We start from the raw sequence: 57,671 nt of genomic DNA, 5'->3' as shown, positions 1-57,671 counted from the left end.
CTCAGTGCCATCAATAAATTCAGCTTTAATGATTAAAGGCATTACGAGCCCGCCTATATTCTCGAAGTTTAATTCGTAGAAATGCAAACCACTATTTAAAAGCTCTTTGTCTGCTTGACTTAATTTGTTTTGTAAGGCTTCAAAATCTTGTTGGTCTGCCGGTTCTATTTCAAAAGGATCTTGCTTATTGTAGTAATCTGCTAATTCTGGTTTTCTCTCAAGCCTTGTTTTATTTGTGTCAGCCAAGTTGCGTTGAGTTCCGATAAATTCAGAAGCTCTTTCTGATTCAGCTTTTTCAATTTTCTTTTCAATTTGTGGATTTCCTGTGTTCATTTGAAACCACTTCACATCCGTCATTGCGATATCTACGTGGTCTGTTGTATAGAACCAACCTCTCCAAAACCAGTCCAAATCTACTCCAGATGCGTCTTCCATCGTTCTGAAAAAGTCTGCTGGGGTGGGGTGTTTAAATGCCCAACGTTTAGAATAGACTTTAAAGGCGTAGTCAAATAATTCTCTTCCCATAACTGTTTCTCTAAGAATGTTAAGAGCTGTTGCTGGTTTCCCATAGGCATTGTCTCCAAATTGCCATATCGATTCAGAATTGGTCATGATTGGGGAAATGAATTCTTTGTCTCCTCCCATATAATCGCTAATCATGTAGGCTGGACCTCTTCTCGAAGGATAATTGCGTTCCCATTTCTGCTCTGCAACATATTGTAAAAAGGTATTCAAACCTTCGTCCATCCAAGTCCATTGGCGCTCATCGGAATTGATGATCATTGGGAAGAAATTATGCCCCACTTCGTGAATAATTACTGACATCATTCCATATTTTGTCCGTGGAGAATATGTTCCATCTTTTTCTGGTCGACCAAAATTGAAACAAATCATAGGGTACTCCATTCCTATAGATGCAGCATGAACAGAAATTGCAACGGGATAAGGATAGGGGATTGTGTGATCTGAATAAACCTCTAAGGTATGCGCCACGACTTCCGTTGAATACTTTTCCCACAAAGGATTTCCTTCTTTCGGATAATAGGACATTGCGAGGGTGGTTTTTCCATCAATTTTTACCGGCATTACGTCCCAAATGAATTTTCTTGAAGAAGCAAATGCAAAATCTCGCACGTTTTCTGCCTTAAATTTCCAAACCATGGTTTTCTTTGATTTCGTTTTTTCGTTCTCCGTTGCTTCATCTTGATTAATGATGATTGTAGGTTTTAAAAAGTCTTTTTTTGCGGCAGCTAAACGTTCTCTCTGAATACTGCTTAGAACTTGAGATTCATTTTGAAGAACTCCTGTGGCAGCAATTACATGATCGTCTGGAACCTTAATTTCTACGTTATAGTCTCCAAAAGGCAAGGAGAATTCACCTCGACCCAGAAATTGTTTGTTTTGCCATCCTTCAACATCATTGTAAACACACATTCTTGGGAAAAACTTGGCAATGGTATAAAGGTAATTATCGTCTTCTGGGAAGTATTCATAACCTGCTCGACCACCAATTTTCATTCTGTCATTAATGTTGTACCACCATTTCAAATCAAAACTTATGGATTTTCCTGACTGTAATGGTTCTTTTAAATCAATTCGCAACATGGTTTTGTTAATCGCGTATTCCATGTCCTCTCCATTAGTCGCTTTGATGTATTCTATTTTGTACCCACCATCAAACTCAAACATTTTACGGTGAACTTTAGCAAGTGTATTGAAATCTTCCATCCTTTCTACTTGAATAAGTTTAGAATCGGAATTCTGAGCACGCATGTTTTGGTCAAGTTGTAACCACAAATAATCTAGTTGGTCTGGAGAATTATTAATGTAAGTAATGCGCTCTTTTCCATGAATCATTTGCTTTTCGTCGTCTAATTCAATGGAGATGTCATAGTTGGCTTGTTGTTGGTAATATTCATGCCCAGGTGCTCCAGAAGCTGTTCTGTAAACATTTGGTGTTGCCAATTCTTGTTTCAACTGACGAAACTTATTCATGTTAATGTTTTCAGTATTGTCGTGTCCTTGACTCCAACTGTTCAGGCAGCTAAAAGCGAAGATAATTGTAAAGAGTATTTTCATAATTCAATAGTTCTTTTTGATCTGGTGTTTAGAAAAGTAACAAATTGTTTCCCTTCCGGCTTGAAAAAAGTGAGCTTGTTTTGTTGCAAAGGGAAAAAGTTCATTAATAAATCGTATTTGATTGTCATAGATTTTGGTTGCTTCATTTTCCTGGAAGTTAAGAAAAAGACAACTTGGTCATTATCATTTATTTTCATTCCAATTAAATCTAAGGCCAGCGTGGAATTTTGCACAAATAACTGAAACCCTTTGGTCAATTCTTGTTCAATTGTGTTTAAATAAATAGGATTTCCAATACAATCTTCCAGTCTAGGAATCGCAATTCCTTTATCTTTTAGGTAATCCTCTAAATCGTGACCCGTCACTTCCAATGAAATTTCAAATTGCTCTGTTTGCGGGTTGTATTGCATTTCTGCAAAAGAGAAGTAGAACTCATGTGCACTTGCATGAAATGTGAACATGAAAACTGTTGAGATAAGAGTGAGTTTTAAAGCCATAGAACTGGCTAATTTACTTAAAATCTTTTGAATAAACATGAAATTTAAATAATGATGCACCGTGAGTTGTGAAGTGAATTAGTGGCTGCTGAAACTAGGGAACTAGACAAAAAGATAAAATGTTCATTTGTTAACCATGTTCGCGATACGTGAACATAGTAGTTTCATGAACACTTGCGTTTTTCAATCTAACGTAATTTGAAATTGATAAATTTGTAATCAATTAAACCTTACCTTTGAAAGTCATCAAAAACACATAATTCAAGTTGAAATTAATTATTATTTTGCTCAGTATATCTTTTTTAACGATTTTCGTAAGTTGTGAAAAATGCAACAATGAAGAACCTACTGCCAAAGTTATAAATAATGGAACTGCCAGTGTGAGTTTACAAATAACATCATCTGTTGGGAATGTAATTTCAATTTCAGAACTGGGGAAAGGCCTAATCTCTTCAGAAGAAAGTTACTCACCCGGAGTAGCAACAATTAGTGGCTCCATTGATGGCATTCAATTGTCAGAGTCTGTTAATATGAGCGAATGCACCTCTTATGATATCACCATCACCAGCGAAAACAAAATCTCAATTTTTTCGCAGGATAAAAATTAATTCTACAGTTTTTTCCAATATTTAATTTGTAGAAAATTCTCCTCTGTGGATTAAAATACCTCAAACACCTAATTCTTCTTTTTCCTTGTGAACTTTGTGCCTTCTCCGCGGCCTTTTCGGTAAAACCCTCTGCGATTCTCTACCCTCTCAGCTCAACTTTGCGTAATTCTTCTTTTCTCCTGCGCACCTCTACCGTAATCCTTCCTCTCCTCTCCCCACAACATTCTTGTCACATAGATGTCAGATGTAATATAGAAGTCTTAAAAAACCTAAAATCGAACTCCCTCTCTGCTAGATAATTCCTATTTTAAGCTAACAAACAAAACAAACAATTATGAGTAAGAGAATTTCAGACAAAATGGAGAAAATATTAAACAAGCAAATGACCATGGAGGCTTATCAATCTCAAGTGTATTTATCGTATGGTTCTTGGGCGGAGGTTAATGGATACCCAGGAATAGCTTCGTTTTTATACGGACACATGCAGGAAGAGCGTGAACACATGTTTAAAATTTTGAAATACATCAATGAAAGAGGAGGGGCAACAAAAATTGAAGCAATTAATGAGCCTCCAGCAAATCCAAAAGATCTAGGTGACTGTTTTCAAAAGATATTACAACATGAAATTGATAATTCGAAAGAGATTGACAAAATTGTAAATTTAGCGCACGAGGAAAAAGATTGGTCAACGTTTAGCTTTGGTCAGTGGTTTGTTCAAGAACAAATAGAGGAAGAAGCGTTGATTAATGATGTTATCGACAAATATAATTTAGCTGCTGGCGATGGAAAAGGAGGGAACTCTAATCTTTATGATATGGATAAAGATTTAGCTTCCGCATCTCAAGAAGGTGATATGCCAAGAGAAGAAACGATTTAGGGTCAGAGTTACATTTATTTACCTTGAAATACACAAGCCCAATGGTTTGTGTATTTTTACTTAAAAACCCAGCATAATTTGTTAAAGAAGGTGTTTTTGTAATTCGAACTCATCTAAAATTAAAAATCCCCACTAATGCTAGCGGGGATTTCTTGAATTCTATAAAAACGAACACTACATAATAGCGTCTAATTTACCTTTCAATTGCTCTTTAGGAACAGCTCCTATTGATTTGTCAGCTACCTCACCATTTTTGATAAACAAAACGGTTGGGATGTTACGTACACCAAATTTCGCTGAAACACCAGGGTTTGAATCAACATCAACTTTTCCAATAATTGCTTTTCCTTCGTATTCTCCGTGCATTTCGTCGATGATTGGCCCGATTAATCTACATGGTCCACACCATTCTGCCCAAAAATCAATCAAAACTGGTTTGTCTGATTTCATTACCACTTCATCAAAATTTGCATCTGTTATTTCTACTGCCATAATCTTATTATTTATTAATTTATGTTCTTTTTATTTATTCAGTTGATAAATATAAACCTTCATGACCGATTTATCAAACTTTCTGCCAAGTCTAAATTAAAGACAAATTGGCATATCATCATGAAGTCAAGCCATACTATCTGTCTATAAGTCCCATTTTACGCAATAAAAAGCTCGCATTCATGTTTTTTGCAACCCCGTCACGAATACAATAATCAAAGGATATTTCATCTCCATTAATCTCGGTATCAAAATATTTATTGACCACACTTTTATAAACATTGGCCAATTGAGTGAGTGACAAATCGTGGGTGGCAATAATACCCCGAGCTTCTAATTGATTCAATTTTTGTAAGAATTTCGCAGAACCTTCTTCCTTGTCTTTAGAATTTGTTCCTTTTAAAATTTCATCCAAAATAATAAATACATTTTCTCCTCTTTCAATGGCGTCAACAATAAAACGCAAACGCAATAATTCAGCATGGAAATAGGAAGTTTCATCTTTTAAATCATCACTCGTTCGCATGCTGGAATAGAGCTTCATGTTAGGAAATTCAAATTTTTCTGCCATGACATGAAATCCTGCTCGGGCTAACATTAAATTCACTCCAATACTTCTCAAGAAAGTACTTTTTCCTGCCATATTGGGACCTGTCACTATTGCGAATTGCTCAATAGAAGAAAGTTGGAAATCATTAGTCACTAATTTCTGTAAGGGAATAATAGGATGCCCCAGTTTAATCAATTCTATTGGTCCATCTTTTTGATTGCTCAATGTTGGAACTGTGGTGTGCTTCTCAAAATTGTATCTGAAATTCGCCCCACTAATTAAAGCTTCCATTTCATAAACGATTTCCTCCCATCTTTCTACTTTTGCAGAATAAAGGGCGCTCCATTTCTCCATATTAATCAACAAACGGAAATCCCATGCGAAGAAGAAATTTAAGAAAACTGCTACAAGAATATTATTTCTGAATTCGGCTTGTTTTACTAATTTCGAAAGTTCGGTTAATCCTTGTTTTCCATTGTTTTCGGATTCAAACAATTCCTTGTGAAACTCTGTCATCAATTCCGATGAAAAACTTTCTTGTTCCATTCTCATCAGTTGATTTTGCATGGCGGAAACCCTGAATCCAATTTTAGATAATGATTGATGTAAACGATTTGTAGTTTTTAAGGATTGACGAACAGGAATAAAAATAATAATTGCTACAACTACAAAATGAATTCCACCGATAAAATCGAAATAATAGGCAGCAAAAGCTAGGAAAGCAATTATTGGAGAGAGAATTCGCAGAGCTTTCATCCAAGATTTTGCAGGATATTCCTCTTTCGATAAATCAGAAATACTCACTTCTGTAGCTTCTTTATCTAAACTGCTTCCGTGGGCCAAATAATCCTGATACCACTCTTTTTTGTCTTTTAATTCGTTAATGGCCTCTGCACTTTTTAATGGTGTTTCAACTCCATTTAAAAGACGTTTAACCAAAGCTTCTTCTCCTTTTTTTGTAACCGTTCTGTTGAATAATTGAAAGAAACTTCCCTTTCCAAAAATATCCATGTCATAACTAAAAGGGTGTTGCGGATTCATGTATTCTTCACCATCGTCAAAACTCGAAAAATCATGTTCACTTCCTTTGATTTCGTTTTCATTGATGCGAATAAGCGCTTTTACATAATTTAATTGGTCCTTGTTTTCGGCACTTTTCCTAACGAAAATCAAGAACAAAACTACAGTAGCCAAAATTCCCAGTGCTGAAAATCCACCATAAGGGTAGGTGAAATAAGCCAACACACCGATGGATAGGAATGAAATGAGGCGCACGGCCACCCACATCCGTGATCGTTTGGTGTATTTTTTTAATTCTAAAGCTAATGCTTCTAGTCGCTCTTTATAAAATGTTGTTGAATAATTCTCTTTTGTCATTTCTTTCTTGGCTCTAATTATATCTTTGCGCCCATGAATAAAGGCATTCTGTATATGATTCTTTCTGGACTGTGCTATATAATAGTCAACGTCTTGGTTAAAATTCTTGGCGAAGGTCCAGATCAAGACATCATTTCAGGTTTGCAAAAATACCCAATCCCTGAGATTATCCTATTCAGATCCATCATAACATTTTCTATTTGTTTGGCTGTCATTAGAAGCAAAGGAATTCCGCTTTTAGGAAACAATAAAAAATGGCTAGTTATTCGTGGAGTTACAGGAACAATTGCCTTGACTTTGTACTTCTACACCTTAAACAATTTACCTATTGCCATCGCCGCCACAATTCAGTATTTGAGTCCAATATTCACAGTGATATTGGCTATTTTCATTCTTAAAGAAAAGGTAAAGCCTATACAAGGTTTGTTTTTCCTCATTGCATTTTTAGGAATCGTGTTTATTAGTTTTTCAAAATATTTTAGCGAAGACGACAGCATTTCGAACGTAAACCCATTGTGGATAATTGTTGGAGTAATCTCGGCTGCTTTTGCTGGAATGGCCTATAATGCAATTGCAAAACTGCGACACACTGATGCGCCAATCACTGTTGTTTTCTACTTTCCTTTAATCGCGATTCCTATAATGGCAGTTCTTACCGCTTTTGATTATGTTGTTCCACAAGGAAAAGAATGGGGAATCATTTTGGTGATTGGTGTTTTTACGCACATCGCACAAATTTTCGCCACAAAATCTCTGCATTCTGCAAATACAGCAACGGTTACGCCATTTAAATATCTAGGTTCTATTTACGCATTTGTTTTAGGCTTATTCCTATTCGATGAGATCATTTCCCTTTATGCGATTGCAGGGATGTTGTTGATTATAGCAGGAGTTTTAGGAAATACGATTGTGAGAGGAAGAGTTTTGAGGAAAGAGAAGCTTGGGAAGTAGTTTACTTGTAAGCTATTTAGCATATTTAGGTTACACATTTTTTGAAATAGGTTACAGGTTTCCATATCTGCTAAAACATCTAACTTGAAATCACCATCTCATATATTAGTTTTTTGTAACGTTTTTGTTTGTTTTTGTAACGTTTTGTAGTACATTTTTGTTTCAAGAAAATACAAATGCATTACAAAGATTGTGTGTTCTAAAATTGAATATACCACTCCATTTCCATCCTTTGAGTAAAATTTTAAAGGTCATTCTTAAAATCTTCCAAATTCCTCCTAAATTTACCACCACCAAGAGAAGAAATTGAATTCCCCAAACAAAAATATCCATTATACGAGCTGTCCCGACTGCCAGGGACGAGGTAAGAAACGTCAAAAACTCAGGAAGAAAGTTAAACTTCAATTTCTGAGGGAATTAGAAGAATATGAAAAATCCAATAAACAAGGATTAATTCCTATTCGCCCGAAAGGTCATTTGTCTAGCTGTACAAATTGTAATGGTTCTGGATTGATTTCCTCTGAACAATCACCTCAAGCAGATAAAGAAAATTTCCCACATGTGGCCATAGTTGGCGGTGGAATTGGCGGTGTAGCTTTGGCAGTGGCTTGTTTACACCGTGGAATTCCATTTACGCTTTTTGAGCGAGATAGAGGTTTCGATGTGCGTTCGCAAGGCTACGGATTGACTTTGCAGCAAGCGAGTAAAGCAATTGAGGGTTTTGGGATATTCTCATTAAAAGATAAGGTAATTTCCACCAGACATGTTGTACACACGACTGATGGCAGAGTAATTGGCGAATGGGGTGTGAGGAAATGGATGAATTCCGAAGACAAAACTTCATCGAAAAGAACGAATATGCATATCGCTAGGCAGTCTTTGCGATTGGCCTTACTTGAACAGTTGGGTGGAGAAGATAAAGTAGAATGGAATCATCAATTGGTAGATTTTAAAGAGAGTGAAATGGAAGGAGTAGAATTGAATTTCTTAGTAGAAGGAGAAAAGAAAACTTTTACAACTGATCTTTTAGTTGGAGCAGATGGAATTCGCAGTACTGTACGAAAATTATTGATTGGAGACGAAGTTTCACCTTTGCGATATCTCGATTGCATAGTGATTTTAGGAATTTGTCCTTTGTCTGCCTTAAAAAATGTTGAAAGTCCATTATTGGATTCTGCAACGGTTTTTCAAACGGCTAACGGAAATGAGCGCATTTATATTATGCCTTTCGATGCTGAATCGGTGATGTGGCAGTTGAGTTTCCCCATGTCGGAAGTAGATGCAAAAGAGTTAAGTTTAAAAGGCTCCAAAGCACTTAAAGAAGAAGCAATTCGCAGGACACCTTGGCACAATCCAATTCCGCAAATTTTGGAAGCAACTCAAGAGGCTCAAATTTCTGGTTATCCAGTTTACGACAGAGAATTACTTTCTTCCGATTTATTGAAAAAAGGAAAGCAAATCACATTAATTGGAGACGCAGCACATCCCATGAGTCCTTTCAAAGGTCAAGGAGCAAATCAGGCGCTATTGGATGCTTTAGTTTTGGCGCGAGGAATTTCAAGAGGGTGCAGACCAATGTCTAATTGGCGAGAAAATGGAATTCGGGAAAGTGTTTTAACTGAATTTGAAGCTGAAATGCTAAAACGCAGCGCTAAAAAAGTGAAAGAGTCAGCCGAAGCAGCGCAGTTCTTACATTCTGATGTTGTACTTTACGAAGGAGATGAACCTAGAGGGAAGTGTTTGAAGCGGAATGGTGAAGCTTGATTGTGGAAAATTCAACAAATTAACCAACTGTTTCAATATTCTTTTCGTAGTTTTATATGAGGTTTGTACTTCGATTTCACTTAAAATCAAGCACTACGAAAATTTTTAAAACTAGGATTATGAAGACCAATAAATATTTTACACACATTAGAACCTTACTATTCACTATTTTTATCGGGATAAATTTGTCTTTTCAAGCAAACAATAAAATACCACTAGATTCCTATTTTAACCATCTTTCTGAGGCCAATAAAGAATGGAGGCATCACAAAGAAATTGTCCCAAAAGGCTTAGTTTCATTTGAATCTGATAAAGATAGAATTCAAACGCATCTCAATCTGGTCATTGAACATTTATCAAAAAATTATTCCTCAACTTTTAATTCAGATCAAATTTCAAACAGATTATTCTTGTTGAACAAACTTCAAGAGTATGCTGACAATAAAGTTTTTCCAATCAATAAATATCATCCGATAAGAACACCTTATTTTGTTGATCATTTAGGAACGAACTGTGCTGTCGGACAAATGATTTACGTTTCTGGGAATGAAGAATTAGTTGCCAAAATCAGTAAAGAACATAATTACGACTATATAAAGGACATTCACACAGTGGGAGTTGTGGAATGGGCAAATGAATATGGATTTACACTTGATGAATTAAAATGGATTCAGCCGGCGTATGCGCCAACTCAGACAATGGAACAAATTTTAGGAGGAGCAAATGGGAGGGTAACTAAAATTGAAAAAGACCTGAATGGACGTTTGATTATTGCAGGAGAATTTACGGAGCTAGATGGTTTACCTTGTTTAAATGTAGGTTATTACAGAAATAATCAGCTTTCATGTTATGGCACTGGGATTGAAGGGAAAATCAATGATGTTATGCATAATTCGCAAGATTTATATGTGTTTGGAGAATTATATCACAACGGACAGTTGTATCCTATGGCAATGTTTAATGGAACGAATTGGAGTTTTATGGATATTCCTGAAAGAATTGGTGCTATTGCAACAAGTGCTTTTCGTCGGGGGAGCGATCATAAGATAAAAGTAGCCATTAGTCATCCTTCAATTCCGGAGAATCAAGAGATTTGGCACTACTTGTTTGACAATACTTGGGAGAAGCAAGCAAAGGTAAATGGTGTTATTAACGATATTACCGCAAGTTCATACGGTAGAGTTCATGCAGGACACTTTGATTCAGTTACTATTTATAATTCTAATGCTACAATTGATACAACGATTTCAGTAAATAATGTAGTAATTCACAGTCATCATTCTGATACTTGGTATGGAATTGATGGAGAAGTTAGTGATACTGTAAACACAGTTTTATACGTAGGAAATACCTTGATTTTTGGTGGTACTTGTGGCTACGAATCGGGTGATAACAAGGTTTGTCTTAGCAGATATTATAATTCAATTTTGCAGCCTTTATTTTTAAATAATTTTGGACTAAGGGATCACTCAATAAATTCATTAGCGCATCGTATGGGTAGTGAAATTATACTTGGTGGTGATTTCGATATAGAGTTTATGATGGGGACTTTTGGTTCTAATCTGGCAACTTATGATTTAGTGTATAATTCAGTAAATCCAATTGCGATTTTAGATAAGCCCGTCAATACTGTAACTTTCTCTGGTTATGATCTTTACGTAGGAGGTGATTTCCAAGACAACATGGAGATTCCAATTAATTATCTCGGAAGAATGACAACAAATGTCGGCTTAAACGAAAACAAAGCCGAAATAAACCTCAATGTTTATCCAAATCCTTTTAACTCAATAATTAACTTAGAAGGTATTGAAGATGGAGCAAAATATTCAATTTTATACATCGATGGGCGAATCGCTAAAAGCGGAACAGTGGTAAATCAAAGAATAATTGATTTGGATTTCTTACCGAAAGGAAGTTATTTGCTGCAAATAGAATCTACGAAAGGGAAGGTGGTAAAGAAAATTTTTAAGTAGCATTAGAAATTATTAAAAACTAAAATAAATGAAACAAGAAGAAACAATGGGATTAACAGATAAAAGCTCATTAAAAGCAGACAGAAAAGCTAAGTCAACACGTATTATGAACGCTGTTTTTATTGGTGCAATGATCGGAATTATCATCTTTAGTATTTTTAAAAGCAGCATCGGAATCGTTTCCTTAATACCGTTATTTTTCATTTATAGAGGGTTTAATAATTCCAATAATAAATAGAATATCTATTATTTAATACCAAAACAAAGCAATTATACTTTTGAATTTTGGAACAGTTGCAACTATGAGGTTTACGAAAAACCGATTAGACAGTTGTTGAGTAGTCTGCATGAGCGATGATGTAGTCATGATACGTTTTGATCAATGGTGTTGAGAATAAACGGGACTCCTCAAGCAGAAAAAGGTTTGTCGTGAACCTTTGAATCTTTAAATTCTTTAATCCTCCATTCCTTAAATCTCTAAATTCCAATCCCCTCAAATACTACCTTGAAAAATGACGAAAGTCATACAAATCAATATCGGACTATTTTGACTTTAATACTATCTTTGTATCATAAATGAAAAAACTAATATCCATATCGCTTCTTTTTATCATGTTGAGCTACTCGTTCAATCAGATTGGAATTTTTGCGGAATATATTATGGATATTGAGCAGTTCACGGAATTGTACTGTGAAAACAAAGACAAACCAGAATTGAAATGTAATGGTAAATGTCATTTATCAGACCAGTTGGCAGATAATCAAGAGGAGAAAGAAAGTAAGGAAATTCATGTCTCTCCTGAAATTCTCATGTTTCTTGATGAGGCCATAGTTGAAGTTCAAGAAAAAACAGAATTCCATGTTGAGGAAAATATCTCATATTACTTCAATACGGATTTAACAAAAGGAATTGTTAACCCTATCTTCCAACCACCACAAACAAAAACTGTCTAACTTTTAATCTGTTTATTCCTTTTACGAATATTAAACAGTTTTCTTAGGAATAGATACAGAAATTTAAAATTTAGACTTCCCTCAATTTAAAGGCATTTTTATGAAATAGTTTCTATTTCCCATTTGCCTTACCCCAAGAATTATTTATTAAAAATTCATCGACTCGAAAAAATTATACGGGTTTGATTGAAGCTATATATTATTAAAATTAAAATTAAAAAGATGAAAAAGATATTTTTATTATCGTTAATGAGTGCATTTCTATTTGTTTCATGTGATAAAGAGGACGACAATATGGATGACCCGATTACTGGAGGCACTAGTTCTCAATCACAATATAAACTTATAGATAAAGACACAACCGACAATGATTTAATTGTAGAGTTGTATGCTAAAACGGAGACGATTGAAATGGGATACACGCCTTTATACGTTAAAGTGAAGGATTTGGGCGGTAGTGCTGTTGAAAACGCTATGGTTTCTTTTATGCCAATGATGGACATGGGAACAATGCAACACAGTAGTCCATTAGAACAACCCGTTTTTAATTCTTCTTCAAAATATTATGAAGGAATGGTTGTGTTTACAATGGCTTCTAGCATGGGAGATTGGGAATTGGATGTTATTGCCAATGGAGAAGCTGCTTCTTTTGACATTAACGTGATGATGAACCCAACAGGAACAAAGTACGTGGGCTCTTACAATGGAACGGACGGTGAAAAATACATCGTTACTTTAGTACGACCTTTCGATTGGCAAGTGGGAATGAATGACGTTTCCTTTATGGTACACAAGAAAGAAACCATGATGTCTTTTCCAGCTGTAAATGATTTCACAATTGCGATGGATCCACAAATGACTTCGATGGGACATGGTTCACCAAATAATGTTTCTCCAGTAAGTGTTGGAAATGGATATTACGATGGGAAAGCAAATTTCACAATGACGGGAGACTGGAGATTGAATCTTGACTTAATTAAAGCAGGAGATACAATTGTGAATGCTTACATAGATGTTTTGTTCTAATCATTTAGAAAATAACACAATCATTAAAAGACCCTGTTGATTCAAATGGGGTTTTTTATAAAAAAAATGAAGAGATGAAAAAGTTTATATTATTGAGTCTTTCTTTTATTCTAGGAGGTTTCGTTTTCTCGCAAGAGGACACTTTAAGACCGTCACAGAACTATAAGGAAATTGTCATTCAAGGACAGAAGAATAACAGTAATGAAAAAGCATCTGCTCAATTGCAAGAATCGACTGACAAGTTACTGAGTACAACCCCCGGAATTACGTTAATTAAACGAGGGAATTTTGCTTTAGAACCTACAATTAGAGGTTTAAATGCAGGGCAAATCAATACGACAATTGATGGTATGCAAATGTTTGGAGCTTGTACAGACCGCATGGACCCAATTAGTTCTTATATCGAACCTACCAACTTGGAGAAAATTCAATTGAGTACAACGCCGAATGGAGAGCAAACAGGAAGTGCAATTGGAGGAGGAATTAACTTTGCTTTAATGAAAGCACAATTAGATGCGGCTAAAAAGTTTAGCGGTAAAGTAGGGACGGGTTACCAGACAAATGCAAATAATATTCAAACTTTGGGTACCTTTCAATACAGTACAAAACGTTGGGCATTATTGGTGAATGGAATTTACAGAAAAGCGGATAACTACCATGCGGCAAACCGCAAAGAAATCTTGTTTTCTCAATTTGAAAAATGGAATGCTGGAGCCAATTTAGTGGTGGCATTAAACGATAAAAACCGAATTTCATTAGATTATATTCAAGATGAAGGTTATGATATCGGTTACCCAGCTCTAACTATGGATGTGGGATTTGCTAAAGCTTATATTTCTGCGCTTACACATACTTATGAAAATCGTTCTAGAAAATTGAGAAGCATAGAATCAAAATTCTACTTTAATTTTATAGATCACGCAATGGATGACACCAAACGTCCAGCTGAAATGGTTCCCATGCACATGGATATGCCAGGAACTTCACGTACTTTCGGGATGTATAGCAAAGCAAAATATGTGTTGAATCCAAAACACATTCTCACTTTTCAAGTGAATGCTTTCCAAAATGATTTGCATGCTGAAATGACGATGTATCCAGATATCGGTTCAGAAATGTTTATGCTCACTGTACCAGATGGACAACGAAGAACAGCTGGATTAAATTTGGCTGATACGTGGTTTGTAAATAAAAACCTAAAGCTTTCTTATGGAGCTAGAGGAGAGGTGAACCTTTCTGATATTACAACTAAAATTGGAAGACAAACAATCACAAGTTTTTATGATGGTGAAGCAGCACAAACAAGGTTTTCTGGAAATGTTTTTGCCCAAGCCAATTATAAATTCTCAAAGAAAATTGGAGTTTATGGTGGCTTGACCTATGGACAAAGACCACCTTCTTTACAAGAAATCTATGGATTCTATTTATTCAATAGAGTAGATAATCATGATTATTTAGGAAATCCAGATATTAAAAACGAAGAGTCTTTCAGCGGAAATTTAGGAGTGAATGTCAAGTATGAAAAAATTGCAATTTCACTTGAAGGATTTGCCAATTCATTCACCAATTATATTACTGGTTTAGTCTTGTCAGAATACAGTAACATGACTATTGGAGCTGATGGTGTAAAGCAATTTGATAATATTTCTGATGCTTTGCTAACAGGTGGAGAATTAACTGTGAAATGGAATCCAATCGAAGTGCTATCCATTGAATCTGTAAATAGTTATACTTATGGAATAGATGATGCAGGTGGTTTTTTACCCTATATTCCACCTTTTAAATCAATCAATGCCCTGAAATATTACTATAAGGGATGGAATGTGAAGGTGGAGCATGTAGGAGCGTTTGCTCAAAACAATGTCAGTACTGCAAGATATGGAGAAGGTACTACTCCTGCATTTAATTTGATGAATGTTGCAATTCAAAAGCACATCAAATTGAAAAAAGATAAAGCATTACATACTGAGGTAGGAGTTGAAAACATTTTCGACACGCCTTACTATGAGCACCTGGACGTGTTGAAGATTCAACGTCAAGGAGTAAACTTCGTGGTGCGTACCACGTTTATTTTTTAAATTACAATTGGTTTTTAAAAAAAAGTCCTGAATGAAAATTCAGGACTTTTTTCTTTAAATATAATGCTTTTCTATTTTTCGTGGTATTCTGAGATTTCAGCACATCCAACTCTTTTTCCAGCATCTCCAGAGGGCTGAGAGATAAAATCGTCTCCTCCTTCATGAATGATTACTGAGCGCCCAATGATGTTTTTTGTTTCATCATCGCACCCAATACACCAATCGGCTGTTTCAAAATTCACAGTTGCTGTTCCGTCATCTTTCACTTCAAAATTACCGATATCTCCTTTGTGAAAACCTTCGGCATCTCCCCATTTCCCATGGCGTTCATTCGTCGGATTCCAATGGCCACCAGCAGATTTACCATCGTCTGAAGAACAGTTTGCTGTCTCATGTAAATGAATGGCGTGTGTTCCCGGATTTAATCCCTCAAATTTTGCCTCCATTACAACTTGACCTAACTTCTCTTCAAAAATAATTTCACCCGTTGCATTGCTGCCACTTTTGGCTGTTAATGTTGTTTTTGAAACAATTTTCTTCGCTTCTAAAGGATCTGCTAGTTGTACATTTTTGCTTTCGTTTGATTTTTCAACGGATGAGGTATCCGTTTGATTACCGCCGCCTTCTTCGGCTTGAATGGCATCCTTACAGCTAAAGGCCAATAATCCTACTGCTATTATCGAAAATACGTATATGTTTAAATTTTTCATTGTGATATAAATTTAGTTCCTAATTAGTTCTTTAAATCTATTGAAATGAAATGCTTAAATAAAAAATACGACTACAAATAATGTTAAAGCTCTTCTTCATGCCGTTAAATGACAAACTTGAAGTTACTTCTTATTACAAAACACCTGAGAGTAGATTTGCTAAACTCTTAGCGTTTAAACCTATTTGTTTTCAAGTTAGAACAATGAGCCTGTATTAAGTTTAACAGCACAAAAAAAACATACTAAATTTAACTATCTCTATTTTGTTTCCTCCTTGCCTTTGTAATTTGCTTTTCCTGGGAATTTTTTAGGTTTAGGTTTTCCTAGCATCAATGCCAAGTGAGATTTAAGAATTCTACCCATGTGTTTGTATTTAGAAAAGCGCTTTGTGTTGTGATAAGCATTTAAATCAGCAGCTAGGGAAGCAATTTTTTCAGGAGTTGAAATATCTTGATAAAGCATTGAATCCAGTAAACGATTTAGTCTTGCAAGTGCCAATTTGTATCGTCTTTTCATTAAAGTCCTTTCCTCATATCTGTATTGCTCCACAGTTTCTGGAGTTAATAACTGTATACAGAAATCAATTATTTTGTTGTTCTCCTTGTAGTATTGAGGTTTATAATGGTTTTTCCTGCCTTCATAGGCCGTTTGGTCAAAATCGATTGGTCTTACTCTATATTGTTCTTTGTCAAAATCGGGTGTGATGGCGACAACATAGTTATAGGAACGCATGTCTCCCAATAACATTACAAAGCAACGCTCGTTAAACTTAACAAACTCTTTAGCCATTCCTGTCGGATAAAAGTTAGGTGTGTCCATATAATGGTCCATAAATTGATCCCCAGGTATTCCAGCAATGTGAGCTTCTACAAGTGTATTTCCATCCACCATATAGTCCATCCTGTTCGGTGATAGAATATGTTCCAATTCCAAACCATAAACCCTAGACGCATCAGCTCTCTTGATGTAGAAATAATCGTGGTGATCATTTAATTTATTGACAATCTTGATTCGGAAAGGATTAGAGTTAGCGAATAAGCAGTAATCTATTGCCCCAACGGTCAAATGACTAATGATTTCTGTATCTCCACCTGTTTTTAACTCTGCGTAAATTTCTTTTAATCCATTTAAAATCTCCTCTTGCATACTCATATCGTATATGACACTTTCCCAATAGGTATTCTCTCCATTGGCATCATATACAGGACTACTATCATTCCATCTTAACATATCTTCGTAGGCCAAAGCTATGGAATCTTCTCGACCGTATTTGCGTAAATATTTTCTTAATCCTTGATTAATTGGAAATGGTGGCTTCTTTTTTGAAATGTCCATGAAGGAAAAATATTTGAGAATTAAACTTTCTGTTATTCTCAAATATACATAGAATTTTAGAGCTAAATATTAAAAGTTCTGGCTTATCCTCGGAAATTTTATAAGTATTTATAGCCTATTGGAATCTTTATCGCCAATGTGCTACTTTTTAATTAATACCTATCCGGTATTTTACCAGCAAAAATATCTAATCAAGAATGGGATAAAGTGGTGAACTGACGAGATCCTTTGCAAATGTTTTTTCCTTTTCGTTTATCCCTTAATTTCTACAACTGTCATCCCCATCATCGTTGGGAATTATGATTTTTAAGGATGCAAGAATCTCGGTAAATTAAAGAGTAGACTATTTTCTATTGTAATTTATTAAACTTTGGTAGGCTTCCCGACAAGCATTTATTTTTTAAGTTCCCTTTTCTGACGGGTTAGTATGATTCGCCATTCAAATAAAGTGTCCTAGAGCTAATCAAAAAGAATGACTCTTTATGATTTTGTGGTTTTTTGTTCCTTTAATCCCCAAGAATTAAGTGATTTGGTTATCCAATTAAATTGCAATAAGTAATTTCGCTTAAATCTATTGATCTTTTATTGTGAGAATCTTTGATCATAAAAAGATTAGAAGATGTCCTTCCCTTAAAAAAAACTCAGTTTTTATTTTCCGAAGGATCTGTTTTGATTTATTCCAATTCACAATAAGAACATAGGACGCTGACTATCAACATAAAGTCATGAAGTTGGAAGTAAAGTTAATTGGCTGTTAGAATCTGCGACTAAAAAGGGTAACCCTATTAAGTCATTAACATTCCGCTCCTCTGGTTTTTGTTTGTTGAGCCTTGTTGATCAATGTTTAATGTTGGTTTAGGGGGGAGGAACAACAATTGCGCAGTATGCGTTTAGAACTAAAAAAGGGGATTCCAACTCAATGAAATCCCCTCATCATCAAACAAATAAAGTAGTAGTTAAACCTTATTAAAACACTACTTTAGAAAGATGGACAAGAAATAGTTCTAAAACTAGGCTTCTTCGTTTTACAATTTAGGTCGAATCCTAAAGAAACTTCATGCGAGCCTCCAGTAACGCCATTGTTTAATCTTGATACCGTAACATCATAGCTATATCCTACTTTTATCGTTCCGGTGTTAATTCCTGCAGATAAAATAAATGCATCTCTAGATCTAAACCAAACTCCTGCTGTAAATGCGCCGTATTGTACATAAGTTCCCAACAACATTTCCATAAATCCTTGCTGATATTGGTAAATCATATTGGGCATTATAGAAATATCGGTGTTGTATTGAGATTTTCCACCCAAAGGAAGTTTTGCTCCAGCGTGACCAGTCAAACGAATAGGCATTGGACTATTTCCAACAATTACGGATTCATCTGGCATATTTAAATGATGAGCAGAAACACCAAAGAAAAACTTTTCAGTAAATCCTACCATTCCAGCGGAAACATCAAAGAATCCTCGAGATCCCCCTCTTGGAACATCACCTGTGGCGTAAATGAACCCTCTTCTTGGATCAATCATATCGCCAAAGGTCAATCTGTCCCAGTCCAGAAATTTTTGATTCCAAGTCGCTTTTCCAGCAAACATCATTGTGAATTTACGGTTTACCTTTAAATGGTAATTATAAATTAAACTCAATGTAGTGTGATTGATCGTCCCTTTTCCTTGCTGGTCGTGCGTCATAATAACTCCCAGTCCACCGTTTATTCCTTTAAAATATTGATCGTATGATGCTGAGTATGTTACGTAAGAACCATCAAGTTGTGGCCATTGATTCCTATAGTTGACTGCAAACCTAGGACAACCATGACTTCCGGCAAAAGCAGGATTCAAATAAATGGGATTTGCATAGAACTGCGAAAACTGAGGGTCTTGAGCGTGCACTTCTCCAATTAGGAAAAACATGAATATGATGAGTATTTTTTTCATAATGAATCGATTTTCTTAAATTTTTAAAAATTTAGCAACATGTCTGCTAGGTTTTAATAATATTCTCATGGTTACCTGGTGCGACAACACCTGTTTGTTCAGCAACCTGCTTTTTGTATAATCTATATTGTAGTGAAAACTTAATCCTTTAAATACAGCTCCCAAGGATGCCGCTAAATCAAGGTTTGAACTGGCGGCTGCTCCAATCTGAAACCATTCGTATTGGAAGTTACTTCCCAACCAAAATTCTTCAAGTGCTCCGTATTTTTGATATAATCCGTATCCACTTAGTCTTAACTCCTTGGTTTTTGAGGCATACTCCGTTCCGAAAACAGCAGTACAATGCAAGTCAGATTTGTACTCTTTACTCAAATCAGCTGAATAGAAGTTATTGTTATGTCGGCCAATATTGTCTGCGTTAAATCCTATATAGAACCAGTCTGTGTTGATCATAAAGCCTAATCCAATATCTCGATACCAAAGTTGTTGGCCATTCACTTGCTGCTGACCTTCAAAAAGAGGAATAATGTTTTCTCTGTCCAATTCCACTGTTTTACCTATACTGCTTGCGGCCATATCTAAGTTAATAACCCCCATTTTAAAACGTAAAGCAGGTTCAAAAGAAATCTTTTTAGAAATTGCCAATTTCGGAGAATAAGTTAATGCCGCAGAGAAATTGTTGAGGTCATTATTTTGATAGTTGTTGTAGTTTATGTCAACACCTAATCCTCCTCGAATGGCGTGAGCGTATCCATCCCACGAAAGAGAATTCATGAGCTGACTGTTGCTTTCGTTCATCCAATGCAGGCGCGAAGTTGCTTCAATTCTATTTCCTGGAGCAGTTCCCACCATTGCAAAGTTAGCTTTGTATCCAGTCATCATTGGTGCGTGGAAGTACGGATTTTTGGTTTTCTGCAGTGCTACAGGATAATCGGCCATGCGTTTGATTTTTCTAAACGTATTTTTAATTGACTTGGCCAAAGTTGATTGCGAAGCACTCGTGCTTGATGAATTATTGTTGCGCTGATTCGCTAAGTTTTCTTGAACTGTAGTCTGAATTTCATCTTGATCTTTACCATTTAGATAATCTGATATTTTATTTAAATCTCCAGACTGAATATTACGGTGCCCTGTTTGAAAAGCAAAGTCCTGCTCGCTATCCTCCCAGTTTTCATTCATAGTTAATTTAGAGAAAAGTTCGTTTTGGAGTGCTTCTTCTTTTAATTTTTGAATCTCTGCATCAACTCCGGAATTGGAAACTTTAATAGGTGATGCTTTGATTGTTTTAGCCTTGTGTACTTTATTCTGGTTTGACTCCTGAGTTGTTAAAGAGTTTTCCAGTTTGGCACGCTCAGTTTTAATCAAGTCGTCCTTTTTGTGTGTAGTTCTCTGTTCTGACATTGATAGGAACTGATCAAATTCGTCAGACTCCTCATTTCCTGCGTCTATGATTCCAGTATCAATGTGTGCTTTGGAGTAGAGTGGCGTTTCAGGAATCATTTCAATTCCAAACCAAGTTAAAAGAAGAGAGATAAAAACTAAACTTACCAAAGAATATGGCCGAAGTAGAAGAGGTGTAGCTTTTATTAAATGTTGAGTAGCTATTGCTTCGTGAACTGGTGCAGCTACCTTAGCACTTTTCCAAGCCTTCAGTTCTGGCATTAACTCTGGGTGTAGCTCCAAAAAGTCCAATAATTGTGCTTCTTGATCCGCAGAAAGGTTCCCTTCTGTGTATTCAAAAAGCCATCGGTCTATATTTTCGAAATTTGGTACACTCATTGAATTAACGTTAAATCGCCTAACTGTTTTTTAATTTTTTTTCTCGCTCTGTATAAATAGACCTTCACTTGACTATCAGATATTTCCAATATTTCAGCTATTTCTTCATACTTATACCCTTCTAAATCCCTTAGGAGAACAATACTTTTTTGAAGTGGGGGAAGAAGTGATAAAGCTAAATCAATAATTTCTTGGGTCTCGAAACGATTGTCTAAATTTATCTGTTCCGGAATCAGTTCTGTATTATAAACAGTGCGCTGTTTCCTTTTTGCAAAGTTGATCAATGTGTTGTGGCCTGTTCTGAACATCCATGCTTTGCATTTTTCAACTTCAACTTTCTTCTTGTTTTTCCACAATTTCTCAAAAACATCTTGTACAATATCCTGACTATCCTCGCTGTTGCGGAGAAAGCTAAAAACATATCCATATAAATTGGAAGAATGTTTTTTAACAGCCATATTGTATTCTCTTCTGGTCAAAAAGTGTGCATTTAACAGTAAAACAATTTAAGGGGTGTAAAAGTTACACCTCAATTCAATTATTTTCTAAATTAAGTTATTTTTAGTTAAAACCTTGATAATAATCAACCTTTCTTATTGTTGATTTTTTAAAATTCAATAATAGCATGGAAATTAGATGTAAATGATATTTTTTTAGTAGATTTAAGCATGTAAAATCTAAAACTATGGAAAAACAAGAACGATTATTCGATATACCTTATTACCAGCTTGAAAAATTCCCTCAAGAAACAATGTTTTCCACTAAAAGAGATGGAAAGTGGGATTCCGTAAGCACCAAAGAATTTTTAGAAAAAGCAAATTTAGTTTCTAGAGGTTTAATTGCTCTTGGTGTTCAGCCAGGCGACAAAATTGGATTGGTTTCAGGAAATAGGGTGGAATGGAATATCATGGATATCGGAATTCAACAAACTGGAGCAATAGGAGTGCCTATTTATCCAAATATCTCTACAAAAGACTATAAATACATTTTTGGCGATGCCGATATAAAACTGTGTGTAATTGGTGATGATGAGCTTTATCAAAAAATCAGCGGAATAAAAAGTGAACTACCTTCTCTAAAAAGTATTTACTGCTTCGATGAAGTCAAAGGCGCAAGTCATTGGACAGAAATTATGGATCAGGCTGGTAAAATTGATATCGCTGAAGTAGAAAAAAGAAAGGCGGTGATCAAAAATGAAGATTTAGCCACCATGATTTATACTTCTGGAACAACCGGAAATCCTAAAGGTGTTATGCTTTCTCACAACAATATTCTTTCAAATGTATATGGAAGTTACCCGAGTATTCCAGGAGATGCCAACAGTAGATCTTTAACTTTTTTACCTGTTTGTCATGTTTATGAAAGAATGTTGCATTACTTATATATGCGTGCAGGATTTTCAATTCACTTTGCTGAAAGTTTAGAAACGATTGGAGAAAATATCAAGGAGGTAAAACCTCATGTCTTTACCGCTGTACCTCGATTAATTGAGAAAGTTTATGAAAAGATTATTTCTAAAGGTGATGAACTTACTGGAATTAAGAAAGCACTTTTCTTTTGGGCTGTTTCAGTTGGTGAAGAATTTGAACAAGAAGGGAAATCTGGTTGGTATAATTTCAAATTGAAAATCGCTAGAAAACTTATTTTTTCCAAATGGCAGGAGGCCTTAGGAGGCGAAGTTTTGGCAATTGCTTCGGGTGCAGCAGCGCTTCAACCACGTCTCGCAAGAATATTCCTAGCTGCCGAAATTCCAATTCTAGAAGGATACGGATTAACGGAAACTTCTCCAGTTATTTCGGTTAACTGTCTTAAAAAAGGAATAAAATTCGGAACAGTAGGGCCTGTGCTAGATAACGTAGAAGTGAAGTTTGCAGAGGATGGTGAAATTATTGTTCGTGGACCAAGTGTGATGATGGGTTACTACAATCAACCTGAAAAAACTGCTGAAGTGCTTACTGATGATGGATGGTTCCATACGGGAGATATCGGTGAAATGATTGATGGGAAATTCCTGAAAATTACCGACCGTAAGAAAGAAATATTTAAAACATCTGGAGGAAAATATATTATTCCTCAAATGATGGAAAATAAATTTAAAGAATCAAGGTTTATAGAACAACTAATGGTTATTGGTGAGGGACGAAAACACCCGGCTGCATTGGTTATTCCTTCTTATGATTTCGTAAGAGAATGGGCAGTTAGAAAAAATATTTCTGTAGGTAAAACAAACAAAGAATTGGTCGAACATCCTGCTGTTATTGATAGAATTCGTCAAGAAATAGAGCAATACAATGAATTATTTGGACAATTTGAGAAAATTAAAAAGTTTGAATTACTAGATGAAGAATTCTCAGTAGAGAAGGGCGAAATTACTCCAACTTTGAAATTTAAACGTAAGAAAATCATGGAGATCCATAAGGATAAAGTGGATAAGATTTATGGTGTTTAAAGGTTTTTTATAAATTTAAATTGGATATATGATTTAGGGGCGTTTTGTAAAACGTCCCTTTTTTGTGGTGTTTTGTTTACGTGCTAATAGCCTGATTTTGTTTGCACGCAGATTGAAGGGATTGATAAGATTTTGTTAGTGTGAAAAGTCTCAAAAAAAATTGGTAGTAATAAGTCAAATCAATTCGTGATTATTTCCCAATCACATGTACATACCCAGAAACTTTCCTTTTCAACCCATTCCATTTGAGAAAACTCTATGCGATAAAAATATACTCCGTCGCTTACTTTATCGCCATTTTTGCTTTCTCCATTCCATAAATTGTTTTGACCTTTCTCTAGTTTCCCTTTCCAGTCAAAAGCAACATTTCCCCAGCGATTTAAAATCACCAAATCATAAGTAACAGGAAGATTCACCTTCACATTAAAAAAGTCATTTATACCATCATTGTTGGGTGTGAAAACATTCGGAAGAGTGGCCACCAAACTATCAATTTCCCCTTGAACTTGTATCGAGAATGATTCTTAATTTTGGGATAGAATGCGCTTTGCTTGAAGGTTGTCTATGTTATTTAAATGAAGATTCGTTACTTAAACTTTAGTCAGTTACAAAGCGTTTTGTAATCTATTTGCAAGGGATTCAATGTGTTAAATGTTTTAGAGATATTTGGTTTAGTAATAATTTCATCTATATTTGAAATGAATATTAAAACTAAACACTATGAAAAAGAAACTTTTTTTACTGTTTTTCCTTATGTCGGGAGGACTTTCTGGACAGCAAACTCCAGAGTTTTCATTTGAGGTTTATTTTGAAGATGCTATAGGAAATAAGGACACAGTAACTGTGGGGTATGATGTAAATGCAACCAAAGGAATTGATTCTGTTTTCGGTGAAGTCAATTTAGAAAATCAATCTTGGTCCCAAAATAATTTCGAGGTGTTTGTAAACGCTGGGGGCAGTAAACGTTCCAAAATTCAAATAGTTAAAAATGAATGTTCGACAAATTGGCAAAATACTTGGGCAAATGGCATTTCATTTATCACTAATTCAACGAATAGACCTATCAAAGTTTCTTATAAAAAGGAAGATATTGAGAATGTCTGTATGAATACGAGTTTTTTCTGGGCAGATGCAGAGCCAACTTGGCATTTATTACAATCGCTGAACGATTTTTCTGGAACTGACCCCTTAAATTCTTTCCATATTTTGGATCAAATTTATTATTACGATTTTAATAAAAAAATAGAGGGCTCAGACACTATTTATGCGATACACTTCGTTTTTGCAGATCAAATAAAAGCATCCGAACTACTATCTGTTAGCCAGACAAAAACTAATGAAACTATTCAAATAGTTCCCAATCCGTTTACAAATGGAATTAAGATTGCTAATGTAGAATTTAATACCGAGGTAAATATAAAGGATTCAAAGGGAATATCAATAAAGTATGAAAGATTTGGTGATGTCATATATCCTTTAAATTGTTCCAAGGGGATTTATTATATATCATTTTTATCAAATAATAAATTATTTACCTACAAAATTTTGAAGATATGAAACTAATAGCAACCTTTTTTCATTTAATGGCATTTCTGTATTTTTATTTAGTTGCGTTTAATGTGCAGAGCCAAGTAAATTGTTTAACTTCAGATACGTTATTTAATATTTCTAGCCATAGAGCGTTCAGTTATTGTAATGACTCAGTTAATAGCTTAGACAATTATCTTCTAAATAAAGGAGGTATTAATGTTTATGATCAAAGCCCCAAGCTGTCGCGAGATTCCATCTCGTGACCTTGGATCAAAATGGTAATGTTATAGGTATTGGTATTTTTATTGCCAATTTGGATCAAAATGGAGATGTTCAATCCCCAAGCTGTCGCGAGATTCCATCTCGTGACCTTGGTTTAAACTCTTTCTACTTCCTCACATCCACAAACCCTTGCTTCACCACCTCGCATTCCGTCAATTCACAATCTATAGATTCTCTATCCAACCCAAAAACCATCTTATAAAAATAAGTTCCGTCAGTAACAATTTCCCCACTCTTAGTTTCACCATTCCATAACTTATGTTCTCCTTTTGTTAAATCTCCCGCATTTTCAAAAACAAGATTTCCCCAGCGGTTTAATATACTCAACTTGTAACTCACAGGAAGATTCACTTTAACATTGAAATAATCATTTACACCATCATTGTTAGGCGTAAAAACATTAGGAAGAGAAGCAACCAGGCTGTCAAAAATGAAAACTGTAAAAGAAACAGTGTCTGCACAAATGCTATCCGTTTTCCACGCAATAAGTTCTATATTGTATGTTCCTGAAGTATCTGCCCAAAACCCTGAAAAAGAATTGCCTTGGTATGCATCATTGATCCACCAACTGTAATCTGTAGCGTTTTGCGATTGATTGGTCAAATTAATATAGATAGGAGCAGTTCCTTTTTTAGGATAAGCGTTGAATAATGCTTTAGTATTTATTACAGGCTCTACCTTGACTACAGTGTCTGTACTGCACCCAAATTTATCAATATAAAAAAGCGTGTAATCTCCAGCCGACAAACCATTAAAAGTATTGGCTGAATTAGCCGTCAATGTATCTCCATTTTTATTTACGGCACCAAATTGAACTACATTGCTTGGAACATCCTGCATCTTTATTTTTCCAGTAGAAAAACTACAAACCGAATTAAAGGTGGAACTTATAATTTCTGAAGGATGCGAAACGCCAATGCTAATGGGTTTTACAACAGAACAACTGTCCGTATTCCAAATTCTTACGGTGTAAACTTGACTACTATCTCCTGAAAATATTGGGTTGGGACAATCTGTGCAGCTTAAATCGTTTAGTGCAGCAGGATTTGAAATGGCTAGCCATTCGTAGCCAGAGGTTGAGCCTGTTGAAACCCCGCCTGTGGCTTGGAGTTGGAGGGTTTCACCGTAGCAGATTGTGGTGTCTGGGGTGAGGGTCGTGGAGAAGGTGTCGCAGGGGGAGGTGTAGGTGAGGAACAGCTGGTCTACAATATTCGTTTTTGAACTTGAATGACTTTGAGCCTGATGAATAAAATTAACCTCTGTCGGTATAGATGTTCCATAATTTCTAATATTGGCAATAGCATCTGTACCATTCATTAAAGAGTCAGAAGTGTCATCAGTTAATCCGTTCAAAGTATTATTTTCGTAATAAAAATTTCCTGAAGGACTAGAGCAAGATGTGTTTATAGTGTTGAATTCGTTTCCTCCAATTAAACCTATTGGACTTGAATTGACTGAAACAAAACTTCCATCGTTAATGGTGTCACAAATATCTCCAGTATTAATAACAAGACCAACATCTTCCGAATAGCTTATGTTATAGGATGGTATTAAAGAGTAATTAAGTTGTGGTAGATAATCTTGATTGTTGATATATACATCAATAGAAGTTTTTGATAAGACATTGCTATCGTATAAAATTAGAATATAGAATCTCCAGACTGCAGGAAGATTTGCTTGCATTGAAGAGGTGATATTTATTGTTGGTTGGTTTTGAATGGAACTTACATGAGTTATATCCTTAATTAAGGTTGTGTATTCAACGTAATCATCCTGAGAAAAACCGTAAATCTGAGTGTATTTATTATTAATTGCATTTTGTTGACCAATCGAAATAATCTCCCCATTTAAAGTAATATTAATTGAGTCAAGAAATTTTTCTTGAATAAAAAATTTTGAAGATGTTGCGAACAATAATGCTTTCCTAATTGTCGCATTGTTTGGAATATTTAGAGAAACTGTTGTGGTTATAGAAGAAAGACCTGGATTGAAACCACCACCAGTTACTCCGCCATAAAAATTATCTGAATAATAGTGTATTTGTTGAGACAAGCAATTTAGGTTTATTGTTAGGAATAAAATAGGAAGTAGTATGTATTTGTACATGGCGGTAGTATTAAGTTTAGTTAAGACAGATTTATTTTATTATCTATAATCTTACGAAGATACTTTATTTCCTCCTTTAATTGGTTAACTATTTCTTCATTAAGTTCTTGATGAGTATTATTTTGAATATAAGAAGCAGTACTTCCACCCTTTTGATGAAAACTGTATAGATTAAAAGCATCTTCCTCGTTTAACAAAAATGAAATTTTAACATCTAGAATTGTTGCAATTTTCTGAATTCTTAAAAGGTTTGATTTTTCAGGTTTCTTTTCTATTAAAGAATATGTCTGCTGCGAAACTTTAAGCATATCAGCCATATATTCTTGACTATACCCTAGATTTTCTCTTAAAGTTTTAACTTTCTCTGAAATTGATAAAGGCTTTTTATTCATTCTTAAAATTTTTGAATATAGTTTCAAACTTATAACAATTTTTTGTAACTACCAATATAATTTGTAGAAATGTCGTGAAATTGGTAATAGGTTGTGAAATAATATTCTAAGTTTGGGTGAACATTAAAACTTATAATTATGAAAAAAGGAGTCTTTTTATTGCTTTGTTTAAGTTTGCAATTAGGGATAATTGCACAAAATACGGGATGGATTTTACCACCGCTTTATAAGCCTAATATGCTTAATCAGGTTCCACCCGTCCCCCTCCCCACCCAAAATCCGAGCATCGGCTACGATGGTTTGCCGGCCACAAACGCCTCGAACGCCATGCAGGATGCAAACGGAGATTTACTCTTTTTTATTGTAGACGACATGATATATGATAAAGAGGGTTACAGAATAGGTATGTTAACAATTCCGAATAACGGTATAAACCTATATGGAACAGCTGAAATAACTATAGTGCCTGTTCCTGATAATTGTAGCCAATTTTATATATTTCTTGCTGGTTCTAACAACTATGACTTAGTTCATTCAAAAGCTTTTGTAGCAAAATTAGACATGTCTCTACCAACAGATGTTTCTGCCAATAGCGGTAGATTAGGTCTAGTATTGTTTTGTGAAAATATACAGCAATATATTCCTAGTGAATTTCCTGATATATCACATCCTGAAAGATCATCTTCCATCTTTTTTGCTGCTTCTAAATTAAGAGATGATAACACACGTTTTGTTTTCTTCACAGGTTATAAAGGCTTGTATCGATTTAAGGTATCTGCTTCAAACTTACAATTTGATAACTATTGGTCTTTTATACCAACGTATACTAATGAAAATACAGGTCAGCAACAAAGAGGAGAGATGGAACTTATAGAATTACCAGGTGAAGGTCCTGAAAAATATCGCTTAGCAGTTGCCTTAAAGCTAAATGTTTTAAACAGCAATACTCAGGTTTCGCAATCAGTTCTTTGCTTAGATTTGAATAGTTCTGGTGACGTAATATCAGAGGAACTTCTAAGTTATTTAGACTTTCCGAATTTACCGAGCAATCAAGTACAGCCATATATTCATGGTTTAGAATTTTCTCCAAATGGAAGTATTCTATATATCTCTCATAGTACAAATAAATTTTATACTAATGCCTTTGATTATTATGACTTCAATTCGCCTTCCAGCGGAATTCAGGCAGTACCTGGAATTAGTCAAAGCCAATCCACGGCCCTTCAATATTCTCAAATGGAAATTGGAAAATTGGGAAAGCTGTATTTGGCACACTCAAATGGTCTGGCTTCATTCACCAATCCAAATACACCGTCTACAGGCGTCTTTAATATGATTGATGTGCCATTCACATACAATTTTAATATGCAGAATGCATCATATTACTCAGAGGGATTAAAATCCTACATGCTCCCAGACCAAATCGATGGGATGGATTATAGTAGTATTGGGTACCCTTCAATTTATACTGTTGCAGGATATACCGCAGGAACAAGTGCAACATGGCAACCAATTCCAAATCAAAACCCTTGGGGTGTTTCCAACTCAGATATTGCAATGCAAGGTGATTTAATTATTCCATCGGGAAAAAACGTAGTTATAAAAAATATGACTTTCCGTTTTGCACCTGATGCCAAAGTAATCATTGAGCAAGGCGCTAAGTTGACATTAGACAGGGCCGTCTTTACCAATATGAAATTAGCTTGCGATAATAGCGAAGGTTACTACTGGCAAGGAGTTGAGGTTTATGGTACTTCCAACCTACACCAATTCCCAGTAAATAACCCAACCCACCAAGGGATGTTAGAACTAAAAAATGGTGGTACAATAGAAAATGCGCATCTCGCTTTCACCAATTGGAATCCTCAATCTTGGAGTGAAATTGGTGGTGTGATTAAATCAACTGATGGAGTGTTTAGAAACAACAGAAGGGGTGTTGAGTTTATGGCTTATCAGAATTTTACACCGAATTATCCTGGTTATTTTCGAAACAACACTTCCAGTTTTACCGATACAGAATTCTTGACAAATGATGATTTTGTGGAGGGATACCCGCAGCAGCCCTATGTGACGCTTTGGAAAGTGCATGGAATTGACTTTAAAAATTGTCATTTTTCAAATAATGTGACCACTAATAAATCTTTAAGTAGTTCTCCAAATGAAGGTATTTCATCTTTAGATGCTAGTTTTAGGGTTATTCCTCGATGTGATTCTCCACCACTTCCTTATGGAACGCCTTGTCCAACAGGTTTATTGATGAAATCGAGTTTCGATGGATTAGAGTATGCTATCCAAGTTGCTGGAGCCGGAGTTACAGAAGCAGTTACCATCTCTCAAACTGATTTTACCAACAATATTTGGGGGATTCGTGTTAAAGAGTTTGATAATGTAAATATTAACAGAAATAATTTTGTGATTGGCGATGGTGGGTATAATAGTAGTACTTATTCAGGTAATGGAATTTATCTTCAGAACTCAGCCGAGTATATTGTAGAAGAAAATTCTGTACAAAATAATTTAATTAGTGGTAAAACGTCGGGTATTGTTGTAGATAATGGCGGGCCGTCTGATAATAGGCTATATAAAAACTCACTAAATAATCTTTTTGAAGGAACAAAATCAAATAGAATAAACCGAAGTAAGTATGCAAAGAATGGTTTGCAATTCCTTTGTAATGAATATGTGAATAATGATAATGCGATTTTAATTAACTCTTCACATAATAGTCATGGCGTTAGACAAAATCAAGGTGATTATTATCCGCAAACATCAGCAGGAAACACATTTCAGTTTAATACCCTAGACATCGCTAATTATGCCAACCAGATAAAATATTATCATTCAGGTGGTATTACGATGCCCAATATGACAAACGGTGTGGTCGGCCCAGTAAATGAAGTTTTACTTGAGGTCTCAAACTCATGTCTTTCAAACTTTAAGCCTGGGGTGTTAATTCTCGATCAACGCACAACTGAATTAGCTGATTTTGAAACAGAACTTGTCAGTCATGAAGCAGCTTATAACAACCTTTACTACAATTACATCTCTTTAATCGACAATGGCAATACAGATATTCTTCAAAGTCAAATTGAGAATAACTGGTCATCAGATGCTTGGACATTGCGAAACAATTTGATGCAAGAAGCGCCATATCTTTCAACAGAAGCATTGTTGACGGCAGCGGGTGAGAATATTTTGCCTAATGCTATGCTGCTAGAGGTGCTTTTAGCCAATCCTGACGCAACGAAAGGAGAGCAATTCATTTTTGAGTTAAATGATGTTACCAACAATGCGCTTCCAGAATACATGCTTAATTATGTTAGAAACAACTGGAATACAGAAACAGTGAGAACCAGTTTAGAAGGCGAAATAATGGCTTATCAGTCAAAAATTGCCGAGGCAACTCACTTTATTAAGTATTTGAAGAAGTCAAAAGAGGAACATACCTATTCAGAAAGACACAACATCGTTTTGATGGGAGAAGGGATTTCTAATAAAATAGGTGTGATGGATTTCTTTATAGAAAATAGTGAATGGTCTAGAGCAGATTCTGTTTTGCAAGCAATCAATAGCGACGAAAGTATGCAAGCTGACATAGGTCTGATTGAAGATTTTGATAATTATATCACTTTCAGATCTAGCTTAGGTTCACGTAACATAGCACAATTAGATTCTACAGAAGTTCAATACCTTGAAACTTTAGCAGAAAAAGGCAACAGGGCATCTGGTTACGCTGAAAACATTTTATGTTTCTTCTATGATATTTGTTTCGAGAAGGAAGTACCAGAAGGCGGTGGAATGGCTAAAATGTTAACAATTCCAGCTCCATCAGGTAACGAACCAACTTTAGAAGAACTCATGTACAATATCACAGTTTATCCAAACCCAGCAAGTGAATTCACAAGCATCAAATGGGAAATCTATGATGAATTGGAAAATGCACAATACAAAATTTATGACATGAATGGTCGCGAAATTGGAACAGGAAGTATAGAAGAAAATACAGGTGAAAAGCTTATTGATACAAGAAACCTTGAAAATGGAGTTTACATCGTTAATATTTACAACGACGGAATTATGAAAATGAATTCTAAGTTGATTGTGAGTAAAGAGAAGTAAACAACAATTCAAAACTTTATGAAATGCACATTCCTTAATTGGGGTGTGCATTTTTCTGATATTAAATAATCAAAATAACTGGCGTTATATGATTTTGTGGGGTTTTGTTCTGATGTACTTTTTACACCAAGGACTTGCGTCCTTGGCTATTAATCTATCGTCCGTCAGCTGACGGAGTTGTAATCTTTAGGTTCTTTATTTCAACGCTCAACACCGCTTTGAAAATTTGTTTCTCAAAGAGGATTATCTATTGTAAGATATCGGTTTTGAACTTGTCCTTTTATATAAGAATTTAGGCAAATTAATAACTGTTTAGCTCAAGTTAGTAATATACACTTACCCCACAGTATTCCATATAGCTGCAAATATTTTAATCTGTATGGGAATTAAGTCGTAAATAACTAGCTGGGCAAAGCCTAATTTGGTCTCACCATAGTAATCACAATTTCTCCTTGATGAAACTTCGGAAACCAAGTACCTGGTTCAAACTTAAATTTCGAAACATGATTTAACGCTTTGATTTTTGCTGGAGTACTCTTGATTGTCGATTTATCGTCTAAAACTTTACTTGATGAAATGTCTCCCAAAGCATCAACGCTAATTTGAATTGTTATTTTCCCAGTGATATGTCCTTCAATAACGTAAGGAAGTTCTGTGGTAATTTTTCTATTGTCTTTTACTACATCGCCACTGATCTGACCAAAAGCGGTTGTCGTGAGAAATAATGCGAAAAATAGAATTGCGTTTAATTTTTTCATAATGTCAATTTAAGAAATTTTGCTCCAATTGGGCCTCGATTTTAATTGTCTTTTTAATTCTGTGCGTAAACCCCTGTGTTTTCCTAAGCGAATTTTAGGGTCTTCTTTTAAAATATGCCTTGCCGTTTCTCTTGCAGCACTAACCAATTGACCATCTTTAGCTAGATTAGCTAAATTCAAATTCATGATTCCACTTTGTTGCGTTCCCATAATATCTCCAGGCCCTCGAATTTCTAAATCTACTTCCGCAATTTTAAATCCATCATTGGTGGAAACCATCGTTTGAATTCTTTTCTTTCCTTCTTGTGAAAGTTTATCGCCTGTCATTAAAATACAATAAGATTTTTCTGCTCCACGACCAACTCGTCCGCGCAATTGGTGCAATTGAGAAAGCCCAAATCTTTCAGAACTTTCAATAATCATCACAGAAGCATTTGGAACGTTTACTCCCACTTCAATTACGGTAGTGGCCACCATAATGTGTGTATTCCCTTTTGCAAACTGATCCATTTCAAAAGCTTTGTCTTCAGCTTTCATTTGTCCATGAACGATGCTTATTTGATAGTTTGGTCTGGGAAATGTTCTTGAAACTGCTTCGTAGCCTTCCATCAAGTTTTTATAATCCATCGTTTCTGATTCCTGAATAAGCGGATAAACGATATAAACTTGTCTTCCTAATGCAATTTCATTTTTTATCAAATCAAAAACCCTTAGTCGACTTTTATCAAAAAAGTGCATGGTATTGATTGGTTTTCTTCCCGGTGGAAGTTCGTCAATCACCGAAACATCTAGGTCTCCATAGAAAGTCATGGCTAAAGTTCTTGGAATTGGCGTTGCTGTCATGATTAAAATATGCGGTGGTTTTGTGTTTTTCCTCCAAAGTCTTGCCCTTTGTGCTACACCAAATCTATGCTGTTCATCTATGACTACTAAACCAAGATTCTTAAATTTCACCGTAGGTTCCAAAAGTGCGTGGGTTCCAATTAGAATATCAATTTCACCTGATTCCAGTTCTTCAAATAAACCAACTCTGTCCTTTTTCTTTACTGAACCCGTTAAAAGCGCCACTTTTACATCTAGCGGAGCCAATAGTTCTTCTATTGTTTTAAAATGTTGTTGGGCTAAAATTTCGGTAGGTGCCATCAAAGCAGATTGATATCCATTTCCTATTCCAAAAAGCATGCTGAGTAAGGCAACTAGTGTTTTTCCACTTCCCACATCACCTTGCAACAAACGATTCATGTGAATTCCTTTCCTCAAATCTTTCCTAATTTCTTTCACCACTCTTTTTTGAGCATTGGTAAGTTCAAAAGGAATGTGGTTTTTATAAAATTCATCAAAGTAGGGCCCTGTTTTCCCAAAAGCAAACCCTTCAGACTTCTCAGTATTGGCATTTTTCCGCAAGAGCAGTTCCAATTGAAGAAACAAAAGTTCCTCAAATTTTATTCTCATTTGCGCCTTTTGAATGTCTTCTGCTGTTTTGGGAATATGAATTAAATGGTAAGCTTCATCTCTAGAAATGAGCCGATATTCCTCGATGATTTCTTGAGGTAAAATTTCTGGAATTTTCCCTCTGGAGGTAGAAGCCAATTGATAAGTTAACTTTTCTATTCCGTTAGAATGTAAACCTTTTTTTGTGAGTTTATCTGTACTGTTATAAATGGGTTGTAAGCCTTTTTCATGGGCTACTTGTTCAAAAGGTGTAATTTCTGGATGTGCAATATTCCAATTTGAACCAAAGCGCGCTGGTTTTCCGTAAACTCTAAAAAGTACACCAGGAGTTAATTTGTTTTTAATCCATTTTGCTCCTTTAAACCAAACCAAATCTATTACTCCCGATTGATCTTGAAAAGTGGCTTGTAAGCGTTTTCCTCTTCCTGTTCCAATTTCTCTAACGCCTTTGATTGTCCCTTTCAGTTGAATAGATTGACCTTCATAACTGGGAATATCAACTATTCTGGCGTAGTTGGACCTGTTTACATATCTAAAAGGGAAGTAGTTGAGTAAATCCCACATTTTATCTATGCCGGCTTCCATTCGAAGTACATTTCCTCTTTCGGCGCCTACACCTTTGAGGTATTCAATGGGAGTATTGATTAGATATTCCATTTTTTATTACGCTCAATTTTAAGGATGAATTTTTTTTAAAACAATGGGCAGATTCACATCGTCTTCATAAGTGAAAATAAGCATTCCTCTTTGCAACTCAGTTTTTGCAATGCTTAAATCCGCCAGTTGCTTATTGGACTTGTAAATTGTTCTTCCTTGAATATCGTAGATGATGATTTTGCCCACATTTTCTGTTTCTACTGTAAAGTAGTCTTCACTTTCTCTAATCTTAAACATGGGAGGTTTGTTACTTGTTCCTATGTCGGAAAGTCTGGGGTTGTGCAGCAGATAAGTTGCTTTGCTTGCCTGTTGTAAGCTGTCTATTCCCCCTGCAATAATCCAGTTTCCTCCACCTAGTTTAGCAATTCCTCTTAAGTCCATTCCTCGGTTTTCCACACTGTAGATGTTGCTTTGACTTTTTTCCTCTAAGTCAATTTCATAAATTCTTTTATTGGGCTTAACTACTTTATTGTTGTAGTATTCTAAAGCGTTAAAGTTGTAAGCTTTTTTAGCTCCTCCCACCCAGAAAATAGTTTTGTCATGTCCTGAACACGCCGCACGATACAAAGGTTCTCCATTTCCCGAATTTATGACTGTCCACTGAATTTGCGTGGGATCGTTTTTATCAATAATTCCTTTGCGTAAGACATTTGTTGCCTCGAATGATGGAAAGTCTTTCGCTCCCCCAAAATAAAAAATGGTGTCTCCTAAAATGTATCCCGAAGCTCCAAAACTTGGATAAAAAGAAAAGCTAGGCGTTGGTGTTCCCATTGTCCATGAGTTGAGTTCAGGATTGTAAATTTGAACGTCTGGAACATTCCCCGTATTACTCCAGCCTGAAATAACATAAATTAGACTGTCGCGCCAAACTGCTTGCACATGGTCGTCAATGGGAATAGGGAGTGGATTTCCGTCTGCTTCGAATACGTCGGTTATGGGATTATAGATGTGCACTTTTTCTGAACTCGTCTCTGTTCCGTTGGCTTCTACATGATAGCCGCCAATAATGTAAATCTTATCATTAACGTAGCTTGCTGCACTTGCAATTTTTCCTGAGGTATCTGGAATAGCATCCATTTCCAACCAGAGATCTTGACTTACATCATATTTGAAAACGCGTTGATGAATTTCTGAAGAGCTAAGCGTTCCCGAGATTCCGCCGAAGCTATAGACGGCTTTTCCATCTGCGGCTTTCGCATGCACCACTGCGTTATTTGATGTCGAAATGGGAAGATTACTCAATTTTGTCCATGTCCAATTGCCTTGGGAATTTCCAAGAAAGGAGAACAAACACAGTGAAAAAAGTATTAGAATTCGCATCATTGTACGAATTTAAGGAAAATAGCGGATTGAAAGGAATCTTCTTTTAAAGAAGTTGTTTGTCTTTCAATAAATTTTAGGACTAACTGTTTAAATCGCAGATTGTAAAAGTCAATTTTCTTCCCTGTGAAATTTAAAGTTTTGTAGTGATTATCAAAATATTGTCTTCGGATGATCGATGGGAATAAGTCATAACAGATCATTCGGGCAATAGAAAACCCGGATTTTTGATTGAACACTCCTTTGAGTGAAGGATGTATTCTGTTCATTTATTATGAAAGTTCTTTACAAGAAAAGACAAATGGGATTAAACGATAGTGGTTGGTCGGAAACAGACGAATTTTATAAAATAGATTATTTTTGATGAGAGATGAATTTATTTTTATGAGGTGATGCCTTAGCATCAGGCGGTTAAAAATAAAGGGAACTATCGCAAAAAGAAATATTTTTAATTTTGATGTGTTTCCGTCCAGACACTAAATAGGTCGCCTTGATAAATTTTATTGATTTGTCAGTGCATCATTTCTATTATTTCTTTTGAATCCTATGGAGAATCCTTAGCTTTGTTTGTAAATAAACAAGAACTGTATGAAAAAAATAGGTGTTAATGGTTTTGGTAGAATAGGAAGATATTTTACCAGAATGAGTTTGAAGCAATCTGAGGTGTCGGTAGCTGTAGTTAATGATTTAGCAGACATTAAAACCTTGGCACACTTACTTAAATATGATTCAGTTCATCGACAGATTCAAGAGGCCTTTGAAGTGGTAAACAACACTATTGTTTTTGAAAATGGAAGTAAGATCATTTTTACACAATTCTCAAATCCAGCAGAAATTCCATGGGCAAAATATGGAGTGGATATAGTTTTAGAATCTACAGGACTTTTTAGAACTGAGGAAGCGGCCTCTGCACACTTTAAGGGAGGAGCTAAAAAGGTGGTGATTAGTGCGCCTGGACAAGGAGATAATATCAAATCTGTGGTTTTAGGGGTGAATGATGACATTCTAACGCCAGACGATGTATTGATAAGTAACGCTTCTTGTACCACAAATTCTGCAGCACCTATGGTGAAATTGTTCAAGGATATGTGCACGATAACAAGCGCTTATATCACAACGGTACACAGTTATACTTCAGATCAAAGATTGCACGATGCTCCTCACAAAGATTTGAGAAGAGCAAGAGCGGCCGCAGAATCTATTGTGCCTACAACAACAGGTGCCGCAAAGGCGCTAACTAAAATTTTCCCAGAGTTAGAGGGGCACATCGGCGGTTGTGGAATTAGGGTGCCTGTTCCGGATGGTTCTTTAACGGATTTAACTTTGACCGTAGAAGGGAAGGTGCCAACGGTAGAGGAGATTAACGCCGAATTTAAACGTGCCAGCGAAAACGAATTAAAAGGGATTTTATCTTATACCGACGAGCCTTTGGTTTCTTCTGATATTATCGGAAATCCTAATAGTTGTATATTCGATAGCCAATTGACTTCCGTAGTGGGAAATTTGGTAAAACTTGTTGGCTGGTATGATAACGAAGCGGGATACTCCAATCGTTTAATTGATTTAATGAAAACATTATAATTTGGGAGTAGAAATTGAAAGGAAATTTTTGGTAAAGGAAGAACTCTGGAATAAGGTTAGGCCAGAATCAGGAACAAGGATTTTGCAGGGGTATATTCTATCTTCCCCAGAAACAGTTGTTCGTGTTCGTGTGCACGGCGAAAAAGGGAGAATTACTATTAAAGGAAAAACCCAAGGAGTTTCCAGAAGCGAATTTGAATATGCTATTCCAAAAGCGGATGCAGAAGAGATGCTGAAAGAGTTCTGCGAGGCAAAAATTATTAAAGTTCGTTATGAACTTAAAATAGATCGATTTGTTTGGGAAGTAGACGAGTTTGAATCGCCGAAAAAAGGGTTGATTCTTGCTGAAATAGAACTTACAAATGAAAATGAAGAATTCGCACATCCAGAGTGGCTAGGCAAAGAAGTCTCGCATCTGCCAGAGTATTACAATGTAAATATGATTTAGAAGAATTAAATTTATCACATTAAACACAGGTCAAAATTTATTGTTTGGGTTTACAATATAATCTGTAATTCTTCCCTGAACTCTAATGCTGAATGAGATATTTCAATTAGCTTTGCAGATTAGTTTTGAGGTAGTAAACAAATTAAAAATTCAAGGTAAAACATCATTAATTTATAATGTCATGAAGCCAAGAGGTATATTTATTTTATTGTCCATCCTGATTACAGGAACAGTTGCTTTAGTTTATCCATTTTGGAATAACGTTCTTTGGTTTATGGCCTTTTTTGGTCCATTAATCCTAATAGGGTATTTTGATATTTTTCAGAAGAAACATAGTATTCGTAGAAATTTCCCAGTGATTGGAAATTTGAGGTTTATCCTTGAGTCTATTCGTCCAGAAATTATGCAATATTTCGTGGAAAATGATACAGACGGTAGGCCCATCAACCGATTAGATCGCTCTTTGATTTATCAACGTGCCAAAAAAGTAAATGATACTGCGCCTTTCGGAACTCAGTTAAACGTTTACGACATTGGTTATGAATGGATGGATCACTCTATTTACGCCAAAAACAGAAAGGAAATTGACCATGACCCTAGAGTTATGATTGGAGGTCCAGACTGTTTAAAGCCATACGCTGCCAGTTTAATGAACATCTCAGCAATGAGTTTCGGTTCTTTAAGCATGAATGCTGTTTTGGCAATGAATAAAGGAGCTAAAATTGGAGGTTTCGCCCAGAATACTGGAGAGGGAGGAATTAGTCCTTACCATTTACAATATGGTGGAGATTTAATTTGGCAAATTGGAACTGGATATTTCGGTTGTCGTGATAAAAAAGGAAACTTTAATCCAGTAACCTTTAAGGAAAATGCCAGTATTCCGAACGTGAAAATGATTGAGCTAAAAATTTCTCAAGGTGCAAAACCAGGACATGGTGGACTTTTGCCAGCTTCAAAAAACACTGAAGAAATTGCGGCAATTCGTCACGTTGAACCACATACAACGGTACACTCACCAAATACGCATTCCGCTTTTACAAATGCTACAGAACTCATGTATTTCATTAAAGAAATGAGAGAACTTTCAGGTGGGAAACCTGTAGGTTTTAAAATGTGTATTGGAAAGCAGATTGAGTTTACAGATATTTGCGAAGCAATGATTGCAACGGGAATAAAACCAGATTTCATTACGATCGACGGAGGTGAAGGGGGAACAGGAGCTGCACCAGTTGAATTCTCAAATGCTATTGGTATTCCGTTGAGAGATGGATTGGCTTATGCAGTGAATACATTGCGTGGTTATGACCTTAAAAAGGATATTAGTGTTGTGGCGTCAGGTAAGGTGTTCAGTAGTTTCGATATCGCTAGGTTAATAGCCATTGGAGCAGATACTGTTGCTTGTGCACGTGCAATGATGTTGGCAACAGGATGTATACAAGCCTTGCTTTGTCATAAAAACACTTGTCCAGTGGGGGTTGCAACACAGGACAAAAGCTTAATGCGTGGACTGGATGTAGAAGATAAGTCACAGCGTGTGGCTAACTTCCATTCTCAAACTGTTTATAGCTTTATCGAACTGATGGCTGCAAGTGGGGTAACAACTCCTCAAGGGCTTAAGAGAGTTCATATTAACCGTCGTGTTGAAATGGACAAAATAAAGAAATACAGTGAGATTTATCCATTGACTGAAGTAGGTTCGCTGCTGAAAAAAGAAGAACTAGAGATGGTGAATTAGAATTTACATAAATAGTTAAAACCATAATTAAAGGGATGCCAATATGGTGTCCCTTTTTTGATTAATCCATTTATAAGTGGAAGAGACGTAAGACTGGGCGTCGCCATAATTTTCATTACGTTTCTATCCTTTTGGAATTATTCTTTCAATCTATTCTTTACAAATTCTATTTCTGTCTTTCCATGTGGTTTTGCATTGCCGTCTTCATCTAAGCTCACCATCACAATTCGATCAACCATGATTATCGTTTTGCGGGTCATTTTGTTGCGTACTTCGCACTTTAAGGTGAGAGAAGCTGTTCCAAACTTTATCACCTCGATTCCAATCTCAATAATATCTCCTTGTTTGGCAGAACTTTGAAAATCAATTTCACTAATGAATTTTGTAACCGTTTTTGGATTTTCTAACTGAATAATTGAATACAAAGCCGCTTCTTCATCAATCCATTCTAATAAACGTCCACCAAATAATGTCCCATTTGGATTTAAATCTTCTGGTTTTACCCATTTTCTTGTATGAAATCTCATGTTGTTTTTCTTTTCCTACCAATATAGATTTTCTGGTGGATTTAAACAATAAGGTTTCGGTATTTTTGATTTGATGAAGGTTTATATCCATAAAGTTTTATTCACCTCTACCATTTATACTCTCATGTGGGGCAATATTACGGTTTAAATAGCACTAGTCCTAGGGAATCAAAATGGAGGGCAATTCAAACAAGCAGAATCAATTACTCGAACTCCACCGTGTTCAATGTCAAACTATCCTGAATTTGACTATAAATTTCAATGAGTTCTTCTTGTCGGGAAGAATAATAATTCATCGAACTAGCGTATCTTGAACTGTCGACATTGTATTTTTCGAAGATGGGTAGTATAGCCTCTGGTAAAGATTCTGAATAGGCTTTTACATTAGATTGTTGATGCTTAAAATAGGACTCTACAATCATAACCTCATGTAACAGCAAAGTAAATGTATCTTTAGGAATCAAATCGTCTGGAGCACTTTGTTTATCGAATTGATAAGAACATGCGCCGAGTAATAAGTAAATTGAACCCATAAGAAGATACATTAACTTTTTCATTAATCGAATCTATTGAAGGTAAGACGGCTTCCTTTGCTTTGGTCAATAATTTTATTGTTGTCAAAAACCAAATTACCGTTTACGAAAGTTTTTTCAATCTTATGATTAAAAGTAGTGCCTTCAAAAGGAGACCAAGCACAACTATATAGAATGTTATCTTTTGTAACTGTAGTTGATTTATTTGGATCAATAATTACTAAATCTGCAAAATACCCTTCACGAATGTATCCCCTTTTTTCAACACCAAACAGAACAGAAGGAGCGTGAGCAGTTTTCTCAATCACTCTTTCTTTGCTAATAATTCCTTCTTTAGATTTTTCTAAAAGAGCAAGTAAAGCATGCTGAACCAATGGCCCACCAGAAGGAGCGTTGAAATAAGTATTGTTCTTTTCCTCAATAGTGTGAGGAGCATGATCTGTTGCAATCACATCAATTCTATTGTCTAAAACAGCTTGCCAAATCGCATCACGGTCCGTTCTTTTCTTTACTGCAGGATTCCATTTAATGAAAGTTCCTTTTTCTTCATAATCTTCTTCAGTAAACCACAAATGATGAACGCAGGCCTCTGCCGTAATTCTTTTCTGAGCTAAAGGAGTTTGATTTTCGAATAATGACAATTCCTTTTCTGTAGAAATATGCAAAACATGCAGTCTAGCATTGTGTTTTTTGGCTAATGATACGGCTAATGATGAGGATAGATAACAGGCCTCAGCACTTCTTATCTCAGGATGATATTTAATCGGAAGGTCTTCGCCGTATTTTTTACGGTAAGTCTCCATATTCCTGCGTACCGTTTCTTCATCTTCGCAATGTGTTGCAATGAGCATAGGAACCTCACTAAAGATTTTGTTTAGTGTTTCGGGTTCATCAACCAACATATTTCCTGTGCTTGAACCCATAAAAACTTTTACACCGCAAACATTTTTAGGATCGGTTTTTAGAACTTCTGCAATGTTGTCATTAGAAGCTCCCATGAAGAAGCTGTAATTTGCTATACTTGAATGAGCAGCAATTTTATATTTATCTTCCAACAATTCCTGCGTAAGTGCATTAGGTACCGTGTTTGGCATTTCCATAAATGAAGTAATCCCACCAGCAACAGCAGCACGACTTTCACTGTGAATATTCCCCTTGTGGGTTAAACCCGGTTCTCTAAAGTGAACTTGGTCATCTATACTTCCCGGAACAAGATATTTTCCTTCACAATTGATTTCAGTTGCTGTAGCATCTGAAATGGAAGATGCTATTTTTTCGATTTTATCATTTTGAATTAATACATCTCCTACAGTCGATGTTCCTTCATTGATTATCGTGGCTTGTTTTAATAGATATTTCATAGTTTCATGCTTCTCATTTTCCAAACACCGAAAAATGCTTCTTTAAAAATTCCTGAACTCATTTTTGAAGTTCCTCTTTGTCTATCGATAAAGGTAATTGGAACTTCAACAATGTCTAAATTATGTTTTCGTACTCCATATTTCATACAAATTTGGAATGCGTACCCTTTAAATGGAATAATGTCGTAATTTACTTCTTGTAATGCTTCGCGCGTATAACATTTAAATCCTGCCGTGGTATCCTTAATTCCTATCCATAAAATCATGCGTACATAAATAGAGGCGAAGTAGGACATCAAAATTCTCATTATAGGCCAGTTTTTTACTTTACCGCCGCTGCAGTAGCGAGAGCCTATTGAGAGATGAACCCCCTCCTGTGCGCAAGCCTCATATAAGCGGATTAAATCGTCAGGATTATGTGAGAAATCAGCATCCATTTCAAAGATATAATCATAGCTTGCATCCAAACACCAGTCAAATCCTGCCTTGTAAGCAGTTCCTAAACCGTTTTTTTCTGGACGTTCTAAAATATATAATTGAGTTGGGAATTCTTTTTGAAGTTCCTTGACTTTAGCGGCCGTTCCATCTGGAGAGTTGTCATCAACAATGAGTAAATGAAACGCTTTTTCATAGCTGAAAACTTTTCGAATCATGCGTTCGATGTTTTCAATTTCATTGTAAGTTGGAATTATTATTATGCTATCAGACACGTCTCAAAATCTTATAATTCGCTAATATAATTTAAAATTTTTTGACCTATGTTTTTAATCGGTTAATTCTTGAAAGAATTATTCCTTTAACTCATTTTCCACATCTTCCAATGCGTTATAAATTAGGTCGAATTCATATCCTTTGCTAATGAGATAACGTTGTACCTTGACTTTGATTTCGAAAGGCTTTCCCTTTTTAGACTTCCACTTTGAGAGTGCTAAAGAATAAAGCATATCTCGATATTCTTGTTCGTCAATCTCTTTTAAAGCGTCTTGAATAATTCTTGAAGTAATTCTTTTCTGCTTTAGATGGGATATGATTTTATTTCTACCCCATTTTTTAATGCGGTGTTTACCCGAAACGAAACTATCTGCGTAGCGTTGTTCGTCAAGGAATTTATATTCTATAAGATGGGAGAGTAAAGCGTTGGTGTCCTCATCGTCTATCCCGTAATCTCTAAGTTTGTTATAAACCTCGTGATGACAACGATCTCGATAAGCACACCAAGCCTCAATTTTGTGTTTGGCTTCTAAAAAGGAATATTTGTCCTTTTCATTCATGCCTAAATTTTCACAATTTTGCCTTCTTTATCTTTAAAAGCATATTGTAATAAATGGAAGTTTGTTACCCCCGTAACCCTGATCCATTTCTTATATTTCAAAAACCATTTTACTTGTTTTGAAAGTAATCCAATCTTAAAATGAGATTCAATATACGGATGTACTTCAAGTGAAATGTCTTTAATATTTCTGTCCTCAATTAAATAGGTCAGATTATTTTCAACTTCATCAGCAAATAAAATACTTGCTGTGATCTCTCCAGTTCCATCACAAACTGGACATTTTTCTGATGTTTCAATGTCTGTTTCTGGTCGAACTCGCTGACGTGTGATTTCTATTACTCCAAAGCGAGAAGGAGGTAAGATGTTGTGTTTTGCACGATCAGGTTTCATGAACTCTTTCATTTTTTCAAAGAGCATCTTGTTGTTTTCCTTTTCATGCATATCGATAAAATCGACAGCAACAATACCACCCATGTCTCTCAACTGGAGTACACGTGCTAATTCTTCTGCGGCTTCAAGATTGGTTGCTAAGGCATTGCTTTCTTGTCCTTTAGGGTCTTTTCTGTTTCCGCTGTTCACATCCACCACATGCATGGCTTCAGTATGTTCAATAATTAAATATCCACCGCTTTGTAAAGGAACTTTCTTTCCAAATAGTGTTTTGATTTGTTTGTTAATTCCAAACTTCTCAAAGATATCTAGTTTACCGTTGTATCGCTTTAATATTTTTTCCTTGTCGGGAGCAATAGAAGCGACATAGAGTTTCATTTTTTCGAATAAATCATCATCGTTTACATGAATATTTGTAAAGTCTGAATTCAATAAATCTCTCAACAATGAGGAGGCCTTATTGATTTCCCCTAGGATTCTTCTTGGTGGTTTGGAGTTAATTAAATTACCATGTAATTTAGTCCATTTCGCAATAAGATCTTTAAGGTCTTGATCGATTTGTTCGATTTTCTTGTTTTTCGCAACAGTACGAATAATCACCCCAAAATTCTTTGGCTTGATGTTTTTCATAATATCGCGCAGACGTTCGCGCTCTTCAGGGTCTTTTAATTTCTGAGAAATTGAGACCTTGTTTGAAAACGGAACGAGTACTAAATACCGACCGGCTAATGTTACCTCAGCACTTAATCGAGGTCCTTTACTCGAGATTGGTTCTTTTGCAACTTGAACCATTATGTGTTGGGAGGAAGAAACCACATCTGTGATTTTTCCATCCTTAGCTATATCCTCCTCAGATTTGAAGTATAATAGGTCGGCTACGTTTTGTTTGCCTTGCAACGTATGTTGGGTAAACTTATTGAGCGAGAGATACTGTGGACCCAAATCCAAATAATGCAAAAATGCATCCTTTTCGTATCCAACGTCTACAAAACACGCGTTAAGACTGGGCACAACCTTTCTCACTTTACCGTGGTATATATCACCCACTGCAAAGTCTGATTGTTCGCTTTCTTCGTGTAACTCAATAAGCTTTCCGTCTTTTAGTAGTGCAAGCCAAACACTCCCTTTGCGGGAGTCAACTACTAATTCGTAATTCACGGAAGCCGTTTTTAAGTTTATATAATACAAATAACTTAGCAATCAATTGCCAAGTTATTTGCTGAATTGTCCTACTAGCACTAGCAAGAGTGTCACATTGTATGCGCTATTCGTTTGCTGTACTATAAAGAAGTGAAATCTATTTTTTCTTCTTGTGACGGTTCTTTCTTAAACGCTTCTTTCTTTTGTGCGTTGACATTTTATGTCTCTTTTTCTTTTTACCGCTTGGCATAATTATATGTTTTAAGTATTAATATTCTTTGTTATATCTGTGTTTCAAAAAGAAAACACTCCTGCTTTCAGAAAAAACAGGAGTGCAAAGATATAAATAACTTTTATAAGTCCCAATAAGCGGACAATTTTTCGATTATTTAACCTTAACGTTTGATTTTACGTCTTCTACAAATGTTTTTGCAGGTTTAAATGATGGAATATTGTGCGCAGGAATTATAATAGTAGTGTTTTTTGAGATGTTACGACCAGTTTTTTCCGCTCTTTCTTTTACGATAAAGCTACCAAATCCTCTTAAGTAAACGTTCTCTCCGTTTGTAAGTGATTTCTTTACTGTGTTCATAAACGACTCTACAGTTTTTTGAACTTCATTCTTCTCTAGTCCAATTTCCTCGGCAATTTCAGCTACAATATCAGCTTTTGTCATAATCTAAATTTTTAACTTTTAACAACTTAATGATTTTCAGCCACAAAGGTACTTAGCTTATTCCTCTTATCTTTGTATTTTTTGAAATAATTTTAAAATTTATCCTAAATGTCTCATTTTGCACCATTAATACAAGCTTGGTATCGACAAAACCACAGAAAACTTCCATGGAGAGAAACAAAAAGCGCATATAAAATTTGGCTCTCGGAGGTAATTATGCAACAGACTAGAGTGGATCAAGGAAAATCTTACTACTATAAGTTCGTAGAAAATTTTCCCACTGTGCAAGATTTAGCCAATGCCGATGAGCAAGAGGTGCTGAGATTATGGCAGGGTTTAGGTTATTACAGCAGAGCAAGAAATTTACATACAGCCGCAAAACAAGTGGTAAATGAGTTTAATGGTGTTTTTCCAGATAACTATAAAGGCATTAAAAGTTTGAAAGGGGTGGGGGATTATACTGCTTCCGCAATTGCTTCTTTTGCTTATGATTTGCCACATGCTGTTTTGGATGGGAATGCTTTTCGTGTGCTTTCTCGCTTTTTTAATGATGCCACACCGATAGACACCGGTCAAGGAACAAAGGTTTTTAAAGCTTACGCAGAAGAAGTGCTCAATAGAGAAAATCCTGCTGAGTTTAATCAAGCAATTATGGAAATGGGGGCAATGGTCTGTAAGCCAAAAAATCCAGATTGCGAAAATTGTCCTTTATCTGATTCTTGTTTGTCTTTAAGAGAAGGTGACCCTAAGCTTCTTCCCGTTAAATCAAAAAAGGTGAAGGTAACCACCAAGTATTTTCATTATTTAATTTATCCTTCCAAAGAAATTCAATTAATTAAAAGAGAAGGAAAAGGAATTTGGCAAAATATGTATGAATTTCCAAAACTTGAATTGGAGGAAAGGAAATTGAAAAGTGAAGTCAATAAAATGGTTGAAGATAAATTTGATGTAAAACTGCTTAAGAAGATTTCAGAGGAGAAGCATATTTTAACGCATCAACATATTAACGCTACATTTTGGGAAGTAAATGAAATGTTGCATGATGAAAAGACTGTGAAGGTTGATTTGGAAACAATAAATGATTTGCCCCTGCCAAGGTTAATTGAAAGGTTCTTGGAGAATAATGCGATGTTGTTTGGGAGTGATGGTGTGAAATAGTTTGTAAATCTTTGAATTTTAATTAATTTCGATAAAGATAACTATACCAAAAGGTGTACAAAGCCAACAAATGGTTGTTGGATTAGTGGGCTGATGGTTGGGGGGGGGAAATTAACCTTTTATTAAAAAAAAAAACTAAACCCATGAAAAAAATAATCTTGATATTCGTTTTGCTCTGCTTTTATCAAATAAGTGAGGCGCAGACTTTTCAATTTCAAATGTTTTTTGAAGACGCAATTGGGAATAAAGACACCTTGACGATTGGATATGACTTCAATGGAACAGAATTAATTGACTCCTCATTTGGGGAAGAGAATATAATTGGAATTCCACTTGACTCCACTTTTGATGTGAGGATTTCAGATGCGTTTTACCATTTTGGTAATGCAACTTTTCACACAAAGAAACAGATATTGCCCAATTTATGTGCGGGAGGGTGGTTTCCTATAGTTGCGATTGATATTAAGTGTGAAAATTGGCCTGTTGTAGCAACATGGGACAATTCATTATTTTACAATGAATGCAGAGAAGGCAGTGTCTTTACAAGTATAAACCCTGGAGGTTGGTGGGATACTGGCAGCCCAAGCGATTTGTATAGAGCTGAATTGACAAGTTTAAACCAAGTAACTTTTATGTCAAATTACGATCCTTTTTGGGAGGTGAATGAAAACTATGCATATATAAATTCATCGAATGACACAATCCCTTATTTTTGGATGGCATTCGGGGATTTGTCATTAATTACCCTTGGAGTTGAGAATATTTCGGCTGACTTTAAATTATATCCAAATCCGGTTAAAGATCTCCTTTATATTGACACTTCGGCTGAGTTCGTAAAAGAGGTTATACTCGTTGACATGGTTGGAAGAAGAAAAAATGTTGAATTTAAAAATGGTTCTATTGACTTGAGAAGCTTTAAGTCGGGCTACTATCAAGTAATAATTAATGGGAATGATGGGGAGTCAAAGAATATGAAGGTTTTAAAAGAGTAACCTCTGGGAATACATCCTTTGACAGTCAGTGTGATAGGGTCTTCCACTTTTACATTCATGTAAGCCTGAAAGTTTGTCTCTTCGGTAAAATGTTTAAAAACAAGCTAAAAGTAATTTTACAAGCGTTTCTCAGAACTACTCATGCCCAATCAAACTAAAACAACATGAAAATAAACATAAACCCATTATTACTAATCTTTGCAATAGCCTTGTTGGTTTCGTGTTCATCCATTAAAAATTCCGCTGAGACAAATAATAGAAATGATAAAATCACAAATGCCCTTGATGCTGTTTTTATAGATTACACACCTACCATTCCGGAAACAAAATACCAAGTTTTTAGAGCCGAAAAAGACGGGAATTCGGGTTGGATGAATGTTGATGGGGAATGGATTATTACTCCTGAATATGATACAGAATTCAAAAGAGATTGGTCTGAAGGTGTCGTTACTTGTCGCAAAGACGGTTTGTATGGCGCTGTCAATTATAAAAATGAAATTGTAATTCCCTTCGAATATCCTTTTCCTCCTTATGAATGTGAGGACGGTTTGATACTCGTTCGGGACAGTTTAAGACAGGAAGCTTATTTCTCAAAATTGGGTGTTCAAATGACTGATTTTATAAAGCGGCAAGTTGAGTTTATAAATGGTTTTGCCGTTATCAGAACAAATCGGGAAAGGTATGCTTCTTATCCAAGAATTAATTCCGAAAATAAGAATGCTAGAACTGATATTTATAAAGGTGACTTTGTTGTGGTGAACACTCAGTTTGATACCCTTTTACAGTTTGATAATGTTCCTTTTTTGCTTGAATTTGGAACCTTGAACAATAACCGAAGAACTTTCTTCCTTTATCCATTTATGGGTCTTCATGCTGATATTGGAATTTCTTATGGTCAATACGGTTATCTGGATAGAAATGGCAATATTGCAGTTGAGCCAAAGTTTAGGGCGTCTGATGTTTTTACTCCTTTAGCCCAGGGATTTGTTCGATTACCAGATTGCCCATTTAATTCAAATTTAGCCAAAGTAAGAGAAGGTGATGATTACTATTTTATAGATACACTTGGAAACGAAAAATTCGAAATAACCACTCACAGAGAAAGGCTGTATGATGTGAGTAATTTCAATGATTTTGGTATTGCAGGCTATCGCACATTCGGAAAAGTAGCCAATTCGAGCATGATTCATTTGATAGACAGTACAGGGGCCATTGTGCATGAAGCTTATGAAAGTGATGCACCAATGTCGACTGGCGGCGGTGCTATAGGGCATCAGCCTCGCAAAGAATTTATACCCATTTACGATATGAAAAATGGCGTTTTTCGACTTAACGCGCCAGATTTTTCTCCTTTTGCATCCTTCCCAATTAAAGATTCTTCGACATTGACCAATTTCCAATACAGAGGCTTTTTAGGGAATAGGATAAGTGATAATTTTATCTTGACGCAATTCAAGAAAACTAAAAATAGTTATGGTTATCCAGGGTCACATCAGCGATTAATAGATCAGGATGTAAATGCCAAATCTTCTTGGTTTTCATTTAAATCTATTCTCTCAAGTAAATTCGGGAATTTTACTTTGGTAGATTCGACATCTATGACAACAACGCTTTATGATTTCGATAAAAATGTACTTTTCGAATGCGATTCTTGTTTCTTTCATTACGATTTTAAATATAATTTAAAAGGTGTTTATAAAGTTCATTTGGCCAATAGAGATTTGGCTTATGTGAATTATAAAGGAAAAATACTCAGTGATTTGTTTGATTCGGCCGAGAAGGATATTTATGATTTGTCAAATCAAGTTAAAACATTTAATGAACTTACTCCTCATCAACTCAATGCTAAAGAAGAGGAATTCGAAGAACTTTTCAATACATCAATTATGTATAGCCGAATAATGAAGTGAATTTTGAATAATGACAAAAATGAGTTTGTACAAAATAATTCATTCTATCATGTCTGTAAACTTATGCCTTGTTCTCTAATTCAGACCTAATTTCTACATTATTAATTTTTTACGAAAATAGTATGACCAATTAAGTGAATAATTTTTTACATTTGCAGTTATGGCAGGAAGCGTTAATAAGGTGATTTTAATTGGTAATTTAGGGAAAGACCCTGAAATTAGAGCGTTAGAGAATGGAGCTAAATTAGCTCGTTTTCCTATTGCTACATCAGAAAGTTATACCGACAAGACAACCGGAGAGCGAAGAAATATTACTGATTGGCACAATATTGTAGTGTGGAGAGGCCTGGCAGAGGTGGTAGAGAAATACGTGAAGAAAGGGCAGAAAATTTATGTAGAAGGTAAGTTGAAAACCCGCTCTTGGCAAGATGAGGCAGGCGTTACTAAATACACAACAGAAGTGGTTGCGGATAATATGACTATGTTGTCTAGCAGAAACGAAAGTGCTCCCAACCCTAACCAACCTGATTTCAATACTGGAAATACGCCAGAAAAACCAAAGCCGATGAGCGGAGGATTGTCTGAAGATGATGATGACGATTTACCATTTTAAAGCATTTGTTTAATGGATGATACAGACCCCCTCAGTTTTATTTTACTCTCGACTACTTCCGTAGATTTCGGGTTCAGTTTTTGGATTTCACTGGCTATTCTACTTTTGCTGTTAATTGCATCTGCCCTAGTTTCTGGGTCGGAAGTTGCCTTTTTCTCACTGACACCAGAAGACAAAGAGGGCATTAGAGAATCCTCCGATCCCTCTGCCGATATTTCATTGAGGTTATTAAATAATCCACAAGATTTATTGGCGACAATCCTCATTGTAAATAACTTTGTCAATGTTGCTATTGTAATTTTATCGAGTTACATCTTTACACAAATTTATCCTGTTAATCCTGATATTATTGGGGTAGATTATCTTAGAACAGCAGTAGAAGTAGGGGGGATAACCTTTGTTCTTTTGTTAATTGGAGAGGTTATTCCTAAGGTGTATGCCAACAGAAATAGTCTAAAACTGGTTAAACTCATGTCAACACCATTAAGTACGATTGGTAAAATACCGCCGTTTTCATGGTTAAGAATGTTTCTTGTTACTGGAACCGACATTATCCTGAAATATGCCAGAAAACGTCAAATTGATGTTTCTACAGACGACCTAGAAAACGCAATTGCCTTAACGCGTGAAGAAAGTACTTCTGCAGATGAGCAGCGAATTCTTGAAGGAATTGTGAATTTTGGAAATACAGATGTGAGACAAATAATGCGCTCGCGTGTAGATACTGTGGCCATAAATGAAACAATGTCCTACGAAGATCTTATGCAAATAATTCTTAAATCAGGGTACTCAAGACTTCCGGTTTTTAAAGATACCTTTGATAATGTAATGGGAATTCTATTCGTTAAAGACTTATTAGCGCATTTGAATGCACCTTCAGATTTTGATTGGAATAAAATTATTCGCCAACCTTTCTTTGTTCCGGAAAATAAAAAAATTGACGATTTGCTAAAAGAATTCCAAGAGAAAAAAATGCACATGGCCGTTGTGGTGGACGAATATGGTGGTTCTTCGGGGGTGGTAACGCTAGAGGATGTTTTGGAAGAGATTATTGGAGAAATTACAGATGAATTCGATGATGAGGATATCGTGTATACAAAAGTAGACGATTCAACCTACGTTTTTGAAGGGAAAACTTCACTGGTTGATATGTATAAAGTTCTTGAAATTGATGGTAAAGCCTTCGAAGAAGTTAAAGGTGAGTCAGATTCTATTGGTGGTTTTTTGGTTGAACAGTCTGGTAGGATTCTTAGAAATAACGAAGCTTATACATTTGAAAACTTCAAATTCATTGTAGAATCGTCGGATAAGAAGAGAGTAAAGACCATTAAGATCATTAAATTGTAAAAAGAAATGTTGAAGAGTGTTGCAATTGCCTTTGTTGTATTAATTTCAGTTACCTCATGTAACAATCAGCAAAATTACGTTCCTAAGCCGTCTACATTTTTAGAATTGAAATTTCCAGAGCGCACATACGAAAATTACACAGATAACTGTGGGTACACTTACAATAAACCGAGCTACTTTAAGGTTCAAAACGTGAAGGGTTCAAGTTGTAATCGAGATGTTGAGCTCTCCTCTTTAAATGGTACGCTGCACCTTAGTAGGATTGATATGGATACTTCTCTTGCTGTGTACGTCAATTATGCGATTGATAAAGTGGGCGAGCACAAGGTGAAAGCAACGGCTATTTTAGACACTTCTTTTATCAGAAATGAAGCCCGTGTATTTGGAACTTTCTTTGAATTACAAGGCAATGTGGCCTCACCATTTCAGTTTTATGTAACAGACAGTACAAGTCGATTTATAAGTGGAGTAGTCTATTTTAATACACTGCCTAATTACGACTCTATAAAGCCTACCCTAGACTTCGTGAAGCATGACCTTTATGAGTTTGTAAATACGCTAGAGTGGAGGTAAGGACTTTGTTTGAATCTAGTTATTTAATATGCTTGTCGGGAACTTTGCTAGCAGTTTAATAAAGTACAATAGAAAATAGTTTTCTCTTTTATTTGACAAGATTTTTCCGTTGTTGGAAATAAGACTTTGCGAAGGATCATTTCAGTACACCACTTAATTACGTGCTTGACTAGATATGTTTACTGGTATAGTATCCGTTAAGCATTTTATACTAAACTCCTTCTTCCAACAGATTTTAAATGATCAGTTAAATCTTGATTCTTGGCTCAGTGTATCGTTTTTCAGATGGGAGAATAGGTTAAGCGGAATCGAACTCACATAAATATAAAAGCATTCAGCATACCTACCGGACTATTTTCAATTATCGATTTTGTTTTGTTACTCAATTATTGAAACAAAAAAAGAGGAGGGACAGCCCTCCTCTAGCAATTAAAATGCTTGTAAAAGAAAGCTTACCAAATTATTTCATAAGGCAGTCTTGCTTGAATTCCTGTCATTTGCTCCACTTGCTTTATGCGTTTATACATCTCTGTTAATTCTGCAGGGATGAGGTTTTCTTTCACCGTGTTATCTTCTTCTTCGAAAGCTTCAATAAGCTCAATCCATGCTTCTTTTTCGGCTTTAGGATAATATCTAACTGTAGGGTTTTGAATTCCTGCATTTTTTGCGGCATAAGCAATGGCATCATTTATTCCACCTAGGGTGTCAACCAATCCAACACGCAAAGCATCTTTACCGGTCCAAACTCGACCTCTTGCTACAGTGTTTACCTGTTCAATTGTCATTCCGCGACCTTCCGCTACAACTTTTAGAAAGTCTGCGTAAATATGATCTACTTCGTCTTGAATTATTTTGAATTCTTTTTCATTCAGTTTTTGGTTTGTACTTAAGACAGCATGTTGATTGGTGCTTACTCGGTCAAATGATAGACCTAGCTTGTTTTCTAGCATTTTCCCAGTGTAAGGAATTACACCAAAGACTCCAATTGATCCGGTGATCGTAGTTTCTTCTGCGAAAATTTTAGTTGCTGGTGCAGCAATGTAGTATCCTCCTGATGCGGCAACATCACCCATAGAAACAATTACCTTTTTCTTGTCGTTTGCTAATTTAACCTCTCTCCAAATTTCATCACTGGCTAAAGCACTTCCGCCAGGTGAATTGATGCGGAAAACAATCGTTTTGATGTCATCATCTTTTCTAGCATCTCTGAGGAGTTTTGTAATATTTTTGCTGGCTAAACCATCACCCTCCACAATTACATTTCCCTCTGCAATTATAACCGCCACGTTCGCTTTCTTCACATGTGCCATATTTTGCTGATCCTCGAATTTATTTTGGGCGTATTTTTCAAAACCTTTGAAATTTAAATCTTCTGTGCTTTTGACATTTATTTTTTCCGCCAAAAGTTGAATCACTTCATCGCGGTACATAACATCATCAATAAGGTTGTATTCAACTGCTTGGCCAACACGTCTAACTAATCCTTTCTCAGCAATTCGATCTAGTTCTTCAATAGAAATATTTCTGTCGGCACCAATATCTGCCCTTACTGCAGACCAGATATTATTTAAATAAGTTTGGATTTGCAGTCTGCTCGAATCGCTCATTTCAGTTAAGAAATAGGGTTCAACCGCGCTTTTGAAGTCATTGTTTGAACCTCGGATAACTTGCATTTCAAGGTCTAATTTATCAAACATTCCTTTGTAGAACATCAACTCCGTTCCAAGTCCTAAAAACTCAAACATGGAAGAGTGGAAGCCGTAGTTTTCACTTGCCGCTGAGGCAATGTAGTATTGCTTAAGACTTATCGCCTCTCCACTGTGATAAGCCACCACAAATTTTCCTGACTCTTTTTCAAATTTATTAATTGCATTTCTGATTTCTGTTGCTGTGCTATACCCACATCTGGCATTCTGAAGTTCAACAAACACTCCTTTGATCTGATCGTCTTTTGCCGCTTTTTCAAAACCATAAAGTAAATCAGCTAAGCCCGTGCGGTTGGTCATACCAAAACTATTAATGTTAATTTCGCTTTTGCTAATTTCACCGATATCTCCCTTTAACTGAAGATGTAAAATAGTTTTGTCTTTCACTGTATATACTGGTGTACTGCTCAATAGAGAACCTATAGCACCTGCAAAGAGAACAAAGATTACTGTCAAAATTACCATTCCAGCAATTAAGCTAGGCCAAAAAATACGCCAAAATGAAACTTTTTTGTTTGTCATAATTTAGTTTATTTGTATTGAAATTTGTTTAATATTCCAGAGAAAACAGGAAGAATAAAGCTTTAAGGACAAAAGTAGGGGTTTTTTATGCGACTTTTATCTTGAATATTATAAAAGGGTTGGGAGTTGTTTAATTGGTTTGTAAATTAAATAGGATGAAAGAAAAAAAAGAGGTAATCCTCGGTTTAGGGAGTAATATTGGAAATAGAAAAGAATATATTGAAAAAGCCATTTCCGAGTTAGCGAAAGTTTTCAAATCAGAGGTAATTCGCTCATCAATTTTTGAAAGCGAAGCTTGGGGTTTTGAAACGGTGAATAAGTTCTTGAATTGCTGTGTTGTTATAGAAACAAATTTGAGTCCAGAAGCCGTCTTGTTGGAAACGAAAGCCATTGAAAAAGGACTCGGAAGAGTTAAAAAAAGCAAAAATGGAGAGTACCAATCCCGTGTAATTGACATTGATATTTTGTATATGGGAGGTATGATTTTAGAGAGTGAAAATCTCAGCATTCCGCATCCTTTAATTTATCATAGATCCTTTGTTATCAGGCCTCTTGCTGAGATTAGGCCGGCGTTTGTCGACCCGGTAAAAAGGGCAACAGTAATAGATTTATTAAAGGCATGCAACGATAAAAATGATCCCGTATTGTATAGCCACTAAATTTTGGCGTTCTAATTATTCCGAAAAACATCATTAGAGTGAGGGAAATTATTATTATTTTTGCCCTATAACACGGAAAGTAAAAAAAATTATGATAATGAAAAAACAAGGAATCAAAGGTTTAGCATTTGTTGCTGCAGCTGGTTTGATAGCTACAAGTTGTGATTTAGTGAAGGATGTGGATTATGTGGTAGTCCCTTCTCCACTAGAAATGCACGGTGACAGTGTAAAAGTTAGAATTGATGTTAATGTAGGAGAAAAAGGAATCAACAAAAAAGCATATGCTGAGATTGTTCCTATGATCGGTACGCATCCGCTAAAACCTGTTACAATTGTTGGTGAAAAAGCAACAGCAAATGGTACAGTTGTTCCTTATAAGCCAGGAGGAAAAGTGGTTTATGAAGACATTATAGCTTATACTCCTGACTTGGCAGTTACTGAATTGACGTTAACAGGATCTGTTTATAAAAAAGGTAAAGAGAAAGGTATAATTGACAGTCAAAAAATTGCTGATGGTACCGTAACCACACCATTATTAGTAAACAAAGATTTCCGTGTAATCGTTGCAGCAGATGAGTTCCAAAGAGTGACTGAAGAAAAGCAAATCGCTGAGATTAACTACTTGAAAGGTAGTCCAGTGGTTCGTTCTTCTGAGAAAGTAGACGAAGACATGAAGGAATTAGAAGCTTTCATGATTGCAGCGCAAAAGAATCCTAAAATCAAAATAAAAGGAATCAATATTGAGGCTTACGCTTCTATTGAGGGTGAGGAAGACCGTAACAATACTTTATCTGAAGATCGTTCAAAGTCTGCTATGAAAGCAACTATGGAGTTAGCTGCTAAAAAGAAAGTAGCGAACGTGAAAGGTCAAGACGATGCGAATTACTCTACAGTAGGTAAAGGTGAGGATTATGTTGGATTCAAGAGAGCTTTAACTGCTTCTGATATGGATAAAGGAGATAAAGACCGTATTCTAAGAATTTTGGATATGCAACAAACTCCTGAGGCGCGTGAGCAAGCTATTCGTGATTTAAGTACTTACTTGTACTTAGACAAGAATATTTTCCCTGCACAGCGTCGTGCTGAGATCTCAGTTGCTTATGATTTGGAAGGATATACAGATGCTGAGTTGACTGCTCTTTCAAAATCAAATGTTGATACATTGAACTTGGAAGAAATGCTTTTCACAGCAACTTTAACGGACGACTTAAATGAGAAATTAAGATTGTACAAAGCTGCAGAGAAAAAGTATCCTGAGGATTACCGTCCGTCTAATAATGTTGGAGCAGTTTACTACATGCAAAACGATTTAGCACAAGCAAAAGCTCACTTTGACAAAGCAAACGGAATTCAAGAGAATGAAGTTTCTAAAAACAATTTAGCTGCAATTGCTGGTGTGAATGGAGAACGTCAAAAAGCTAAAGATTTATTAGGAGAAGCTGAAGGTGCTGGAGCTGAAGTGTCATACAATAAAGGAATCTTGAATATTCAAGATGGTAAATATGAAACTGCAATTTCAAACTTTGGTTCAGAAGATACATATAACAAGGCTTTAGCTCAGTTGCTGAATAAAGACCATAGCGGTGCTAAATCTACTATAGATGCTTCTGCTGATGCTGAAACTGCTAGAGGTTATTACTTGAAAGCAATTATTGCTGCACGTCAAGAGAATATCGGTGAGGTTATCAGTAATCTTGAGAAATCTATTGCAAAAGACCCATCAATGAAAGCTTACGCTGTAACAGACCGTGAGTTCATTATGTACGAAGAAAACCCTGCTTTTGTAGGAATGAAAAAATAGTAAGATTATAATCTTTCATGGAAAGGGTTTGTCGATAGACAAACCCTTTTTTTTTATAGTGACTTTAATTAGAATTTGGTTATAAGATTGTACAAAACAATAATTTTTATGATAGGGGATTGGTGTTTTACCTTATAAACCACTATCCTTGGTCAGGAGTTTTACCTTTTTAGATTATATCGATTCTATTTCAAAAGCTTAATTCACCCTTTTTCTCTGTATACTTTAAATGAATATTTTTCATTATTAGTCTCTTGGAGGTCTTTGAATCCAATTAATTGAAAATGGGAGCAGAGCTATTACTTCTCAAGGTACTTAGCTAACTGTTTAGTGTTCATCATTAATACTTACTCTATCATTAGTATAAATAAAAGTATCGATCAAAGAGCTGCAGAATATTTAAATTATGTAGCTATAATAGCTGTTCCAATCTGGTTGTTTCTATATTCCATTTGATTACTATTTTGCTGGCGAATTCTTCCACACCTATTTCAGGATAAGAATTATTGGCAGTCTCTCCGCTTTAGTGATTTTGTATTTGTTGTAGTATGAAATGTTAACCCGCTTTATTCATCAGCTAGTTTTAACCAATTAAGAAAGGAGAAATATAAATTTCAATTTTTAACTAAGCGTTATTGTCTATTTTATTGATTTAATTTCTCACTTTTTGAGCGT

General features: G+C 35.6%; 46 protein-coding genes (1 of these 46 running past the window's edge). 23 read left to right on the top strand and 23 right to left on the bottom strand.

From position 1 onward, the window contains the following. Together DIT68_RS06755 and DIT68_RS06750 are read right to left on the bottom strand one after the other, a co-directional pair. Nucleotides 1-2,079: the 5' portion of a M1 family metallopeptidase gene (locus tag DIT68_RS06755; protein ID WP_109359067.1), read on the bottom strand. 228 nt of this gene lie to the left of the window's left edge; the window shows 2,079 of its 2,307 coding nt (coding positions 1-2,079); the start codon lies at nucleotides 2,077-2,079; its stop codon lies off the left edge, out of view. Continuing rightward, complete coding sequence (locus DIT68_RS06750; protein WP_109359066.1) at nucleotides 2,076-2,615, bottom strand: DUF6702 family protein; 540 nt, start codon at nucleotides 2,613-2,615, stop codon at nucleotides 2,076-2,078. The genes DIT68_RS06755 and DIT68_RS06750 overlap by 4 nt, the downstream gene beginning before the upstream one ends. A gap of 227 nt (nucleotides 2,616-2,842) precedes the next feature. Between DIT68_RS06750 and DIT68_RS06745 the strand changes: the two genes are divergently transcribed. Both DIT68_RS06745 and DIT68_RS06740 read left to right on the top strand, forming a co-directional pair. Continuing rightward, nucleotides 2,843-3,184, top strand: coding sequence for a hypothetical protein (locus DIT68_RS06745; protein WP_109359065.1), 342 nt, complete (start codon nucleotides 2,843-2,845; stop codon nucleotides 3,182-3,184). A 334-nt stretch (nucleotides 3,185-3,518) separates the two neighbouring features. Continuing rightward, the gene (locus DIT68_RS06740; RefSeq protein ID WP_199223390.1) at nucleotides 3,519-4,061 is read left to right on the top strand and encodes a ferritin; all 543 of its coding nucleotides are present in this window, start codon (nucleotides 3,519-3,521) and stop codon (nucleotides 4,059-4,061) included. Between the two features lie 174 nt (nucleotides 4,062-4,235). On the opposite strand, the gene trxA is transcribed toward DIT68_RS06740, so the two are convergent. Beyond that, complete coding sequence (gene trxA, locus DIT68_RS06735) at nucleotides 4,236-4,553, bottom strand: thioredoxin (protein WP_109359063.1); 318 nt, start codon at nucleotides 4,551-4,553, stop codon at nucleotides 4,236-4,238. Nucleotides 4,554-4,689: 136 nt separating this feature from the next. After that, on the bottom strand, nucleotides 4,690-6,480 hold the full coding sequence (locus DIT68_RS06730) for a MutS-related protein (protein WP_109359062.1): 1,791 nt from the start codon (nucleotides 6,478-6,480) through the stop codon (nucleotides 4,690-4,692). 33 nt (nucleotides 6,481-6,513) lie between these two features. Here DIT68_RS06730 and DIT68_RS06725 point away from each other — a divergent pair, with 33 nt between their 5' ends. The 7 genes from DIT68_RS06725 to DIT68_RS06695 all read left to right on the top strand — a co-directional run bounded on the left by DIT68_RS06725 (nucleotide 6,514) and on the right by DIT68_RS06695 (nucleotide 15,226). Further along, on the top strand, nucleotides 6,514-7,431 hold the full coding sequence (locus tag DIT68_RS06725; RefSeq protein WP_109359061.1) for a DMT family transporter: 918 nt from the start codon (nucleotides 6,514-6,516) through the stop codon (nucleotides 7,429-7,431). A gap of 306 nt (nucleotides 7,432-7,737) precedes the next feature. After that, the gene (locus DIT68_RS06720) at nucleotides 7,738-9,195 is read left to right on the top strand and encodes an FAD-dependent oxidoreductase (RefSeq protein ID WP_109359060.1); all 1,458 of its coding nucleotides are present in this window, start codon (nucleotides 7,738-7,740) and stop codon (nucleotides 9,193-9,195) included. Nucleotides 9,196-9,314: 119 nt separating this feature from the next. Beyond that, entirely contained in the window at nucleotides 9,315-11,168 is a 1,854-nt protein-coding gene (locus DIT68_RS06715; RefSeq protein ID WP_158276134.1) for a T9SS type A sorting domain-containing protein, read from the top strand. A 28-nt stretch (nucleotides 11,169-11,196) separates the two neighbouring features. Beyond that, complete coding sequence (locus tag DIT68_RS06710) at nucleotides 11,197-11,406, top strand: FUSC family protein (protein WP_109359058.1); 210 nt, start codon at nucleotides 11,197-11,199, stop codon at nucleotides 11,404-11,406. 338 nt (nucleotides 11,407-11,744) lie between these two features. Then, a complete protein-coding gene (locus DIT68_RS06705; protein ID WP_146194147.1) occupies nucleotides 11,745-12,122 on the top strand; it encodes a hypothetical protein in 378 nt (125 codons plus the stop codon). A 222-nt stretch (nucleotides 12,123-12,344) separates the two neighbouring features. Beyond that, complete coding sequence (locus tag DIT68_RS06700) at nucleotides 12,345-13,148, top strand: FixH family protein (protein ID WP_109359056.1); 804 nt, start codon at nucleotides 12,345-12,347, stop codon at nucleotides 13,146-13,148. 74 nt (nucleotides 13,149-13,222) lie between these two features. Beyond that, entirely contained in the window at nucleotides 13,223-15,226 is a 2,004-nt protein-coding gene (locus tag DIT68_RS06695; RefSeq protein ID WP_109359055.1) for a TonB-dependent receptor plug domain-containing protein, read from the top strand. A gap of 71 nt (nucleotides 15,227-15,297) precedes the next feature. Here DIT68_RS06695 and DIT68_RS06690 read toward each other — a convergent pair whose 3' ends face one another. The 5 genes from DIT68_RS06690 to DIT68_RS06670 form a co-directional block, all read right to left on the bottom strand. Next, complete coding sequence (locus DIT68_RS06690) at nucleotides 15,298-15,936, bottom strand: superoxide dismutase family protein (protein ID WP_109359054.1); 639 nt, start codon at nucleotides 15,934-15,936, stop codon at nucleotides 15,298-15,300. A gap of 258 nt (nucleotides 15,937-16,194) precedes the next feature. Then, on the bottom strand, nucleotides 16,195-17,271 hold the full coding sequence (locus tag DIT68_RS06685; RefSeq protein WP_109359053.1) for a hypothetical protein: 1,077 nt from the start codon (nucleotides 17,269-17,271) through the stop codon (nucleotides 16,195-16,197). A gap of 979 nt (nucleotides 17,272-18,250) precedes the next feature. Beyond that, nucleotides 18,251-19,207 carry a PorP/SprF family type IX secretion system membrane protein gene (locus tag DIT68_RS06680; protein WP_109359052.1) on the bottom strand — a complete coding sequence of 319 codons (957 nt, stop codon included), beginning with the start codon at nucleotides 19,205-19,207 and terminating at the stop codon, nucleotides 18,251-18,253. 15 nt (nucleotides 19,208-19,222) lie between these two features. Continuing rightward, on the bottom strand, nucleotides 19,223-20,986 hold the full coding sequence (locus DIT68_RS06675) for a type IX secretion system membrane protein PorP/SprF (RefSeq protein WP_109359051.1): 1,764 nt from the start codon (nucleotides 20,984-20,986) through the stop codon (nucleotides 19,223-19,225). Further along, nucleotides 20,983-21,465, bottom strand: coding sequence for an RNA polymerase sigma factor (locus DIT68_RS06670; protein ID WP_146194146.1), 483 nt, complete (start codon nucleotides 21,463-21,465; stop codon nucleotides 20,983-20,985). The genes DIT68_RS06675 and DIT68_RS06670 overlap by 4 nt, the downstream gene beginning before the upstream one ends. A gap of 206 nt (nucleotides 21,466-21,671) precedes the next feature. On the opposite strand from DIT68_RS06670, the gene DIT68_RS06665 reads away from it, so the two are divergent. Beyond that, the gene (locus DIT68_RS06665; RefSeq protein WP_109359049.1) at nucleotides 21,672-23,435 is read left to right on the top strand and encodes an AMP-dependent synthetase/ligase; all 1,764 of its coding nucleotides are present in this window, start codon (nucleotides 21,672-21,674) and stop codon (nucleotides 23,433-23,435) included. Between the two features lie 179 nt (nucleotides 23,436-23,614). Here DIT68_RS06665 and DIT68_RS06660 read toward each other — a convergent pair whose 3' ends face one another. Then, nucleotides 23,615-23,917 carry a T9SS type B sorting domain-containing protein gene (locus tag DIT68_RS06660; RefSeq protein WP_158276133.1) on the bottom strand — a complete coding sequence of 101 codons (303 nt, stop codon included), beginning with the start codon at nucleotides 23,915-23,917 and terminating at the stop codon, nucleotides 23,615-23,617. 238 nt (nucleotides 23,918-24,155) lie between these two features. On the opposite strand from DIT68_RS06660, the gene DIT68_RS06655 reads away from it, so the two are divergent. Continuing rightward, nucleotides 24,156-24,992: a hypothetical protein gene (locus DIT68_RS06655; RefSeq protein WP_109359047.1), complete on the top strand. Its 837-nt coding sequence runs from the start codon at nucleotides 24,156-24,158 to the stop codon at nucleotides 24,990-24,992. A gap of 360 nt (nucleotides 24,993-25,352) precedes the next feature. Here DIT68_RS06655 and DIT68_RS06645 read toward each other — a convergent pair whose 3' ends face one another. Beyond that, nucleotides 25,353-27,353 carry a T9SS type B sorting domain-containing protein gene (locus DIT68_RS06645; RefSeq protein WP_109359045.1) on the bottom strand — a complete coding sequence of 667 codons (2,001 nt, stop codon included), beginning with the start codon at nucleotides 27,351-27,353 and terminating at the stop codon, nucleotides 25,353-25,355. Between the two features lie 20 nt (nucleotides 27,354-27,373). Next, the gene (locus DIT68_RS06640; RefSeq protein WP_109359044.1) at nucleotides 27,374-27,745 is read right to left on the bottom strand and encodes a helix-turn-helix domain-containing protein; all 372 of its coding nucleotides are present in this window, start codon (nucleotides 27,743-27,745) and stop codon (nucleotides 27,374-27,376) included. 138 nt (nucleotides 27,746-27,883) lie between these two features. Here DIT68_RS06640 and DIT68_RS06635 point away from each other — a divergent pair, with 138 nt between their 5' ends. After that, nucleotides 27,884-31,864 (top strand): T9SS type A sorting domain-containing protein, encoded by a 3,981-nt coding sequence (locus DIT68_RS06635; protein ID WP_109359043.1) that lies wholly within the window; start codon nucleotides 27,884-27,886, stop codon nucleotides 31,862-31,864. 416 nt (nucleotides 31,865-32,280) lie between these two features. Here the strand turns inward: DIT68_RS06635 and DIT68_RS06630 are convergent, their stop codons facing one another. The 3 genes from DIT68_RS06630 to DIT68_RS06620 are packed head-to-tail and all read right to left on the bottom strand — an operon-like array spanning nucleotide 32,281 to nucleotide 36,054. Beyond that, entirely contained in the window at nucleotides 32,281-32,622 is a 342-nt protein-coding gene (locus DIT68_RS06630; protein ID WP_109359042.1) for an energy transducer TonB, read from the bottom strand. A gap of 9 nt (nucleotides 32,623-32,631) precedes the next feature. Next, entirely contained in the window at nucleotides 32,632-34,731 is a 2,100-nt protein-coding gene (gene recG, locus DIT68_RS06625; protein ID WP_109359041.1) for an ATP-dependent DNA helicase RecG, read from the bottom strand. A gap of 18 nt (nucleotides 34,732-34,749) precedes the next feature. Further along, a complete protein-coding gene (locus DIT68_RS06620) occupies nucleotides 34,750-36,054 on the bottom strand; it encodes a Kelch repeat-containing protein (RefSeq protein ID WP_109359040.1) in 1,305 nt (434 codons plus the stop codon). 585 nt (nucleotides 36,055-36,639) lie between these two features. On the opposite strand from DIT68_RS06620, the gene gap reads away from it, so the two are divergent. From gap to DIT68_RS06600, 3 genes are all read left to right on the top strand, one after another. Further along, nucleotides 36,640-37,632: a type I glyceraldehyde-3-phosphate dehydrogenase gene (gap, locus tag DIT68_RS06610; RefSeq protein WP_109359038.1), complete on the top strand. Its 993-nt coding sequence runs from the start codon at nucleotides 36,640-36,642 to the stop codon at nucleotides 37,630-37,632. A 1-nt stretch (nucleotide 37,633) separates the two neighbouring features. After that, on the top strand, nucleotides 37,634-38,080 hold the full coding sequence (locus tag DIT68_RS06605; protein ID WP_109359037.1) for a CYTH domain-containing protein: 447 nt from the start codon (nucleotides 37,634-37,636) through the stop codon (nucleotides 38,078-38,080). A 181-nt stretch (nucleotides 38,081-38,261) separates the two neighbouring features. Beyond that, nucleotides 38,262-39,815 (top strand): FMN-binding glutamate synthase family protein, encoded by a 1,554-nt coding sequence (locus DIT68_RS06600; protein ID WP_109359234.1) that lies wholly within the window; start codon nucleotides 38,262-38,264, stop codon nucleotides 39,813-39,815. Between the two features lie 137 nt (nucleotides 39,816-39,952). Here DIT68_RS06600 and DIT68_RS06595 read toward each other — a convergent pair whose 3' ends face one another. The 7 genes from DIT68_RS06595 to DIT68_RS06565 form a co-directional block, all read right to left on the bottom strand. Next, entirely contained in the window at nucleotides 39,953-40,342 is a 390-nt protein-coding gene (locus DIT68_RS06595; protein ID WP_109359036.1) for an acyl-CoA thioesterase, read from the bottom strand. Nucleotides 40,343-40,545: 203 nt separating this feature from the next. Then, nucleotides 40,546-40,899, bottom strand: a complete 354-nt coding sequence (locus tag DIT68_RS06590; RefSeq protein ID WP_109359035.1) for a DUF4296 domain-containing protein — start codon at nucleotides 40,897-40,899, stop codon at nucleotides 40,546-40,548. Then, nucleotides 40,899-42,236: a dihydroorotase gene (locus tag DIT68_RS06585; RefSeq protein ID WP_109359034.1), complete on the bottom strand. Its 1,338-nt coding sequence runs from the start codon at nucleotides 42,234-42,236 to the stop codon at nucleotides 40,899-40,901. Before DIT68_RS06585 ends, DIT68_RS06590 begins: the two co-directional genes overlap by 1 nt. Beyond that, nucleotides 42,233-42,946: a polyprenol monophosphomannose synthase gene (locus DIT68_RS06580; protein WP_109359033.1), complete on the bottom strand. Its 714-nt coding sequence runs from the start codon at nucleotides 42,944-42,946 to the stop codon at nucleotides 42,233-42,235. The genes DIT68_RS06585 and DIT68_RS06580 overlap by 4 nt, the downstream gene beginning before the upstream one ends. Nucleotides 42,947-43,024: 78 nt before the next feature. Then, complete coding sequence (locus DIT68_RS06575) at nucleotides 43,025-43,507, bottom strand: regulatory protein RecX (RefSeq protein WP_109359032.1); 483 nt, start codon at nucleotides 43,505-43,507, stop codon at nucleotides 43,025-43,027. A gap of 2 nt (nucleotides 43,508-43,509) precedes the next feature. Continuing rightward, nucleotides 43,510-45,057 carry an Rne/Rng family ribonuclease gene (locus DIT68_RS06570; protein ID WP_109359031.1) on the bottom strand — a complete coding sequence of 516 codons (1,548 nt, stop codon included), beginning with the start codon at nucleotides 45,055-45,057 and terminating at the stop codon, nucleotides 43,510-43,512. Nucleotides 45,058-45,424: 367 nt separating this feature from the next. Continuing rightward, on the bottom strand, nucleotides 45,425-45,715 hold the full coding sequence (locus tag DIT68_RS06565; protein WP_109359030.1) for an HU family DNA-binding protein: 291 nt from the start codon (nucleotides 45,713-45,715) through the stop codon (nucleotides 45,425-45,427). Between the two features lie 108 nt (nucleotides 45,716-45,823). Between DIT68_RS06565 and mutY the strand changes: the two genes are divergently transcribed. The 6 genes from mutY (at nucleotide 45,824) to gldD (ending at nucleotide 52,308) form a co-directional block, all read left to right on the top strand. Continuing rightward, nucleotides 45,824-46,873, top strand: coding sequence for an A/G-specific adenine glycosylase (gene mutY / locus DIT68_RS06560; RefSeq protein ID WP_109359029.1), 1,050 nt, complete (start codon nucleotides 45,824-45,826; stop codon nucleotides 46,871-46,873). Between the two features lie 143 nt (nucleotides 46,874-47,016). After that, nucleotides 47,017-47,865, top strand: coding sequence for a T9SS type A sorting domain-containing protein (locus tag DIT68_RS06555; RefSeq protein ID WP_109359028.1), 849 nt, complete (start codon nucleotides 47,017-47,019; stop codon nucleotides 47,863-47,865). 164 nt (nucleotides 47,866-48,029) lie between these two features. Next, nucleotides 48,030-49,775 carry a WG repeat-containing protein gene (locus tag DIT68_RS06550; protein ID WP_109359027.1) on the top strand — a complete coding sequence of 582 codons (1,746 nt, stop codon included), beginning with the start codon at nucleotides 48,030-48,032 and terminating at the stop codon, nucleotides 49,773-49,775. Nucleotides 49,776-49,935: 160 nt separating this feature from the next. Further along, entirely contained in the window at nucleotides 49,936-50,388 is a 453-nt protein-coding gene (ssb, locus tag DIT68_RS06545) for a single-stranded DNA-binding protein (protein WP_109359026.1), read from the top strand. A gap of 12 nt (nucleotides 50,389-50,400) precedes the next feature. Then, complete coding sequence (gene gldE, locus DIT68_RS06540) at nucleotides 50,401-51,735, top strand: gliding motility-associated protein GldE (protein WP_109359025.1); 1,335 nt, start codon at nucleotides 50,401-50,403, stop codon at nucleotides 51,733-51,735. A 6-nt stretch (nucleotides 51,736-51,741) separates the two neighbouring features. Continuing rightward, on the top strand, nucleotides 51,742-52,308 hold the full coding sequence (gene gldD / locus DIT68_RS06535) for a gliding motility lipoprotein GldD (RefSeq protein ID WP_109359024.1): 567 nt from the start codon (nucleotides 51,742-51,744) through the stop codon (nucleotides 52,306-52,308). Between the two features lie 452 nt (nucleotides 52,309-52,760). Here the strand turns inward: gldD and sppA are convergent, their stop codons facing one another. After that, nucleotides 52,761-54,536: a signal peptide peptidase SppA gene (sppA, locus tag DIT68_RS06530; protein ID WP_109359023.1), complete on the bottom strand. Its 1,776-nt coding sequence runs from the start codon at nucleotides 54,534-54,536 to the stop codon at nucleotides 52,761-52,763. Between the two features lie 155 nt (nucleotides 54,537-54,691). Between sppA and folK the strand changes: the two genes are divergently transcribed. Then, nucleotides 54,692-55,195 (top strand): 2-amino-4-hydroxy-6-hydroxymethyldihydropteridine diphosphokinase, encoded by a 504-nt coding sequence (gene folK / locus DIT68_RS06525; RefSeq protein WP_109359022.1) that lies wholly within the window; start codon nucleotides 54,692-54,694, stop codon nucleotides 55,193-55,195. 97 nt (nucleotides 55,196-55,292) lie between these two features. Next, nucleotides 55,293-56,996, top strand: coding sequence for a tetratricopeptide repeat protein (locus DIT68_RS06520; protein ID WP_109359021.1), 1,704 nt, complete (start codon nucleotides 55,293-55,295; stop codon nucleotides 56,994-56,996). The last annotated feature ends 675 nt before the right edge of the window (nucleotides 56,997-57,671 follow it).

Source organism: Brumimicrobium oceani, from assembly GCF_003143775.1.
GTDB classification, from domain to species: Bacteria; Bacteroidota; Bacteroidia; order Flavobacteriales_D; family Crocinitomicaceae; genus Brumimicrobium; species Brumimicrobium oceani.
Note: the sequence above shows the minus strand (reverse complement) of the source record. Positions and strands in the feature narration are given on the sequence as shown.

What these genes read in the sequence shown, in the direction of transcription:
- DIT68_RS06750 (WP_109359066.1), bottom strand. Translation starts at nt 2,615, where the DNA reads ATGTTTATTCAAAAGATTTTAAGTAAATTAGCCAGTTCTATGGCTTTA.
- DIT68_RS06740 (WP_199223390.1), top strand. Translation starts at nt 3,519, where the DNA reads ATGAGTAAGAGAATTTCAGACAAAATGGAGAAAATATTAAACAAGCAA.
- trxA (WP_109359063.1), bottom strand. Translation starts at nt 4,553, where the DNA reads ATGGCAGTAGAAATAACAGATGCAAATTTTGATGAAGTGGTAATGAAA.
- DIT68_RS06730 (WP_109359062.1), bottom strand. Translation starts at nt 6,480, where the DNA reads ATGACAAAAGAGAATTATTCAACAACATTTTATAAAGAGCGACTAGAA.
- DIT68_RS06725 (WP_109359061.1), top strand. Translation starts at nt 6,514, where the DNA reads ATGAATAAAGGCATTCTGTATATGATTCTTTCTGGACTGTGCTATATA.
- DIT68_RS06715 (WP_158276134.1), top strand. Translation starts at nt 9,315, where the DNA reads ATGAAGACCAATAAATATTTTACACACATTAGAACCTTACTATTCACT.
- DIT68_RS06710 (WP_109359058.1), top strand. Translation starts at nt 11,197, where the DNA reads ATGAAACAAGAAGAAACAATGGGATTAACAGATAAAAGCTCATTAAAA.
- DIT68_RS06705 (WP_146194147.1), top strand. Translation starts at nt 11,745, where the DNA reads ATGAAAAAACTAATATCCATATCGCTTCTTTTTATCATGTTGAGCTAC.
- DIT68_RS06700 (WP_109359056.1), top strand. Translation starts at nt 12,345, where the DNA reads ATGAAAAAGATATTTTTATTATCGTTAATGAGTGCATTTCTATTTGTT.
- DIT68_RS06695 (WP_109359055.1), top strand. Translation starts at nt 13,223, where the DNA reads ATGAAAAAGTTTATATTATTGAGTCTTTCTTTTATTCTAGGAGGTTTC.
- DIT68_RS06690 (WP_109359054.1), bottom strand. Translation starts at nt 15,936, where the DNA reads ATGAAAAATTTAAACATATACGTATTTTCGATAATAGCAGTAGGATTA.
- DIT68_RS06685 (WP_109359053.1), bottom strand. Translation starts at nt 17,271, where the DNA reads ATGGACATTTCAAAAAAGAAGCCACCATTTCCAATTAATCAAGGATTA.
- DIT68_RS06680 (WP_109359052.1), bottom strand. Translation starts at nt 19,207, where the DNA reads ATGAAAAAAATACTCATCATATTCATGTTTTTCCTAATTGGAGAAGTG.
- DIT68_RS06675 (WP_109359051.1), bottom strand. Translation starts at nt 20,986, where the DNA reads ATGAGTGTACCAAATTTCGAAAATATAGACCGATGGCTTTTTGAATAC.
- DIT68_RS06665 (WP_109359049.1), top strand. Translation starts at nt 21,672, where the DNA reads ATGGAAAAACAAGAACGATTATTCGATATACCTTATTACCAGCTTGAA.
- DIT68_RS06655 (WP_109359047.1), top strand. Translation starts at nt 24,156, where the DNA reads ATGAAAAAGAAACTTTTTTTACTGTTTTTCCTTATGTCGGGAGGACTT.
- DIT68_RS06645 (WP_109359045.1), bottom strand. Translation starts at nt 27,353, where the DNA reads ATGTACAAATACATACTACTTCCTATTTTATTCCTAACAATAAACCTA.
- DIT68_RS06640 (WP_109359044.1), bottom strand. Translation starts at nt 27,745, where the DNA reads ATGAATAAAAAGCCTTTATCAATTTCAGAGAAAGTTAAAACTTTAAGA.
- DIT68_RS06635 (WP_109359043.1), top strand. Translation starts at nt 27,884, where the DNA reads ATGAAAAAAGGAGTCTTTTTATTGCTTTGTTTAAGTTTGCAATTAGGG.
- DIT68_RS06630 (WP_109359042.1), bottom strand. Translation starts at nt 32,622, where the DNA reads ATGAAAAAATTAAACGCAATTCTATTTTTCGCATTATTTCTCACGACA.
- recG (WP_109359041.1), bottom strand. Translation starts at nt 34,731, where the DNA reads ATGGAATATCTAATCAATACTCCCATTGAATACCTCAAAGGTGTAGGC.
- DIT68_RS06620 (WP_109359040.1), bottom strand. Translation starts at nt 36,054, where the DNA reads ATGATGCGAATTCTAATACTTTTTTCACTGTGTTTGTTCTCCTTTCTT.
- gap (WP_109359038.1), top strand. Translation starts at nt 36,640, where the DNA reads ATGAAAAAAATAGGTGTTAATGGTTTTGGTAGAATAGGAAGATATTTT.
- DIT68_RS06600 (WP_109359234.1), top strand. Translation starts at nt 38,262, where the DNA reads ATGAAGCCAAGAGGTATATTTATTTTATTGTCCATCCTGATTACAGGA.
- DIT68_RS06595 (WP_109359036.1), bottom strand. Translation starts at nt 40,342, where the DNA reads ATGAGATTTCATACAAGAAAATGGGTAAAACCAGAAGATTTAAATCCA.
- DIT68_RS06590 (WP_109359035.1), bottom strand. Translation starts at nt 40,899, where the DNA reads ATGAAAAAGTTAATGTATCTTCTTATGGGTTCAATTTACTTATTACTC.
- DIT68_RS06585 (WP_109359034.1), bottom strand. Translation starts at nt 42,236, where the DNA reads ATGAAATATCTATTAAAACAAGCCACGATAATCAATGAAGGAACATCG.
- DIT68_RS06575 (WP_109359032.1), bottom strand. Translation starts at nt 43,507, where the DNA reads ATGAATGAAAAGGACAAATATTCCTTTTTAGAAGCCAAACACAAAATT.
- DIT68_RS06565 (WP_109359030.1), bottom strand. Translation starts at nt 45,715, where the DNA reads ATGACAAAAGCTGATATTGTAGCTGAAATTGCCGAGGAAATTGGACTA.
- mutY (WP_109359029.1), top strand. Translation starts at nt 45,824, where the DNA reads ATGTCTCATTTTGCACCATTAATACAAGCTTGGTATCGACAAAACCAC.
- DIT68_RS06555 (WP_109359028.1), top strand. Translation starts at nt 47,017, where the DNA reads ATGAAAAAAATAATCTTGATATTCGTTTTGCTCTGCTTTTATCAAATA.
- DIT68_RS06550 (WP_109359027.1), top strand. Translation starts at nt 48,030, where the DNA reads ATGAAAATAAACATAAACCCATTATTACTAATCTTTGCAATAGCCTTG.
- ssb (WP_109359026.1), top strand. Translation starts at nt 49,936, where the DNA reads ATGGCAGGAAGCGTTAATAAGGTGATTTTAATTGGTAATTTAGGGAAA.
- gldE (WP_109359025.1), top strand. Translation starts at nt 50,401, where the DNA reads ATGGATGATACAGACCCCCTCAGTTTTATTTTACTCTCGACTACTTCC.
- gldD (WP_109359024.1), top strand. Translation starts at nt 51,742, where the DNA reads ATGTTGAAGAGTGTTGCAATTGCCTTTGTTGTATTAATTTCAGTTACC.
- sppA (WP_109359023.1), bottom strand. Translation starts at nt 54,536, where the DNA reads ATGACAAACAAAAAAGTTTCATTTTGGCGTATTTTTTGGCCTAGCTTA.
- folK (WP_109359022.1), top strand. Translation starts at nt 54,692, where the DNA reads ATGAAAGAAAAAAAAGAGGTAATCCTCGGTTTAGGGAGTAATATTGGA.
- DIT68_RS06520 (WP_109359021.1), top strand. Translation starts at nt 55,293, where the DNA reads ATGAAAAAACAAGGAATCAAAGGTTTAGCATTTGTTGCTGCAGCTGGT.